The sequence below is a fragment of the Sphingobium xenophagum NBRC 107872 genome, assembly GCF_000367345.1.
Taxonomy (GTDB): Bacteria; Pseudomonadota; Alphaproteobacteria; order Sphingomonadales; family Sphingomonadaceae; genus Sphingobium; species Sphingobium xenophagum.
In genome coordinates, this window is the sequence record NZ_BARE01000038.1 from 1 (window position 1) to 45702 (window position 45702).

General features: G+C 63.4%; 43 protein-coding genes and 2 tRNA genes. 29 read left to right on the forward strand and 16 right to left on the reverse strand.

Going from position 1 to position 45702, the window contains the following annotated elements; genetic code table 11:
• Nucleotides 1-615, reverse strand: a 615-nt coding sequence (locus tag SX1_RS22750; RefSeq protein WP_043145833.1) for an efflux RND transporter permease subunit, incomplete at its 3' end; no start/stop codon positions are given.
• Nucleotides 616-618: 3 nt separating this feature from the next.
• Complete coding sequence (locus SX1_RS16000; protein WP_026149824.1) at nt 619-1767, reverse strand: efflux RND transporter periplasmic adaptor subunit; 1149 nt, start codon at nt 1765-1767, stop codon at nt 619-621.
• 172 nt (nt 1768-1939) lie between these two features.
• On the opposite strand from SX1_RS16000, the gene SX1_RS16005 reads away from it, so the two are divergent.
• Entirely contained in the window at nt 1940-2485 is a 546-nt protein-coding gene (locus SX1_RS16005; protein ID WP_017184199.1) for a TetR/AcrR family transcriptional regulator, read from the forward strand.
• Between the two features lie 35 nt (nt 2486-2520).
• On the opposite strand, the gene SX1_RS16010 is transcribed toward SX1_RS16005, so the two are convergent.
• The 3 genes from SX1_RS16010 to SX1_RS16020 all read right to left on the reverse strand — a co-directional run bounded on the left by SX1_RS16010 (nt 2521) and on the right by SX1_RS16020 (nt 7739).
• Nucleotides 2521-5409, reverse strand: coding sequence for a M16 family metallopeptidase (locus SX1_RS16010; protein ID WP_019053804.1), 2889 nt, complete (start codon nt 5407-5409; stop codon nt 2521-2523).
• Between the two features lie 134 nt (nt 5410-5543).
• The gene (locus tag SX1_RS16015) at nt 5544-6926 is read right to left on the reverse strand and encodes a DEAD/DEAH box helicase (RefSeq protein WP_017184201.1); all 1383 of its coding nucleotides are present in this window, start codon (nt 6924-6926) and stop codon (nt 5544-5546) included.
• A 342-nt stretch (nt 6927-7268) separates the two neighbouring features.
• Nucleotides 7269-7739: a pyridoxamine 5'-phosphate oxidase family protein gene (locus tag SX1_RS16020; RefSeq protein WP_017184203.1), complete on the reverse strand. Its 471-nt coding sequence runs from the start codon at nt 7737-7739 to the stop codon at nt 7269-7271.
• 97 nt (nt 7740-7836) lie between these two features.
• Between SX1_RS16020 and SX1_RS16025 the strand changes: the two genes are divergently transcribed.
• The 10 genes from SX1_RS16025 (at nt 7837) to SX1_RS16070 (ending at nt 15525) form a co-directional block, all read left to right on the forward strand.
• Nucleotides 7837-8412: a NifU family protein gene (locus tag SX1_RS16025; protein ID WP_019053805.1), complete on the forward strand. Its 576-nt coding sequence runs from the start codon at nt 7837-7839 to the stop codon at nt 8410-8412.
• 83 nt (nt 8413-8495) lie between these two features.
• A complete protein-coding gene (gene tsaB / locus SX1_RS16030; protein WP_017184205.1) occupies nt 8496-9125 on the forward strand; it encodes a tRNA (adenosine(37)-N6)-threonylcarbamoyltransferase complex dimerization subunit type 1 TsaB in 630 nt (209 codons plus the stop codon).
• Nucleotides 9122-9601 (forward strand): ribosomal protein S18-alanine N-acetyltransferase, encoded by a 480-nt coding sequence (gene rimI, locus SX1_RS16035; RefSeq protein ID WP_017184206.1) that lies wholly within the window; start codon nt 9122-9124, stop codon nt 9599-9601. Before tsaB ends, rimI begins: the two co-directional genes overlap by 4 nt.
• Nucleotides 9602-9712: 111 nt before the next feature.
• A complete protein-coding gene (locus SX1_RS16040; RefSeq protein ID WP_017184207.1) occupies nt 9713-10141 on the forward strand; it encodes a Ros/MucR family transcriptional regulator in 429 nt (142 codons plus the stop codon).
• Between the two features lie 123 nt (nt 10142-10264).
• Nucleotides 10265-10687 carry a Fur family transcriptional regulator gene (locus tag SX1_RS16045; RefSeq protein ID WP_017184208.1) on the forward strand — a complete coding sequence of 141 codons (423 nt, stop codon included), beginning with the start codon at nt 10265-10267 and terminating at the stop codon, nt 10685-10687.
• Between the two features lie 4 nt (nt 10688-10691).
• Nucleotides 10692-11474, forward strand: coding sequence for a lysophospholipid acyltransferase family protein (locus tag SX1_RS22755; RefSeq protein WP_043145839.1), 783 nt, complete (start codon nt 10692-10694; stop codon nt 11472-11474).
• 7 nt (nt 11475-11481) lie between these two features.
• Nucleotides 11482-12831 carry a tRNA (N6-isopentenyl adenosine(37)-C2)-methylthiotransferase MiaB gene (gene miaB / locus SX1_RS16055; protein WP_026149825.1) on the forward strand — a complete coding sequence of 450 codons (1350 nt, stop codon included), beginning with the start codon at nt 11482-11484 and terminating at the stop codon, nt 12829-12831.
• 101 nt (nt 12832-12932) lie between these two features.
• Nucleotides 12933-13934, forward strand: a complete 1002-nt coding sequence (locus tag SX1_RS16060) for a PhoH family protein (protein WP_017184211.1) — start codon at nt 12933-12935, stop codon at nt 13932-13934.
• 122 nt (nt 13935-14056) lie between these two features.
• Nucleotides 14057-14572, forward strand: coding sequence for an rRNA maturation RNase YbeY (ybeY, locus tag SX1_RS16065; RefSeq protein WP_019053808.1), 516 nt, complete (start codon nt 14057-14059; stop codon nt 14570-14572).
• A gap of 8 nt (nt 14573-14580) precedes the next feature.
• Entirely contained in the window at nt 14581-15525 is a 945-nt protein-coding gene (locus SX1_RS16070; protein ID WP_019053809.1) for a hemolysin family protein, read from the forward strand.
• 125 nt (nt 15526-15650) lie between these two features.
• On the opposite strand, the gene SX1_RS16075 is transcribed toward SX1_RS16070, so the two are convergent.
• Entirely contained in the window at nt 15651-16298 is a 648-nt protein-coding gene (locus SX1_RS16075) for a histidine phosphotransferase family protein (protein ID WP_017184214.1), read from the reverse strand.
• A 100-nt stretch (nt 16299-16398) separates the two neighbouring features.
• A complete protein-coding gene (locus SX1_RS16080) occupies nt 16399-16800 on the reverse strand; it encodes a Mov34/MPN/PAD-1 family protein (RefSeq protein ID WP_017184215.1) in 402 nt (133 codons plus the stop codon).
• 17 nt (nt 16801-16817) lie between these two features.
• Here SX1_RS16080 and SX1_RS16085 point away from each other — a divergent pair, with 17 nt between their 5' ends.
• The 4 genes from SX1_RS16085 (at nt 16818) to mtgA (ending at nt 20934) form a co-directional block, all read left to right on the forward strand.
• Nucleotides 16818-17774 carry an RluA family pseudouridine synthase gene (locus tag SX1_RS16085; RefSeq protein WP_019053810.1) on the forward strand — a complete coding sequence of 319 codons (957 nt, stop codon included), beginning with the start codon at nt 16818-16820 and terminating at the stop codon, nt 17772-17774.
• Nucleotides 17775-17851: 77 nt separating this feature from the next.
• Nucleotides 17852-18766, forward strand: a complete 915-nt coding sequence (gene rpoH / locus SX1_RS16090) for an RNA polymerase sigma factor RpoH (protein WP_017184217.1) — start codon at nt 17852-17854, stop codon at nt 18764-18766.
• A gap of 150 nt (nt 18767-18916) precedes the next feature.
• Complete coding sequence (locus SX1_RS16095; protein ID WP_019053811.1) at nt 18917-20206, forward strand: MFS transporter; 1290 nt, start codon at nt 18917-18919, stop codon at nt 20204-20206.
• A 32-nt stretch (nt 20207-20238) separates the two neighbouring features.
• Nucleotides 20239-20934 carry a monofunctional biosynthetic peptidoglycan transglycosylase gene (mtgA, locus tag SX1_RS16100; RefSeq protein ID WP_019053812.1) on the forward strand — a complete coding sequence of 232 codons (696 nt, stop codon included), beginning with the start codon at nt 20239-20241 and terminating at the stop codon, nt 20932-20934.
• Nucleotides 20935-20986: 52 nt separating this feature from the next.
• Here mtgA and SX1_RS16105 read toward each other — a convergent pair whose 3' ends face one another.
• From SX1_RS16105 to SX1_RS16130, 6 genes are all read right to left on the reverse strand, one after another.
• Entirely contained in the window at nt 20987-23536 is a 2550-nt protein-coding gene (locus SX1_RS16105; protein WP_019053813.1) for a TonB-dependent receptor, read from the reverse strand.
• Between the two features lie 366 nt (nt 23537-23902).
• On the reverse strand, nt 23903-25171 hold the full coding sequence (gene clpX / locus SX1_RS16110) for an ATP-dependent Clp protease ATP-binding subunit ClpX (RefSeq protein WP_017184221.1): 1269 nt from the start codon (nt 25169-25171) through the stop codon (nt 23903-23905).
• Nucleotides 25172-25311: 140 nt separating this feature from the next.
• Nucleotides 25312-25947 (reverse strand): ATP-dependent Clp endopeptidase proteolytic subunit ClpP, encoded by a 636-nt coding sequence (gene clpP, locus SX1_RS16115; protein WP_017184222.1) that lies wholly within the window; start codon nt 25945-25947, stop codon nt 25312-25314.
• 89 nt (nt 25948-26036) lie between these two features.
• A complete protein-coding gene (locus SX1_RS16120) occupies nt 26037-27014 on the reverse strand; it encodes a glycosyltransferase family 2 protein (protein ID WP_017184223.1) in 978 nt (325 codons plus the stop codon).
• A 144-nt stretch (nt 27015-27158) separates the two neighbouring features.
• Complete coding sequence (tig, locus tag SX1_RS16125) at nt 27159-28763, reverse strand: trigger factor (protein ID WP_019053814.1); 1605 nt, start codon at nt 28761-28763, stop codon at nt 27159-27161.
• A 59-nt stretch (nt 28764-28822) separates the two neighbouring features.
• Nucleotides 28823-28907, reverse strand: a tRNA-Leu gene (locus tag SX1_RS16130).
• 127 nt (nt 28908-29034) lie between these two features.
• Between SX1_RS16130 and SX1_RS22760 the strand changes: the two genes are divergently transcribed.
• The 3 genes from SX1_RS22760 to SX1_RS16145 all read left to right on the forward strand — a co-directional run bounded on the left by SX1_RS22760 (nt 29035) and on the right by SX1_RS16145 (nt 30961).
• Nucleotides 29035-29232, forward strand: coding sequence for a hypothetical protein (locus tag SX1_RS22760; RefSeq protein WP_017184225.1), 198 nt, complete (start codon nt 29035-29037; stop codon nt 29230-29232).
• Nucleotides 29233-29409: 177 nt separating this feature from the next.
• A complete protein-coding gene (locus SX1_RS16140; protein WP_017184226.1) occupies nt 29410-30015 on the forward strand; it encodes a sigma-70 family RNA polymerase sigma factor in 606 nt (201 codons plus the stop codon).
• Nucleotides 29933-30961, forward strand: a complete 1029-nt coding sequence (locus SX1_RS16145; RefSeq protein WP_017184227.1) for a FecR family protein — start codon at nt 29933-29935, stop codon at nt 30959-30961. The genes SX1_RS16140 and SX1_RS16145 overlap by 83 nt, the downstream gene beginning before the upstream one ends.
• Before the next feature lie 145 nt (nt 30962-31106).
• Here SX1_RS16145 and SX1_RS16150 read toward each other — a convergent pair whose 3' ends face one another.
• Complete coding sequence (locus SX1_RS16150) at nt 31107-31808, reverse strand: NAD-dependent deacylase (RefSeq protein WP_019053815.1); 702 nt, start codon at nt 31806-31808, stop codon at nt 31107-31109.
• 109 nt (nt 31809-31917) lie between these two features.
• On the opposite strand from SX1_RS16150, the gene SX1_RS16155 reads away from it, so the two are divergent.
• Together SX1_RS16155 and SX1_RS16160 are read left to right on the forward strand one after the other, a co-directional pair.
• The gene (locus tag SX1_RS16155; protein ID WP_019053816.1) at nt 31918-33189 is read left to right on the forward strand and encodes an ammonium transporter; all 1272 of its coding nucleotides are present in this window, start codon (nt 31918-31920) and stop codon (nt 33187-33189) included.
• 5 nt (nt 33190-33194) lie between these two features.
• On the forward strand, nt 33195-34040 hold the full coding sequence (locus SX1_RS16160) for a glycosyltransferase (protein WP_019053817.1): 846 nt from the start codon (nt 33195-33197) through the stop codon (nt 34038-34040).
• A gap of 30 nt (nt 34041-34070) precedes the next feature.
• On the opposite strand, the gene SX1_RS16165 is transcribed toward SX1_RS16160, so the two are convergent.
• Complete coding sequence (locus tag SX1_RS16165) at nt 34071-35405, reverse strand: MFS transporter (protein WP_017184231.1); 1335 nt, start codon at nt 35403-35405, stop codon at nt 34071-34073.
• A 164-nt stretch (nt 35406-35569) separates the two neighbouring features.
• Here SX1_RS16165 and cyoA point away from each other — a divergent pair, with 164 nt between their 5' ends.
• The 8 genes from cyoA (at nt 35570) to SX1_RS16205 (ending at nt 42554) form a co-directional block, all read left to right on the forward strand.
• Nucleotides 35570-36700 carry a ubiquinol oxidase subunit II gene (cyoA, locus tag SX1_RS16170; RefSeq protein ID WP_019053818.1) on the forward strand — a complete coding sequence of 377 codons (1131 nt, stop codon included), beginning with the start codon at nt 35570-35572 and terminating at the stop codon, nt 36698-36700.
• Nucleotides 36701-36850: 150 nt separating this feature from the next.
• Nucleotides 36851-38869 carry a cytochrome o ubiquinol oxidase subunit I gene (gene cyoB, locus SX1_RS16175; RefSeq protein WP_019053819.1) on the forward strand — a complete coding sequence of 673 codons (2019 nt, stop codon included), beginning with the start codon at nt 36851-36853 and terminating at the stop codon, nt 38867-38869.
• A gap of 5 nt (nt 38870-38874) precedes the next feature.
• Nucleotides 38875-39519 carry a cytochrome o ubiquinol oxidase subunit III gene (gene cyoC, locus SX1_RS16180; RefSeq protein ID WP_017181379.1) on the forward strand — a complete coding sequence of 215 codons (645 nt, stop codon included), beginning with the start codon at nt 38875-38877 and terminating at the stop codon, nt 39517-39519.
• A complete protein-coding gene (gene cyoD / locus SX1_RS16185) occupies nt 39516-39890 on the forward strand; it encodes a cytochrome o ubiquinol oxidase subunit IV (protein WP_019053820.1) in 375 nt (124 codons plus the stop codon). The genes cyoC and cyoD overlap by 4 nt, the downstream gene beginning before the upstream one ends.
• Nucleotides 39887-40585: an SURF1 family protein gene (locus SX1_RS16190; RefSeq protein ID WP_019053821.1), complete on the forward strand. Its 699-nt coding sequence runs from the start codon at nt 39887-39889 to the stop codon at nt 40583-40585. Before cyoD ends, SX1_RS16190 begins: the two co-directional genes overlap by 4 nt.
• Nucleotides 40582-41907: an ATP-binding protein gene (locus SX1_RS16195; protein WP_019053822.1), complete on the forward strand. Its 1326-nt coding sequence runs from the start codon at nt 40582-40584 to the stop codon at nt 41905-41907. Before SX1_RS16190 ends, SX1_RS16195 begins: the two co-directional genes overlap by 4 nt.
• Nucleotides 41897-42430: a response regulator transcription factor gene (locus SX1_RS16200; protein WP_017181375.1), complete on the forward strand. Its 534-nt coding sequence runs from the start codon at nt 41897-41899 to the stop codon at nt 42428-42430. The genes SX1_RS16195 and SX1_RS16200 overlap by 11 nt, the downstream gene beginning before the upstream one ends.
• Nucleotides 42431-42480: 50 nt before the next feature.
• Nucleotides 42481-42554: transfer RNA gene (locus tag SX1_RS16205), tRNA-Gly, on the forward strand.
• Between the two features lie 70 nt (nt 42555-42624).
• On the opposite strand, the gene SX1_RS16210 is transcribed toward SX1_RS16205, so the two are convergent.
• Nucleotides 42625-43539: a sugar kinase gene (locus SX1_RS16210; RefSeq protein WP_019053823.1), complete on the reverse strand. Its 915-nt coding sequence runs from the start codon at nt 43537-43539 to the stop codon at nt 42625-42627.
• A gap of 171 nt (nt 43540-43710) precedes the next feature.
• Between SX1_RS16210 and SX1_RS16215 the strand changes: the two genes are divergently transcribed.
• Complete coding sequence (locus SX1_RS16215) at nt 43711-45672, forward strand: hybrid sensor histidine kinase/response regulator (RefSeq protein WP_043145841.1); 1962 nt, start codon at nt 43711-43713, stop codon at nt 45670-45672.
• Nucleotides 45673-45702 lie beyond the last annotated feature (30 nt).

The following is a 45702-nucleotide window of genomic DNA, read 5'->3' on the forward strand; positions in this document are numbered from 1 at the left end:
AGCCTTCACGTCGCCCGTCGTGACGCCCAGATTGGCCATCTTGTAAGGGTCCAGCCACACCCGCATGGCATATTGCGCACCCAGCAACTGGGTGTCGCCAACGCCGGTGACGCGGCTGATCGGATCTTGCAGCGATGACGCGATAAAGTCGCCCGCATCCTGCTGATCATGGATGCCGTCATCGGAATAGACCGCCATCACCATCAGGAAGCTGGCGGTCGATTTGGTGACGCGCAGCCCCTGCTGCTGCACTTCCTGCGGCAGGAGCGGCGTGGCCTGCGCCAGCTTGTTCTGCACCTGCACCTGCGCGATGTCCGCATCGGTGCCCTGCTCGAACGTCAGCGTGATGTTCAGGTTACCCGCGCTGTCGCTGGTGGACGAAAAATAGCGCAGATTGTCGATGCCCTTGAGCTGCTGCTCGATGATCTGGGTCGTCGTGCTTTCCAACGTCTGGGCATTGGCACCCGGATAGCTGGTCGCGATGCTGACCGTGGGCGGCGCGATTTCAGGAAATTGCGCGACGGGCAGCGCCCTGATGGCGAGCAGACCCGCCAGCATGATGACGATGGCGATGACCCATGCAAAGATGGGCCGGTCGATAAAATAGCGGGCCATGATTTACTGCGCCCCGCCGTTGGACGCGGTAACCTGCTGCGGCGCGCCGGGCTTGACGACCGTGCCGGGGCGCAGATTGAGCAATCCTTCGACGATCAAACGGTCGCCCGGTTTCAGCCCGCCGGTAACGATCCACTTGTCGCCCACCGGGCGGTCGACCGTCACCTGACGCAATTCCGCCTTATTGTCCTTGCCAACGACCAGCGCCGTCGCGCGGCCGCGGGCGTCGCGGCTGATGCCCTGCTGCGGCGCCAGGATGACCTGACGGCGCTGGCCTTCCACCACCCTGGCGCGCACATACATGCCGGGCAGCAACAGCCCGTCGGGATTGGCGAAGGTCGCGCGCAGCGTCACCGCGCCCGACGTCGGATCGACCGACACTTCGGAAAATTGCAGCCTGCCCTCGATCGGATAGGTGCTGCCATTGGGCAGCAGCAACTGGATGCGCGCGCCGTCCACGCTGCTGACGCCGCCCTTCTTCATCGCCTGCTTCAGGTCGATGATCTCCGCGGCGGACTGGGTGACATCGACATAGACAGTGTCGGTGCGCTGGATCGTCGCCAGCGGGTCCGCCTGCCCGGCCTGCACCAGTGCGCCCGGCGTGAACAGCGAACGGCCGATACGACCGGAAATGGGGGCGCGAATGCGCGTGAAATTCTGGTTCACCTGTGCCGATTGCAGCGCACCACGCTGCGCTGCAACATCGGCACGCGCCTGCTGGGCGGCGGCGTCGGCATTGTCATATTCCTGACGGCTGACGGCGTTGATGCCGACCAGATCCTTGTAGCGCTGCGCCTGCAGGCTGGTGGCGCGGATCGCCGCATTGGCCCGCGCCAGCGCACCCTGCGCCTGCGCGACAGCCGCGCGATAGGGGGCGTCCTCGATTTCGTAAAGCAATTGCCCGGCCCGCACCATGCCGCCCTCGGCAAACAGACGGCGACGGATAACGCCACTGATTTGTGGCCGAACTTCGGCGGTTTCCACCGCTACGATCCGTCCCGGCAGCTCGTTGATCAGCGGCGCGGTGCCGGTTTCGAGCGTTACGACGCCTACGGCGGGTGGCGGCGGCGCAGGCGGCGGACTGTCCCCGCACGCACTCAGAGTCAGCGCCGACGCGCACGCCAGCAGACCGATGAACTTCCCCTTTTGCATCGCGCATATTTCCGTTTTGATAGGATACTGATCGGAATGAACGTTCATTCCGCTTGCGCCGCAGGTAGGATCATGCCAATGTGAATTCAAGAGAGAAAATGTCTAGGAGGGCAAATTGGTTGCAACGCAGCAAAAACAGACCGTACCGGAAAGGTCGGGTAAGGAGCGGATCTTGGAAGCCGCCCGAACGCTGTTCGACAGCCATGGCTTCCATCAATCCTCCATGGCCGAACTGGCCGTAGCAGCCCAGGTTTCGGTCGGGCAGATATATCGCCTGTTCAAGGGCAAGGAAGACATCATCGCCGCCATCGTACAGGCGGATTATGACGAACGCTGCATGCATATGGATGCGCTGCGCTCGCGGCTCGACGCTGGCGAACTGACGGTCGAACAGACGTTCGAGGAGTTGCTGCTGCATGTCGTCGATGAAAAGGACGAAGCGCTGTCCTTCGACATTCTGGCCGAAAGTTTCCGCAACCGGCCGGTCGGGGATATGATCGCGGCGATGTGCGTGCGGTTTCGCGGCTATATTCGCGACTTTGCCTGCGCGGCCAATCCCGATCTGTCAGGCGAAGCGCTGGATGGCGCGGAAGAAATTGTCCTCGCCTGCCTGTTCGGCCTTGGCCATCGCAGCCTTTCGCGCCCCAGCCTCAGCGCAACCGACACCGCCCGCCTCTCCGCACTGATGATCGTCGCGGCGCTACGCGCCATCTGCTAGACAAAAGCGGGGCGCCGGACCAGCAGCGCCCCCGGCTATTTCGCCTCGACCCCTTCGGGCAGGACAATCGCCGACCAGCTTTTGGCCGGAACCAGATAGCGGGCGGCCAGCGCCTGCAACTGGGCTGGCGTGACAGTCAGCATATCCTGCGCCATCGTCTGCATCGCCGCCACATAGCGCGCGTCATGGGTCGCGCCTTCCATCTGGTTCATCCAGAAGGCATTGCCCGTCCCTGCCCGCATCAGCATCTGCCGCATCGGTGCGACCGCGCGCTGCAATTCATCCTCGCTGACCGGCGTTTTGGCCAGATCGGCCGCGGTCGATTTCACCACATCGTAGAAATAGGCGATCCGGTCGGGCCGCACCTGGCTCGTCACCAATATATAGCCGCCACTCTCATAGGAAAATGGCCAGCTATTCTGGACGCTGGGCGAATAGGCCGCGCCCTCGGTCGATCGCAGCCGATCAAACAGCCGGTCGTTGAAGATCTGCGTCAGTATCTCCAGCTGGCGCGCTTCCTTTTGCAGGGTGAAGCCGCCCGATGTCGGCCATGCCATGACGGCGGCGGCCTGTTCCTTGTCGCCCTTGTGCCGCAGCACGATCGGGGTTTCGACATGGGCAGGAAAGCGCATCGCCAGGTTGGCCGCAGGCACGGGCGTATCGGCGCGCGGCGGCAATGCGCCCAGCGTCTGCGCCACCGCCGCTATGGCTTCGTCCGGCTTAACCTGCCCGAAAATCTGCACCTCTATCGGTCCGGACGCCAGAATCGGTTCCCATGTCGCGCGGAAGGCCTGCGGCGTCAGCGCGTTGATTTCGGCCAGCGACGGGGTGCGAAACCGCACATCCTTGTCATGCAGCAACCAGCCCAGATCACGCCCCAGCACGGCGTCGGGCGACCGGGTCATGGCGTCATAGGCAACGGTCGCGCCAGCCTTTACCCGTGCGATCGGCGCAGGGTCCCATCCGGGCGCACCCAGCTTGGTCGCAAACAGGCGCAACTGGTCCTTATAGTCGGCCGGGCGCGTCACCGCCTGCAATTCGAATGCATCTTCGTCGATCGAAAAATCCATGCCCATGCGGCGACCATTGGTCAGGTCGTCCAGCTCGCGCTGGCCCAGCGTGCCGATGCCACTGGCCACCAGCGCATAATCCCCTGCCCAGCTCGCCACCGGCTTGACCGGGGAGAAGGCCTGCTGGCCATGACCGAAGCGGACGTTGATCCGCACCTTTTCCGTCTCGGCATCATTGGCGAACAGGGTCAGCTTCACCCCGTTGGAAAAGGTGATGCTTTCCATCCCGGCCAGGCCAATGGGCGTGCGGGAAACGACCGTGGCCGGCGCACCCAGCTTGGGCAGGTCCGCCATCGTCACGATCTTGTCGGCCAGCCGCGCATTGGTCGCCGCCTTGACCGGCGCGGCGACGGCTGCCGCCAGCTTCGCGTCCAGACCCGGCTGCGCCGTGCCCGTCACCAGCAGGGCGCGGAACACGCCCGCCGAAAAGAGCCGGTTGGTCGATTCGACGATCTTGGCAGGGGTCATGTTCGCCTTGCCAGAGCGGAAGATGCTGAGCGCCGCGTCGGGGCTGACCGTCGTTTCGCGAATATCGACCGCACTGATCAGGTCGCTCGCCTGCTTTGCGCCCGCCTCCGTATCGGCATTTTCGACCTGGATCGCCAGCGCCGTATCCATCTGCGCATATTCGCGGTCGATTTCGGTCTGGCTGGGCGGCGTGGTCTTGGCATCCTCCACGATGCCGCGCACATCGGCCAGCGCCTTTTGCCAATTCTCGCCCACCGGGATGATGGTCATGAACGTACCGTCGACCGATCGGCTGACATCCTGCTGCTCGACACTCGATTGCAGGAAGCTGCCGCCGCTGCGCGCCGCCTGCTCCAGCCGGCGGCTGATGATCTGCAACGCCAGCATGTCGGTCAGCTTGTCCTGATTGTAGAGGATAGTGTCGGCGCGCGGCTTCCACGGGCGCAGCCAGGCAAGCGTCAGGCCCAGCGGCACGCCCGGCTCCACCGCAACGCGGGTGGCGGGGAATTTGGGATCGGGCGCGCCGAAGTCGGGCATGGGCGCGCCCTTGCCGGGCACGGACCAGCCGCCAAACTGGTCCTTGATCAGCTGTTCGGCCAGCGCCGGATCAATATCCCCCGCTAACGCGATCACGGCGTTTTCCGGGCGATACCAGCGCTCGTGAAACGCCGTCATCTTCGCCGCCGTCGCGGCGTTGAGCGTCGCCACCGTGCCGATCGGCGCACGATCGGCCATCGGTTGCCCGGCGAAGAAATGCTCGCGGCTGACGTCGGAAATCCGCGTCTGCGGCCCGTCGCTCTCGCGCCGTTCGGCCAGCACCACCGCGCGCTCGGCATCGACCGCGCTGTCGACAATATTGGGATCAGCCATCATCCCCGCCAGAATCTTCAGGCTTTCGGCCAGGCTCTGCGGCGTCGCCTGCGGCAGGTCGAGCGCATAGCTGGTGCCGGTCGGCGTCGTCTGCGCATTGCTGTCGCTGCCGAATGTCACGCCCAGCCGCTGCCAGATACGCTTGGATTCGCCATCGGGGACATGGCGTGACCCACGAAAGGTCAGATGCTCCATGAAATGGGCATAGCCCTGCTCGTCGGGCCGCTCCATCAGCGATCCCGCGTCGATCCGCAAACGCACGGACACCTGCCCCGGCGGCACGCCGTTGCGACGGATCGCATAGCGCAGGCCGTTGGACAAAGTGCCGAACCGCCATGCGGCATCGATCGGCACATCGCTATTTTCGTAAAGCCACGGCCGCACCTTCGGCGCGAGCGCGCCTGACGTGGCGGCAGGGGCGGATTCCGTCCGGGCCGCCAGCGGCGCAGGCGCGCCCGACAGCAGCAGGGCAAGGACAGTCAGCGAAGCGGCGGCGCGCCGGGGGAAAAATCTCATAGGCCAGGGAGCCTAACGGGATTTTCCTGAATGGCTACTGACAAAGATGGTCATGGGACGCCGCAAAACATCGTTCGCTTCGAGCGTGTCGGAATATGTTTTCCGACCACGCTCGAAACGAACGGAAGATTGCATCAGCGCGGCGCGCCGGTGCGCTGGACCGCGCCCTTGTGCGCGCCGACGCCACCGCCGCTGCGGCGACGGCGGAAGGGCCGCTTCTCGCCACCCTCGGCATCGGTGCGATGCGCCCGGTCAGGGGTGCCGCGCTGCTGGCGCTGGCCATCCTGATATTTGCGCTGCCCCTCGGCGCGACGCGCCTGCTGCTGCGGCGTCTGGCTCGGTCCCTTCTTGGGGGCGGCAGGCTTGGGCAGGTTCCGCACCGCTTCCATGAAATTCTCCGGCAGCGGTTCGATCGCCAGCTTCACTCGCGTCGCCCGTTCGATCGCCTTGAGATAAGGCCGCTCATCGTCCGCCACGAAGCTGATCGCAACGCCTTCGGCCCCGGCGCGCGCGGTGCGGCCGATGCGGTGGACATATTGTTCGGGCACATTGGGGATTTCAAAGTTGATGACGTGGGACACGCCCGACACGTCGATGCCGCGCGCGGCGATGTCGGTCGCCACCAGCAGCTTCACCTTACCCTGGCGGAACGCCTGGAGCGCGGTGGTGCGCTGGCCCTGGCTCTTGTTGCCATGGATGGCGAACGCCTCGATCCCTGCGCCTTCCAGGAAACGCACGACACGGTCGGCGCCATGCTTGGTGCGGGTGAAGATCAGCGCGCGGTCAATGTCCTCGCTCTTCAGGATCAAATGGAGCAGCGCCTGCTTCTCAGCCTGATTGACGAAGGTGGCGCGCTGTTGGACGCGCTCTGCGGTGGTCGATTGCGGCGCAACGCTGACCTTGACCGGATTGTTGAGGAACTGGGCGGCCAGCGCCTCGATTTCCTTGGGCATCGTGGCCGAGAAGAACAGGTTCTGCCGATCGGCGGGCAGCATCTTGGCAATGCGCTTCAATGGCTGGATGAAGCCCATGTCCATCATCTGGTCCGCTTCGTCGAGCACGAAGATTTCCGTGTCCTTGATGGTCAGCGCGCGCTGGTCGATCAGGTCGAGCAGACGGCCCGGCGTCGCGACGACGATGTCGACGCCCCCGGCCAGCGCCCGGATCTGCTTGCCGATGGGCACGCCGCCGAACACGGTTTCGACCGACAGTCTCAAAAAGCGGCCATAATCGCGGAAGCTCTGCGCGATCTGCGCGGCCAGTTCGCGGGTCGGGGCCAGCACCAGCATCCGGCAGCCCTTGATCGGCGTCGGCTTGGGGTTGCGGGCAAAATAATCGAGGCTGGGCAGCGCGAAGGCCGCGGTCTTGCCGGTGCCGGTCTGGGCGATGCCGCACAGATCCTTGCCGTCCAGCAGCACGGGAATCGCCTTTTGCTGGATGGGCGTGGGCGTCACATAATTTTTGGAGGCAAGCGCCTTGGTGATCGGCTCGGCCAGACCAAAATCGTTGAATTGCATTTGGAAAACTCACAAGTGGGCCTTTACGCCAACTTGCTCTGCGGACGCAGGAAGGGCGCGAGGCGGGTTACGAAACGACCCGCGTGAAAAGGGAAGCCTCAAGCTTGGCGCAGACTCTCATTGGCCGGTCCGTGATCCTATTGCGGCTGTTCCAGCCACCCAGGTTGCGGACGATCACGCTGCCAATCGCTATGGAACCATCATGGCCCCTCTGCTGCGCTGCAACGCATATGGCGAAGATGCAGGCAAATAGCAAGCGGCCGCGCGATGAAGCGCAGCCGCCTGTCCTTGGGAACGTGCCTTCGCACGCCCATAGGGTTCAGTATATGCCGCTCAACCGCCTTACAGCGCGACCTCGGCATGCTTGGACTTCATCTCCTTGGACACATCACCGCCGAACATCATCTTGAACACGCCCGTCAGCGACAGGTCGGCCAGCCAGATTTCGGCCGTGCCAAGGTCGAAGCGCAGCATCAGCAGGTTGGGATCGTTGCGACCGCCCTCATACCAGGCCTCAACCTGCTTGGACCAGTAGCGGTCGATCACCGCCGGGTCGGTCTCCTCGACCAGCGTGCCGTTGATGCAGGCGAACAGGCCATGATCTTTCGCCGCGAACTGGGCCATGGCAGGGCCACCGGGGGCCAGGCGATTGTCGCGCGACGTATAGAACCAGAAGCAATGATCGGCATCGGGATCAAGCTGGGCCGTCATCGGCAGGCTATGGTCCTGACTATTGCTCAACCCCACCATGACGAAGGGGCTTTTGCTCATATCGCTCCAGAAATGTTCGCGAATATCCTTTGGCGTCGTCATTCTATCTCTCCTGCTGGGTCATTCCCAACAATCGACGGGTGCCAGCGAAGTTCCCGCAGCGCTTGATCTTGCGCCTGCAAATCGCCACATAGCGGCCATGCTGATAGAGACCGAACTGACGCCCAATCCGGCAACCATCAAATTCCTCCCCGGCCAGGCGGTCATGGGCGATGGAACGCGCGATTTCGCAACCCCTGAAGAGGCGGAGGCATCGCCGCTCGCCAACGCGCTGTTCGGGCTGGGCGATGTGACCGGCGTCTTTTTCGGCGGCAATTTCGTGTCGGTGACGATCGCGCCGGGATCGGAATGGCGGGACGTGAAGCCGGACATACTGTCGATCCTGCTCGACCATTTTTCCGCCAACATGCCGCTGTTCGCGCCGGGATCGGCCGCGGGCATAGCCGTGCCGCTGGATGACGACGCCTTTGGCGACGACCCGGAAGATGCTGAAATCGTCGCGCAGATCCGCGATCTTATCGACACGCGCGTCCGCCCCGCCGTCGCCAATGATGGCGGCGACATCGTCTATCGCGGCTTCGACAAGGGCACCGTATTCCTCAAGATGCAGGGCGCATGCGCTGGCTGCCCCTCGTCCAGCGCAACGCTGAAAAACGGGATCGAGCAACTGCTCAAACATTATGTCCCCGAAGTGACGGAAGTCCGCGCGGTCTGATCGGGTCAACCTTCCCTTTCCACCATTTGGCAAATCGCGACAGATCGACTAACCGCAAGAAGGAAGGTTGAGGGGGGTAAGGTTTGCGCCTGCTGGTGATCGACACCGCGACACAGGCTTTGTCCGTCGCGCTGCTGGAAGATGGGGCGCCCGTTGCGCGCTTCCATGAAATTGTCGGGCGCGGCCATGCCGAAGCCCTGTTGCCCGCCATTGCCGCCCTGCCCGGCGGTGGTCGCGCCGATGCCATCGCCGTCAATGTCGGCCCCGGCAGCTTTACCGGGGTTCGCATCGGCATCGCCGCTGCCCGCGCGCTCGCGCTGGCCTGGCAATTGCCGCTACGCGGATATAGCGCGCCCTCGCTGATCGCGGCGCAAGCGGCGCAACTCCATGCTGGCGACGGGCCGATCGCGGTCACCATCACCGGCGGCCATGGCGAACTATTCTGGCAATGCTTCACCGCCGACGGGCTGAACGCGACTAGCCCGGTCGCCTCGACCCCCATCGCCGCCCTGGCGACGCAGCTCGACATTGACACGCTCTACGGCACCGGGGCGGAAGCATTGGTGACCGCGCGCGGTCATGGCGCCGCGGTCAATCTCTATCCCGACGCAGCGGACTATGGCCTGATCGCCGCCCAGCCCGCCCTGCCCGCAACGCCCATTTATGGCCGGGGCGCAGACGCGCAGACCATGGCGGAGCGCGCCGCGTCATGATGCCGGGTCTTGTCCTCGATACCTACGACCAGAGCGAACGCAATGCGATGGCCGATGCGATGACTGTGATGGAAGCCGCCTTCGATCCGGTTTTTGGTGAGGCATGGACATTGCCGCAACTGGCCGGCGTCATGATGATGCCCGGCACCTGGCTGACGATCGCGCGCGTGGACGCGGCGGCGCTGGGCTTTGCGCTGGTGCGATCCGTGCTCGACGAATGCGAATTGCTGCTGCTGGCGGTCGATCCCGCCTGGCGTGGACGGGGCATTGGCGAAGCGTTGCTGCGCGACAGTTTGCGCACGGCACGTCGCAGAGGCATTACATCAATGAACCTGGAAGTGCGCGCCAGCAACAACGCCGTGCATCTCTATGAGAAAACAGGCTTTGAATACGTGCATCGCCGCCCCGGTTACTATCGCGGCAATGATGGACAACTTTATGATGCTCTAAGTTTTCGCATCGACATGCTTGCTTGATGCCAAATGCTCTTGCGAAATTATCCGGCAAGGTTTAGCGAACACGTACCGTTCCTGAAATGAATCTCGTAGGACGGGTCGCGCAACAATAGCCTTACAGGATACAGGACAATGGAAATAGAATCCGCACAGAGCGAACTGCTCATTACTTTGACATCGGACATTGTCGCCGCGCATGTCTCCAATAACAGCGTGTCTGTATCTGACGTTGCTGCTCTGATCCAGAATGTCCACGCTGCCTTGTCGGGCCTGAGCGAACCGACTGCCGTGCCGGACGTCAAGCCCGAACCTGCGGTTTCGGTCCGTTCGTCGATCAAGCCGGACTTCATCATCTGTCTGGAAGATGGCAAGAAGCTCAAGATGCTCAAGCGCCACCTGATGACCCATTATCAGATGACGCCCGAAGACTATCGCGCCAAATGGGGCCTGCCCGCCGACTATCCGATGGTCGCCCCCAACTATGCCGAACAGCGCCGCTCGCTGGCCAAGAAAATCGGCCTGGGCACCAAGCGCCGCCGTAGCGGCAGCGCCGCAAAGTAATCCGCCCGGCTGACGGAACGGTCTTGTGTAAAGGGGCACATGCAGCCATGTGCCCCTTTACGCGACAGGAAAAGCCGCTAGGCTTCGTCTGACTGTCCGCACCTCTAAAGCCAGCGAGACTCCATGAACCGCAAGATCGACGTCGAAGCCCTGTGTCACGAAAAGGGGCTGCGCATCACCGAACAGCGCCGGGTGATCGCCCAGGTGCTGAGCGATGCGACCGACCATCCCGATGTCGAGGAATTGCACAAGCGATCCGCCGCGATCGACCCAGGCATCTCGATCGCCACCGTCTATCGCACGGTGCGCCTGTTCGAAGAGGCCGGCATTCTGGAACGCCATGATTTCGGCGATGGCCGCGCCCGTTACGAAGCTGCGCCCGAATCGCATCACGACCATCTGATCGATGTCGAAACCGGCAATGTGATCGAATTTGTCGACCCCGAACTGGAACAGTTGCAGAAGCAGATCGCGGAAAAGCTGGGCTTCCGGCTGGTCGATCATCGCATGGAATTGTACGGCGTCGCCCTCGACCGAAAGAACTGACGCGCTGCTGCCGCTTCGTCGCTGGTCGCGCATAGCCGCGCTGATTGCCAGCCTGCTGCTGTGCCTGCCTCCCCACCTGCTCTGGCGCGTCCTTCGTCGCCCGTCGCCCTGGCCGCGCCGCTTCTTGGGCGTGGCCGCGCGCGCCGTCGGCGTGCGGGTGCGGATCGCGGGACAGCCGCATGGCGGCGACATGTTCCTGCTGGCCAACCATGTCAGCTGGATCGACATATTGGCCATGGGCGGCGCCACCGGCGCGGCCTTTGTCGCGCATGACGGCATTGCCCGCTGGCCGGTCGTCGGCTGGCTCGCTGCGCAGAACAACACATTGTTCGTCGCCCGTGAGCGGCGCGGCGCGCTGTCGGGCCAGATCGACGCGCTGCGCGCCGCCATGCTGGGGCATCAGCCGGTCGCGCTATTTCCCGAAGGCACGACCAGCGACGGCAGCGGGCTGCTGCCGTTCAAGCCATCGCTTCTGGCCGTGCTGCTCCCCCCGCCGCGCGCGGTGCTGATCCAGCCGGTGCATATCGACTATGGCGCGGCGACATCCGCCATCGCCTGGCATGGCGACGAACCGGCGGGCGCCAATGCATGGCGCGTTTTGGGGCGCAAGGGGCGGCTGGACGTGACGCTGCGCTTTCTGGCCCCGTTCGATCCCGCCGATTGCGCCGATCGCAAGGTCATAGCGGCAACGGCACGCGGCGCGATCGCGGCCAGCATCGCGCAAAATGCGCCCGATAGCGCCGCATCGCAGCATCGGCCTTCCGCTACCCCCCTGCCGCCTGTATAGCTGGGCCATGAATCGTCCCCTACCGCCCAAGACTCCAGCCACCTTCCACGTAAAATCCTTCGGCTGCCAGATGAACGTCTATGATGGCGAACGCATGGCCGAGATGCTGGGCGAGCGGGGCATGACCGCCGCTGCGGACGGGAATGACGCCGATCTGGTGATCCTCAACACCTGCCACATCCGCGAAAAGGCGGTGGACAAGGTTTATTCCGACATTGGCCGGATGACGCGCGAGGATGGCAGCCGCCCGATGATCGCGGTCGCCGGCTGCGTCGCGCAGGCGGAGGGTAGCGAAATCAGCCGCCGCGCCCGGACGGTGGACATCGTCGTCGGCCCGCAGGCCTATCATCGCCTGCCCGATCTGATCGCAAAGGCGGGTCGCGGCGAAGCGGCGGTCGATACCGACATGCCGGCGGAATCGAAATTCGGCGCCCTGCCCGCCCGCACCAAGCAGGCGCGGCCCACCGCCTTTCTGACGATCATGGAAGGTTGCGACAAATTCTGCACCTATTGCGTCGTCCCCTATACGCGCGGCGCGGAAATCAGCCGGTCATGGGGCGCGATCCTCGACGAGGCAAAGGCGCTGGTGGATGGCGGGGTGAAGGAAATCACGCTGCTGGGCCAGAATGTGAACGCCTGGACCGGCGAGGATGACAAGGGCCGGGCACAGGGCATGGACGGTCTGGTCCGGGAACTGGCGAAGATCGATGCGCTCAAGCGTATCCGCTATACGACCAGCCATCCCAACGACATGAGCGATGGGCTGATCGCCGCCCATGGCGACGTCGACAAGCTGATGCCCTTCCTCCATCTGCCGGTGCAATCGGGCAACGACCGCATCCTCAAGGCCATGAACCGCAGCCATAGCGTCGAGGGCTATCTGCGCCTGATCGATCGCGTCCGCGCGGCCCGCCCGGACATTGCCCTGTCCGGCGACTTCATCGTCGGCTTCCCCGGAGAGACCGAGGAGGAATTTGCCGACACGCTGCGCATCGTCGACGCCGTGGGCTATGCCCAATGCTATTCGTTCAAATATAGCCCCCGCCCCGGCACGCCAGCAGCCGACATGGACGGGCAAATACCCGCCGACGTCATGGACGATCGGCTCGTGCGGCTACAGGCGGCGATCAATCGCCATCAGGTCGGCTTCAACGCCGCTACGGTCGGACGCCGCACCACCATATTGCTGGAACGCGCGGGCCGCTATCCCGGTCAATTGATTGGCAAGACGCCTTGGCTGCAATCCGTTCACGTCACCGCCCCCGACCAGGCGATCGGCGATATGATAGAGGTCGACATCATCAGCGCCGGTCCCAATAGTCTGGCCGGCGAAATTGGCAGGAGGAAAGCCGCTTGAACCAAAGCCTCGTCATTCCCGCAACAGCGGGACGCCATCTCTTCGATCTGCGGCTCTGGCCGATCCTAACGAGATGCATGACAGGCAAGGGAGGCTTTTGAATGGGCAAGAAACCGCATCAACCCCGCACCGACATCGCCGAACGCGCGCGGCTCGAAGTCACGTTCGAAAAGCCGCATCTGCTGGGCACCCTGTTCGGGCAATATGACCAGAATCTGGTCGCCATCGAAAATCGGCTGGGCGTCTATATCGCTGCACGCGGCAACAAGTTGCAGATCGAGGGCGAGGCGGAAGCCGCCGCCCGCGCGCGCGACGTCATGACCGGCCTCTATAACCGCATCGTCGCCGGGCAACAGATTGATACGGGCGCGGTGGAAGCCGTGATCGCCATGTCGTCGGAACCCACGCTGGACGGCATCATCCGCCATGACGTGGCCGAACCGCCCACGGTGATGATCCGCACGCGCAAGAAAACCATCGTCCCCCGATCCGCCACGCAGGTCACCTATATGGAGGCGATGAACCGGAACGACATCATCTTCGCCCTGGGGCCGGCAGGTACAGGCAAGACCTATCTGGCGGTGGCGCAGGCGGTCAGCCAGCTCATCACCGGCACGGTCGACAAGCTGATCCTCTCGCGCCCCGCGGTCGAGGCGGGCGAGCGGCTGGGCTTCCTGCCCGGCGACATGAAGGAGAAGGTCGATCCCTATCTCCGCCCGATCTACGACGCGCTCTACGACACGCTGCCCGCCGAACAGGTCGAGCGGCGCATCGCCAGCGGAGAGATTGAGATCGCCCCGCTGGCCTTCATGCGCGGGCGAACGCTGGCCAACGCCTTCATCGTGCTGGACGAGGCGCAGAATACCACGATCGCCCAGATGAAGATGTTCCTCACCCGCTTTGGCGAAGGCAGCCGCATGGTCATTTGCGGCGATCCCCGCCAGGTCGATTTGCCGCTGCCGGGCGCTTCGGGCCTGGCCGATGCGGTCGCGCGACTGGACGGAGTGGAGGGCATCGCGATGGTGCCCTTCGGCATCGGCGATGTCGTGCGTCATCCGGTCGTCGGGCGGATCGTACAGGCTTATGAGGGGCCGGATGCGTAAGCAAAAAAATCCGTTCGCACTGAGCGAAGTCGAAGTGCCCAACCGAGAGGAGCGAGGTGCCTTCGCTCCGCTCTGGCAAAGGCTTCGACTTCGCTCAGCCCGAACGGAGGAAAGTTCGTTCCATGATTGACGTCGCCGTCCTCCATGACACTGGCTGGCCCGATACGGACTGGGAAATGCTCGCCCAGCGCGCCGTGTCTGCGGCCATCGCCCACAGCCCCTTTGCCGCCTTCGCCACAGATGCGGCGACCTACGAAGTCGCGGTCAAGCTGACCAGCGACGAAGAAGTCCATGAACTCAACCGCGCCTATCGCGACAAGGACAAGCCGACCAACGTCCTGTCCTTCCCGATGGTGCAGGCCGACCTGCTGGAAGGCACCGCCAATACGGACGATGGCGAAATATTGCTGGGCGACATCGTGCTGGCGGAGGGGGTCTGCGCCGCCGAAGCAGCCGACCGGGGCATCTCCATTGCCGATCATGCTGCGCATTTGATTATCCACGGGACTTTTCATTTGCTTGGATATGATCATATGGACGACAATGAAGCCGAAGTCATGGAAGCGCTGGAAGTCGCGGCGCTGGCCAGTCTTGGGCTTTCGGATCCCTACGGGGATAATATTCTATCAGGGGTGTAGGACGAACTATGGCTGAGGGCAGCCCAAAGGACGGCAACGGTTCCAAGGAATCGGACAGTAGTAATGAAGGCGGTTTATGGAGCGGCATAAAGTCGCTTCTGTTCGGCGATAACGAATCCACGACGCTGCGGCAGGAACTGGAGGAAGCGCTCGACGAATATGACGAGGAGGAGCAGGACGAAGGCGCGGCTGCGCCCGCCAAGGGCGACCTGTCGGCGATCGAGCGCCAGATGGTCCGCAACCTGCTTCATTTTTCCGAACATACCGTCGATGACGTCGCCGTTCCGCGCGCTGACATCATCGCGATCGAGGAGAAGGCGAGTTTCGCCGATCTTGCCGCGCTGTTCGCCGAAGCGGGCCATAGCCGCATCCCGGTCTATCGCGACACGCTCGACACCATCGTCGGCATGGTCCACATCCGCGATGCTTTCGCGATCCTGGCGGGCAAATCCCCCGTCCCCGACACGTTGGCCCCGCTGATCCGCCAGCCGCTCTATGTCCCCGAAAGCATGGGTGCGCTCGACCTGCTGGCCGAAATGCGTGCCAAGCGGACCCATCTCGCCATCGTGCTGGACGAATATTCGGGCACCGAAGGGCTGCTGACGTTCGAGGATCTGGTCGAGGAAATCGTCGGCGATGTCGAGGATGAGCATGACGACGCCCCCGAAGCGATGCTGGTGCCGCTGCCCGGCGGGCTATGGGAGGCGGATGCGCGCGCCGAACTGGACGATGTCGCCGAAGAGATTGACGAGAAGCTGGGCGACATTGACGAGGATGTCGATACGCTGGGCGGCCTCGCTTTCATCATCGCTGGCCGGGTGCCGGAACCGGGCGAGATACTCGACCATGAACAGAGCGGCTGGAAACTGGAAATATTGGCCAGCGATGGCCGCCGCGTAAGCCGCCTGCGCCTGCACCCCCCGGTGGAAGCGCTTATGGACGATGAGGATTGAGGCGCATCCGAGAACTCAAAATCCGTTCGGGCTGAGCCTGTCGAAGCCTCGTCCTTTTCTTCGGGGCACTACAGCCGTTCGATACGCTCAGGGCGAACCGAACTTCAGCAGGCCCGCCCCCTCTCTTACTCCGGAATGGACGCGCCAAACAGCAGCATAGGCTCGCCTGCGGGCGACAGCGCGATCTCGCCGCCTGCATTGGTCACCAACTGCCGTACCATCCATGCCGCCGCCGTGCGCGAAGCCAGCCCTTCGGCGGGCAGCGTCCCCGCCAGCGCCGCGCGCAGATCGGGGTCCAGCACGACCTTTGGCCCTTCGCCCCGCACGACAATCTCGGTCACGCCGGGCCGCTTTTCCGCGCCAATATCCAGCTGCCCGCCCCGCACCAGCGCGTCGCCGACGATCAGCGCCAGGTTCAGCAGCACCTTGACCGGCAGCTTGCCCAGCATCTGTTCCTCGACCATCCAGCCGATCTTGACCCGGCCCGTCCCCGCGAACATCCCCTCGATCGCGACCCGCGCCTCATGCGGCGGCACCGCGTCGCCAAAGCCCCCGGCCGAACCGAATGCCAGGCGGAAGAATTTGAGCTTGTTGGCGGATGTGCGGGCACTGTCGGCCAGCAGGTCCAGGCAGCGCTGGCGCATGTCCGGGTCGGTTTCGTCCGCCATCAGTTCCAGCCCGTTATTCAGCGCGCCGACCGGACTCAACAGGTCGTGGCACAGGCGCGAACACAGAAGGCTGGCAAATTCGATGCTGTCGATGGGGTGGGTCATGTCAGGGTCTGCACCGCCGATTTTGTGGAAACTAAGGATGGCCTGACTGGCTAATGCGCTGCTGCGCCGGGCGATGCAACCCCGCCGCGCGCCCTTTCGCTCATACGACCTGCAACGTCGTCGGGGCGAAGCACACGCCACCCGCGCCATCCCCCTGCGCCACCCAGAGCCGCGCCTCGCCCGCCGCGACGATCAGCCACAGGCTGCCATCGGGCGCGGCGCAGGCCGTATCGGTCGCCGATGGCACCGCCACGCCGGACGGATGCGAATGATAATGACCGATGATCGGCGGCCCGCCCGCCCGCGCCGCCCGGTGCGCAGCGATCAGCGCCGCCGGGTCCAGCTCGAAATGGCGCGCCGGGTCCGGCGCGACATTGGCGGCGGGCGCGATGGCCGCGATTCGCTCCGCCGTGCCGAACAACAGGCCGCAAACCTCCGCCCGGTCCGCCGCCGCAATCGACTGAATCTGATCCAGCAGCGTCCTTGATATTGCAATCGCCATGCCTACATCCCTACCCAATGGGTTCGGGGGTTTCCATCATCGAAGCGACAATCGCGCAGGCGCAGGACGGGATGCGGCTCGACCGGGCGCTGGCCGACCTGCTGCCCGACCTGTCGCGCGAACGGTTGAAGGCGCTGATCAACGACGGCCATGTCCGCTCGACCGGCCAGCCGATCAAGATCGGCACTACCATCAAGGTCGCGACCGGCCAGTCTTTCGCCATCACCCTGCCCGCGCCCGTAGCGCTGGACAATGTGGCGCAGGATATTCCGCTCAACATCGTGCATGAGGATGCGGACCTGATCGTGGTGGACAAGCCCGCCGGGCTGGTCGTCCATCCCGCCGCGGGCAATCTGGACGGCACGCTGGTCAATGCGCTGCTGCATCATTGCCAGGGGCAGTTGTCGGGCATTGGCGGCGTCGCCCGCCCCGGCATCGTCCACCGCATCGACAAGGACACGTCCGGCCTGCTGGTCGTCGCCAAGTCGGACAAGGCGCATGACGGGCTGGCGCGCCAGTTCAAGGATCACAGCATCCAGCGACTCTATGCCGCGATCGTCTATGGCCACCCCCAGCCCGCCACCGGCACGGTCGACGCCTGGCTCGGTCGTTCGGACGCTGATCGAAAGAAGATGGCGGTTCATCGCGAAGGGCGCGGCAAACATGCCGTCACCCATTATCGCACCGTGGAACGGTTACGCGACGCGGCCATGGTGGAATGTCGGCTGGAAACCGGCCGCACCCATCAGGTCCGCGTCCATATGCACCATATCGGACATCCCTTGATCGGTGATCCGGTTTACGGTAGAGAAAGAAAAGGTTTCAAATCAATACTGGAAACACTGGGTTTCAAAAGGCAGGCATTGCACGCAAAAAGCCTGGGGTTCATACATCCGGTGACGGACGAACGGCTTATGTTCCAAAGTGCACTCCCTGCCGATATGCAGGAACTGTTAAGCCTGCTCCACGTATAGAGATGAACAAGTTTGCGACGGTCTTTGTGACGCCTCTTCTGGGTCCGACCGCGCATGAAAGGGAAAGGTGAAGCGACATGGCCAAGACGAGCAATGTCCCCGCGGTTCCGGCGCTGGGCGGTGAAGCCAGCCTCAACCGCTATCTGTCGGAAATCCGCAAATTTCCGCTTCTGACCCCTGAGCAGGAATATATGCTCGCCAAACGGTATGAGGAGCATCAGGATCCTGAGGCTGCGGCCCAGCTGGTGACCTCGCATCTGCGCCTCGTGGCGAAGATCGCGATGGGCTATCGCGGCTATGGCCTGCCGGTCAGCGAACTGATCTCCGAAGGCAATATCGGCCTGATGCAGGGCGTGAAGAAGTTTGAGGCTGACCGCGGCTTCCGCCTGGCGACCTACGCCATGTGGTGGATTCGCGCCTCGATCCAGGAATTCATCCTGCGCAGCTGGTCGCTTGTGAAAATGGGCACCACCGCATCGCAGAAGAAGCTGTTTTTCAACCTTCGCCGGATGAAGAACAATATCGAAGCGTTCGAGGATGGCGATCTGAAGCCGGAAGATGTGACCAAGATCGCGACCGATCTGGGCGTGTCCGAACAGGATGTCGTGTCGATGAACCGCCGGATGGCGATGGGCGGCGATACGTCGCTCAACGTCCCCATGCGGGAGGATGGCGACGGCCAGTGGCAGGATTGGTTGCAGGATACCGATCCGTTGCAGGACGAGCGCGTGGCCGAGGAGCAGGAACGCACCCAGCGCCACGAAATGCTGGTCGAGGCGATGACGGACCTCAACGATCGCGAAAAGCACATCCTGGCCGAACGGCGTCTGGCTGAAGAGCCCAAGACGCTGGAGGAACTGAGCCAGGTCTATGGCGTATCGCGCGAACGCGTCCGCCAGATCGAGGTACGCGCCTTTGAAAAGTTGCAAAAGGCGATGATGCGTATTGCCGGTGACAAGCTCAGCCACATGGCGCGCTTCGCCGCCGCCTGACGCCAGATACAGGCTAACCGGAAAGGCTTCGAAGCGATTCGGAGCCTTTTTCTGTTGTTCCGTTCCATCGGATCGCAACTGGCGTCTTGTTGGCCCCTTGCACGTCGGTCATATGGCGGTGATCCGGCTGACGCGCGAAGGGGATGTAGCTTGATGTCGACTGCATTGGCCCGGCGTCTGGCGACCGGCAAAATCCATTATGGCTGGGTCGTCCTTGCCACCACCTTCCTCACCATGCTCGTGGTCGCAGGCGCGGTCGGCGCGCCCGGCGTGTTCATCGTGCCGCTGCAACGCGAATTTGGCTGGACCGCCGCCGACATTTCCGCTGCCCTCGCCATCCGCTTCCTGCTGTTCGGCCTGATCGGCCCCTTTGCCGCTGCTTTCATGAACCGCTTTGGCGCGCGCCGGATGATGCTGATTTCGCTCGGCATCGTCACGATCGGCCTGCTGCTGTCGCTGGGCATGAGCCAGCTGTGGCAATTGGTGCTGCTATGGGGCGTGGTCATCGGGCTGGGCACTGGCCTCACCGCCATGGTGCTGGGCGCAACCGTCGCCACCCGCTGGTTTTCGGACCGGCGCGGGCTTGTCATGGGGCTGCTGTCCGCCAGCACGGCCACTGGCCAGCTGGCTTTCCTGCCGCTGCTCGCCGGAATGACAGACACTTTGGGCTGGCGCTCTGCGGTGCTGCTGGTGTGCGGTGCGATCCTGCTGGCGGCGCTGGTCGTACTGCTGCTGATGCGCGATCGCCCGTCCGATCTCGGCCTCCCGCCCTATGGCGACAGCGCTATCCAGCCGCCGCCGGTCCAGACGATCGGCTTTGGCGCGTTGCTGCTGACGCCGATCACCGTTCTGCGCGACGCGGCCAAAGTGCCGACCTTCTGGTTCCTCTTCCTCTCCTTCTATATTTGCGGTGCCAGCACCAACGGTCTGGTCCAGACCCATTTCATCGCCCTGTGCGGCGATTATGGACTGGCGGCGATCGGCGCGGCGTCGATGCTGGCGATGATGGGGCTGTTCGATTTCGGCGGCACACTGGCGTCGGGCTGGCTGTCGGACCGATTCGACAATCGCTGGCTGCTGTTCTGGTATTATGGCCTGCGCGGCGCGTCCCTGCTCTATCTGCCGTTCAGCGACTTCTCGCTCTACAGCCTGTCGCTGTTCGCCGTCTTTTACGGTCTGGACTGGGTCGCGACCGTGCCGCCCACGGTCAAGCTGACCGCCCAGCGCTTCGGGCCGGAACGCGCCAACATCGTCTTTGGCTGGATCTTTGCCGGCCATCAACTGGGTGCCGCCAGCGCGGCGATGGCGGGCGGCCTGTCGCGCACGGTCTGGCACAGCTATATGCCTGCCTTCGTTGCAGCAGGGCTGTTATGCCTCATCGGCGCGGGGCTGGTGCTGATGATCAACCGCGGTCGCCCCGCCATCTTGCAGGGCGCTTGAAACACAAGGCCGGGGCGCGTTACGCTGACGGCATGACCGCCAAAACCCCCTATCCCCGCCGCCGTTCCCGCTGGATCAGCATCCCGCTCAAACTGTTGATCGGCTTCGTCATCCTCTCGCTGCTGATGGTGACGCTCTACCGCTTCGTACCCCCGCCAGTGACGATGACGATGCTGCTCGATCCCAATGGCATCACCAAGGACTGGGTGAGCCTGGACGAGATTGACCCGGACATGGCGCGCGCGGCGATCGCGGCGGAGGACGGCAAATTCTGCGCCCATCACGGCTTCGACGTCGACGCCATCGCCAAGGCGGCAATCCATAACGCAAGCGGCGGCCGGGTACGCGGCGGATCGACGATCAGCCAGCAGACCGCGAAAAATGTGTTCCTCTGGCAAGGCGGCGGCTTCGTCCGCAAGGGGTTCGAAGCCTGGTTCACCATGTTGATCGAGGCGATCTGGGGCAAGCGGCGGATCATGGAAGTCTATCTGAACGTCGCGGAAACCGGCATCGGCACCTATGGCGTGCAGGCGGGCGCCATCCGCTATTTTCGCCATGGCGCGGACCGGTTGAGCCGGGCAGAAGCGGCGCGGTTCGCCGCCGTCCTCCCCCTCCCCAAACGCCGCGCCGCCATCGCCCCCAGCGGCTTCACCCGCCGCTACGGCAACACCATCGCCGCACGGATCGGCGTAGTACAACGCGACGGGCTGGATGCTTGCCTCAAATGAAAAGGGCGGGGATTGCGCCCCGCCCTTTCGCTTTTGTCGATGATCTTTGGGATCAGAAGCTGACGTGCAGCGAACCCGATACCGCCCGCGGCGAACCGATCTGGACGAAACCGGGGCTACCATATGCACCTGTCGCCAGCGTGATCGACTGGTTCAAGCCACCGCCGAAACCACCGACATAGAATTTGTCGAACAGGTTGCTGACGTTAAGCTGGAAATACGTATCCGGCACCCCGAAGCGGGCGAGCGAAACACGGGCGTCCAGATCGACCAGCGTATAGGACGGAGCTGCCGCGCTGTAGATTTCGACCGGGGCCGCTGTCGTGCCGCGATAGGTCGGCAGGTTGGTGTCGTAAACATAACGACGCCCGGTACGCTTGGCTTGGATGCCGAGCGTGACGCCTTCATAATTCACTTCGCCGCGCGCGCCGATCGTATAAACCGGCGCACCGCTTTCACGCTTGCCTGCGGTCGGTGCGAACACAGGCGTGGTTACGCCAGCGACGGTGACAGTCCCGATCTGGATATCATCCTGAATCTTCGATTTGAGGTACGAACCAAACACATAGAGGCTGACATTTTCGATCGGCTGATAGGACACGCTGCCGTCGAAACCGTACTTTTCGACCTTGCCGAGGTTGCGATAGACACTGACGTTCAGTTCAGGGTCAAAGGCCGAGGCCAGACGGTTCTTGTAGCTGGTGTACCAGAAGCTACCTTGCGCCTGGAACTTGCCCGTCGTGTAGCGCGCACCAAGGTCGAAGCTGTCCGTCGTTTCGGGCGCAGGCTGGGCTGCAGCATTATCCTGCGCAAAGAAGAAGGCGTTATAGAGCGAATCGGTGCCGGGAACACTCAACCCCTTCGAATAGTTTGCGAACACGCTAGCGGCCTGCGTGATTTTGAAGTTCAGCCCAACGTTGGGAAGCACCTTGTCATATTTGAACTTGCGTGTTTGTGGTGCAGCCCAAGTCGGCCGCAGCGTTCCAGTGTTTGTGGGGATAACACCGTTGGTCCCAAAACATTCTACGAAGCCGGATGCACTGCTGGTGTAGCAATTGTTCTGAAGTTTGCGCGTAAAGAACGGGGCGCGCACGCCAAGATTGACGGTCAGCATTTCATCCATGAACTTGCCGACATATTCACCCGACACCTGATGCAGGATGGCGTAGGACAGGCGATCACGCTTTTGCAGGATAGCGCCGTTGACGTCAGCCTGCGGATTGTCGACCGCAAACACGTCGATCGTCTCGCCATTGGATCCAAGCAGGCCAACTTCACCAGTCTGACGGTGACGGCCATGGTCGAACGTGTAGGCGACACGAACGCGGTGGTTGTCGTTAATGTCGTAGCGCAGCGAGCTGATGACAGCATAACGATCCGTGGTCGTCTGGCTCGGAGACAGCACGTTGACCTGATCCAGAATATCACCGTCGCCGTTCAGATCGCGGCCAAAATAGGGCGCGCCACCGAAAAAGCCCACAACATTCTGTGTACCGCTGCCAGCGTCAAGATCGAAGAAACCTTCACGCGCGGTGCTGGTGCCGCCACCATTCGCCTTCACATATTGATAGCTCGGATCAACCGTCAGCGTCAGGCTATCGGTCAAAGCAAAGCGCGAATTGATGCGGATATTACCGGTGTTCGACGGGTTGAAGCGATAATCGAACAATGTGCCGCAGGTGCCAGCAGCCTGCGCACCGGGACCACCGGCGGGAAGGGTACAGGCCGGGATCGTGTAGAAGCGCTCATCCTTCGTGATCGGGTAGCGATTGCTGGAGTTCGGCCCCGCGACGCGACCCTGGTCAGTGTCGACGCGCAGCGGCAGAGAACCGAAGAAGTTGTTGCGGTTGGCGTTCCAATGGCCTGCAACGGAGATGAAGTCGCCATTGCTGCCGATCGGCTGATAGATTTTGGCGTTATACTGCTGCTTATCGATCTGGCCGAAATTATTGAACACATTGTCATTGCGCGTGGTCGAGGCGGAGAACCACGCCTTCGTGCCGAAGGGCGTAAACACCCCGGTTTCGACCAGGCCGAACAGGCGGAAAAAGTCATAATCGCCGGCAGCGCCGACCATCGTCACCTTGAAATCGTCCGAACCCTGAATCGAGCGATAGTTGACCGTGCCGCCCGAAGCAGCCGCCGTGGGGCTGTCTACGTCGGTCGAACCCAAGTTGACGTTGATTTCCTCGATCAATTCGGGGTCAAGCTGCTGGTTGGAATAGATGGCATAGTTGCCGGTGTCGTTCAGCGGCATACCGTCGAAGGTCAGCGAAACGCGATCCGGGCCAAAGCCGCGAATGTTGAGCTGGCCACCGGCCGAACCATAGGGATCGTTATTCTGGAAGCTGACCCCAGGAATGAGGTTGATCGCGTTGAGGATGGTGTTGCCCGAACCCTGCTTGGCGATCAGTTCCTGCGTTATGACACCCTTAGCCTTGGTCGTGTCGGGCAGAACAACGCCGCCTACGCCCTTGCCAACCTTGGCACCGGTGACAATGATCGTGTCTTCAAAATCGATCGAACCCGTCGACTGGGCGAAGGCTGCGGAAGGAGCGGCTACGGCGATCATCGCGGCGCTGCACATCAGAAACTGTTTCATGTGACCCTTTGTCCCTTGTTCAGGAGCGGCGCTGACACGCCATACTGTTATGCTCTTGCAAGCCGGAGCCGCCTGTGACGGCCTCTGGCGACGCCCCTGTGATGCTATGGCTGCACTTTTGTTACAATGTGCAACATGCTCTGTCACAGGTGCGAACAGATGAGCAGGATGGCGCGCGGATCACGGCGCCAGATCCACACAAGTTATTGTTTTAATTATATTTTATAGGGGTTTCTGCCCGCTATTTGACGGTGGTGCAATTTTGCAACGCAGCAGGAATATTTGTGTCAGCGCGGAACCCGCCCAACAAAAAGGGGCCGACTGTCACCCGTCAGCCCCTTTTTTATCTCCGGCCTAGCCTTGCGATCAGGCGGCGTCTTCGGCTCGCTTGCTGTTTTCGCTGAACACGCGAATCGGCTCCTTCTTGCCCGCGACGACATCCTTGTCGACCACCACTTCGCCCACGCCCTGCATGGACGGCAGGTCGAACATGGTGTCGAGCAGGATCGCTTCGAGGATGGAGCGAAGCCCGCGCGCGCCGGTCTTGCGTTCGATCGCCTTCTTGGCGATCGCGACCAGCGCTTCATCGGTGAAGCTGAGGTCGACATTCTCCATCTCGAACAGCTTGCCATATTGCTTGACCAGCGCGTTCTTGGGCTCGCCCAAAATCTTGACCAGCGCTGACACGTCCAGATCCTCCAGCGTCGCGATGACCGGCAGACGACCGACAAATTCGGGGATCAGCCCGAATTTCAGCAAATCTTCCGGTTCGCTCTGCCGCAGCAGCTCGCCCGTCTTGCGCTCTTCGGGTGCAGCGACATAGGCGCCAAAGCCGATCGACTTGGCCTCCAGACGATCACCGATGATCTTTTCCAGACCAGCGAACGCGCCGCCACAGATGAACAGGATGTTGGTCGTGTCGACCTGCAAAAACTCCTGCTGCGGATGCTTACGCCCGCCCTGCGGCGGGACGGAAGCGGTGGTGCCTTCCATCAGCTTCAGCAACGCCTGCTGCACGCCCTCGCCCGACACGTCGCGGGTGATGGAAGGGTTTTCCGCCTTGCGGCTGATCTTGTCGATCTCGTCGATATAGACGATGCCGCGCTGCGCCTTCTCGACATTATAGTCCGACGCCTGAAGCAGCTTGAGGATGATGTTTTCCACATCCTCGCCGACATAGCCCGCTTCGGTCAGCGTCGTCGCATCGGCCATGGTGAAGGGCACGTCGAACGTCTTGGCCAGCGTCTGCGCCAGCAGCGTCTTGCCGCATCCGGTCGGGCCGACCAGCAGGATGTTGGACTTGGCCAGCTCGACCTCGCCCGGCTTGCTGCCATGGTTCAGCCGCTTGTAATGGTTATGGACCGCGACCGACAGTACGCGCTTCGCCCGGTTCTGGCCGATCACATAATCGTCCAGCACATCGCAGATTTCCTGCGGGGTCGGCACGCCGCCATCCTTCTTGCCGACGAGACCGCCCTTGGTCTCCTCGCGGATGATGTCGTTGCACAGCTCGACGCACTCATCGCAGATGAACACGGTCGGCCCAGCGATCAGCTTGCGCACTTCATGCTGCGACTTGCCGCAGAAGGAGCAATAGAGCGTGCTCTTGGAATCGGAGCCGGTAAGCTTAGTCATTCGCCAATCTTTCTTCCCTGCCGGTTCAACAATCACCAAAACCGCATTCCGGCGCGGGTAATTTGGTCCATAGTCATCCTAGACCGTGGCGCGCCGGTTTCACAAGGGGTGAAAGTAGCGCGCCCCGGTAAAGATGGGCTTTAAGTCTCGCTCGCTTCGGGCAGCGCGGGCCGGCTGGTGAACACTTCATCGACCAGACCGAAGGCCTTGGCCTCGTCCGCCTCCAGGAAGGTGTCGCGGTCCATCGCCCGCTCGATCTCTTCCAGCGACCTGCCGGTATATTGGACATACAGGTCGTTCAGGCGACGGCGGATACGCAGGATTTCCTTGGCCTGGATCTCGATGTCGCTGGCCATGCCCTGCGCGCCGCCCGATGGCTGGTGGACCATGATGCGGGCATTGCCCAGCGCGATCCGCTTGCCCGGTTCACCGGCCGCCAGCAGGAAGCTGCCCATCGACGCCGCCTGGCCGATGCACACGGTGCCGACCTGGGGCCGGATATATTTCATCGTGTCGTGGATCGCCATGCCCGCCGTCACCACGCCGCCGGGCGAGTTGATGTACATCCAGATGTCCTTCTTCGGATTTTCCGATTCGAGGAACAGCAACTGGGCGACGATCAGCGAGGCCATATGATCCTCGACCTGGCCGGTCACGAAGATGATCCGCTCACGCAACAGGCGCGAAAAAATGTCGAAGCTGCGCTCGCCACGGTTCGACTGCTCGATAACGATAGGAACCAGCGCGGCCATGGGATCATGCATGATGTTGGTCATTGTGCTCTTTCAGTCAGGTGCTTTTGCCCACCCCTACATCGGCACAAACGGCAAATGGTTCAAGGGGGGCGTGCAGGAAGGAAGCCGGTTCAGTCGCGCCGGGCGAAGTCGGACGGCGCGCGAAAACCAAGATAGGACAGCCGCCGTACCTCCCGCCGCCCGCGCACCACCGTGTCGAGGATAAGCCCGCACATGCCCGAAAGGGTGGCAAGGATCATCAGGCCGGTGACCAGGATGGCGGTCGGGAAACGCGGCACCAGGCCGGTATGCATATAGGTCACGATCAGCGGCGCGGCCAGCCCCAGCCCCAGCGCGACAAGGAACGCGGCGATCACGCCGAAGAACAGGATCGGCCGCTCGATGCGATAGAGGGTGAAGATGGTGCGCAGGATGCGAAAGCCGTCGCGATAGGTGGAAAGCTTGCTGACCGATCCTTCGGGCCGCGCGCCATAGGCGGTGACGACTTCGGCGACCGGCATGGCGAGTTCGAGCGCATGGACGCTGATCTCGGTCTCGATCTCGAACCCGGCCGACAGCACCGGAAAGCTTTTGACGAAGCGGCGGGAAAAGACGCGATAGCCCGACAATATGTCGGTAAAACTGCGCCCGAACAATTGTTTGAGCAGGCTGGTCAGCGCCCAGTTGCCCAGGCGATGGCCGGGGCGATAGGCCTCTTCCGCCTCCGACTTGCGGCAACCGACCACCATGTCGAGATTATCGTCGAGCATGGCGGCGACCATCGCGGGGGCGGCCGCGGCCTCATAGGTCGCGTCGCCATCGGCCATGATATAGATGTCGGCATCGACGTCGGCGAACATGCGGCGCACGACATGACCCTTGCCCTGCTGGGTCACGCGGCGGACGATCGCGCCCGCACCGCGCGCCAGTTCGGGGCTGCCGTCGCTGCTGTTATTGTCGAACACATAGATGTCGGCATGGGGCAATGCGCGGCGGAAATCCTGCACCGTCTGCACGATCGCGCCGGCTTCATTATAACAGGGCAGGATGACCGCGATGCGCGGGACTGCCAGCGCGCTGTCGCTGGTCATGGCGGGATATTCCTTCATCGGCCTTCGCATCCTGCTGCCTTCCGTGCCCGATGGCATGGACCGACAGGGTTAATATTTCCTCTGCCATGGCGCGTGCGAAATGAAAAGCGCCCGTGCCTCCTGTCGGAAGCCGGGCGCTTGTCCATCACTTTTCAGCCGGGCTTATTCAGCCTTGGCAGCGGCCTTCTTGGGAGCAGCCTTCTTCTTGGGCTTTTCCTCGGCAGCGGCCTCTGCGGCCGGCGCGTCCGCTTCCGCCGCGGCAGGGGCTGCCTTCTTGGCGGCGGCCTTCTTCGGCTTGGCCGGGGCTTCCTCGGCTACCGCTTCGGCTTCGGCGGCCGGTTCGGCAGCGGCCTTCTTCGACGCGGCCTTCTTCGCCTTGGGCTTTTCGTCATGGTCATGGCCGCAATCTTGGCCATGGACGTGGGGCTTGATGTCGCCATCTTCGGCTTCGATCGCCGCTTCCAGCTCTTCCTTGGTCACGGCGCGGTCGGTGACTTCGGCCTTGTCGAACAGGAAGTCGACGACCTTGTCCTCATAAAGCGGCGCGCGCAGCTGGGCTGCGGCCATCGGGTCCTGACGGACATATTGCACGAAACGCTCGCGGTCCTGCGGGCCGTACTGCTGCGCGGCCTGCATGATCAGGCGGTTCATTTCCTGGTCGCTGACGGTCACGCCATTGGCCTGGCCGATTTCCGAGAGGAGCAGGCCCAGGCGAACGCGGCGCACGGCGATGGCGCGATAATCGTCCTTCTCGGCTTCCATTTCGGCGATCGCGGCGGCCGGATCTTCCTCATGGCTCGCTTCATGCTGAAGCTGCTGCCAGATCTGCTCGAACTCGGCCTCGACCATGCTCGGCGGCACGTCGAAGTCATGGGCCGACGCCAGCTGGTCCAGCAGCTTGCGCTTCATATGGGTGCGGGTCAGGCCATTATGTTCCTGCTCGATCTGGCCCTTGAGCAGATCCTTGAGCTGGTCCAGCCCTTCCAGGCCCAGCGACTTGGCGAAATCATCGTCCAGCTTGGGCTTGTCGCCGTCCAGGATCGACTTCACCTTGATGTCGAAGGTCGCCAGCTTGCCGGCCAGATGCGCCGCGCCATAATCTTCGGGGAAGGTCACTTCGATGACCTTTTCCTCGCCCTTCTTCACGCCGCCCAGCTGTTCCTCGAAACCGGGGATGAACTGGCCAGAGCCGAGCTTGAGCTTGATGTCCTCGGCCGCGCCGCCTTCAAAGGCTTCGCCGTCGACCTTGCCCAGAAAGTCGATGACCAGCGTGTCGCCGTCCTGCGCGACATGATCGTCGCCCTTTTCTTCCAGCGCACCCTGCTGCGTGGCGATGCGGCCAGCGGCCTCATCGACCTGCGCGTCGGCGACTTCGACGGTCAGCCGTTCCAGCTTGATGCCTTCGATGCTGGGCGCCGCGATGTCGGGCAGCACTTCGAGCGCGACCTTGATTTCCGCGTCCTTGCCGAACTCGAACCCTTCGTCCAGCTCGACCGAAGGCTGCATCGCGGGACGCAGCTTCTGGTCGGCGATCAACTTCTGGATGCTTTCCTGAATGCTGTTGTTGAGCGCGTCGCGCTGGAGCGCTTCGCCATGCATTTTCTTGACGAGATTGGCGGGCACCTTGCCGGGGCGGAAGCCGGGCATCCGCACCTGCGGGGCCATGGCTTTCACTTCCTTGTCCACTCGCGCGTCGATATCCTTCGACGTGATGGTGACAGTGTAGGCGCGCTTAAGGCCTTCGTTCAACGTCTCGACAGTCTGCATCTCTTCTCTCAAACGCTTTCTTCAGCTGAATTTCGGTGGCGCTGCCGCAGGTGGCATACTGGTGCGGGCGAAGGGACTCGAACCCCCACATCTTGCGATACCAGAACCTAAATCTGGCGCGTCTACCAATTTCGCCACGCCCGCATCGGTCGCCGGTCGGCGCGGCATAGAGAAAAGCGTGGGCAAGGGCAAGGGATAGTGAGTCGGGTCGCGGAACCGGGGCGACGACCCATGCGTACCCTCTCCGCCCCCTTAACAGAGAGAAGCAGATATGGCCACCCAGCCCGACCCCACACCCAACCCCGATGGCGTGCCCCCGCCGGACATTATCGACCCGCAGTCGCCACCCGAAACCCCCGCCCCTGCGACTCCGCAGGAATTGCCGGTCACGGAGCCGGACGAGATCGTGCCGGTCGGCCCCGATTATGATCAGCCAGACAGCGCGCCAGCCGAAGTGCCGCCGGATTGAGCGCAATTTTCGGCCGATAGGCCAACATATCCACAATTTTTATGTCACTTTGCGGAACCTTTTTGGTTGATCGTTAAAATATGATGGCCCCGCCGCTGGACAGACCCCTGCAAGCATGATTGAATTGTTACAAATAGAAATGACGGAGAGGCGCGGCTGACAAAATAGGGGGTCGACGTGCATAGGGTTCGCGCAAAACTGGATTGGTTCAAAACCGTCATCCTGCCACAGGAAGCAGCATTGCGCGGTCGTTTGCGACGCATTTTGCCCTCCACCCATGAACTGGACGACATGGTCGCCGAAGTCATGACCCGCGCCTATGCGACGGAAAATTGGGAAAATGTGACGACAGGCCGCGCCTATCTCTTCACCATCGCCCGCAACCTCGTCATCGACACCGCCCGCCGTAACAAGGTGGTCAGCTTCGAAACCATGGCCGACCTGGAACTGCTGGGCGGCGAAAATACGATCGAGGCGCAATTGAACGCCCGCGAAGCGCTGCGTCAGGTGCAGGTTATCGTCGAGTCGCTGCCTGCCCAGTGCCGTCGCGTGTTCATTCTTCGCCGCATCCACGAAAAATCCATGCTGGAAATAGCGGAGGAGATGTCCCTATCCGTTTCTACTGTTGAAAAACATCTGGCCAAAGCCATCGCGATAGTTATGCGGGCCTGGGCAGAACGTGAGGAAACGGATTTCGAACGTGCAGGGGTCGGAGCCAGGATCAAGCTGCGGGACCAGGGCCGCGATCGAAGCGGAAGCAGCGCGCCTGCTGGCCAGGCTTAACAGCGATCCCAGCCCACAGGACGAAGCCGAAATTTGCGCATGGGTAGAGGCTGACCCCAGCCACGCCGTTGCGTTCGCCCGTGCCGAAGCAGCATGGGAAGCGGCCGAGCGACTGAAAAGCGCCGCCGCCGAAGTCACCCTGCCCCCGCTGGCGCAGATCGTCAGCGAAGAACAGCAGCGCCGCCTGTCGCGCAACGTCATGGTCGCCGCCGCCGTCGCGGTCATGCTCTTCATCGTCGCCGCCATCGTCACTGTCCGCACATTCAGCGGGGTGGAGCGTTTCCAGACAGGCATCGGCCAGATCCGGGACATCGCGCTGGAAGATGGATCGACCCTGCACCTCAACAGCGACAGCGAAGCCGAAGTCCGCTTCACCGATAATGGCCGCAAAGTGCGTATCCTCAAGGGCGAAGCCTCGTTCGACGTCGCCCGTGACGCCGAACGCCCGTTCGACGTCGAAGCACGATCGGCGGTCATCCGCGCGGTTGGCACCGCCTTCAACGTGCGGATGCGTCCCTCGATCGTCGAACTCACCGTCACCCATGGCACCGTCACCGTCCATTCGGGCGATAATGTGCAAAAGCGCGTCAGCGCAGGCAGCGGCGCAGTGATCCAGCCGCGCACCATCGCGCTCACCCGGCTGGACCCCAAGCTGGTTGGCCAGCGCACGGCCTGGCGCGAACAGATGGTCGAACTGGACGGTGAAACCATCGAGCAGGCGGCAGGCGAGTTCAACCGCTACCGCACCGCGCCGATCCTGATTGGCGATACGCGGGTGTCGGCGCTGCGAATCGGCGGCCGCTTCCGCATCAGCGACAGCCGCGAATTCCTCTCTGCCCTGCAACTGAGCCTCCCCATCCGCGCGGTCACGGGCGAGGATGGCTCGGTCATGCTGCTCTATCGCGACGAAGAGCCGGCAATGGCGGACAATGGGGTCGGCTTGTGACGCGCAGGGCGGACCAATATTAAATCCGTTCGCCCTGAGCGAAGTCGAAGGGCTCGGCTGAGCCGCAGGCGAAGCCCCTTCGCTCCGCTCAGGATAAGGCTTCGACTTCGCTCAGCCCGAACGGATATATTTCTAACCCTTTGCCCTACCCCAACAACTCCCGCACCATCTCCGGCACCAGCACGCTCGCCGGTCCCAGCCGACTTTCCTCGAAATAATAGCTGCCCGCTGACGGATCGAGATTGAGTTCCAGCGTTCGCGCGCCGACATGGCGGGCGGTCTGGACGAAACCTGCCGCCGGATAGACCGCGCCGGACGTGCCGATCGACACGAACAGATCCGCGCGCCGCAGCGCATCGTCGATCGCGTCCATCTCATAGGGCATTTCGCCAAAGAACACGATGTCGGGCCGCAGCCTGGGCTTGCCGCAGCCATCGCATACCGATCCGGGCGGCAGCGATCCGCTCCACGCCACCGCCTTCCCGCACGCCGCGCACAACGCCGATCGCAGCGCGCCATGCATATGGATCAGCCGCTTCGCCCCCGCCCGCTCATGCAGGTCATCGACATTCTGCGTGACGATCAGCAATTCGCCCGGCCATGCCCTGTCGAGCGCCGCCAGCGCCTCATGCGCGGCATTGGGCGCCACCTCGTCCAGCTTCGCGCGCCGCTCGTCATAAAAGCGATGCACCAGCGCGGGATTGCGCGCGATCGCTTCGGGCGTGCAGACATCCTCGACGCGATGCCCTTCCCACAATCCGTCCGGCCCGCGAAAGGTGGCAAGCCCGCTTTCGGCGGAAATCCCCGCGCCGGTGAGGATAACGATATTGCGTATGTCCGGGTTCATGTCGCCCAGCCTAGCCAATGCCCCGCCGCAACGCCATGGTCCTGCTTATCGAAGTCTTTACCCCGTCCGCGCTAGACCCCGACGCATTATTAAAGCCGGAACATGCCCCATGCGTTTTGCCCAGACCCTGCCCCTGATCGCCGTCAGCGCGCTGCCGCAGCCTGCCTTAGCGCAGGTCGCCGTCGCCGATAGTGGCGATACCGGCTGGATGATCCTTTGCGCGCTGCTGGTGCTGCTGGCCGCATTGCCGGGGCTGATGCTGCGCCATGCGGGGCTGGTCAATGTGCGCAATGCTCTGTCGGTGATGACGCAGGGCGCGGCCGTGATTGCGATCGTGTCGCTGGTCTGGGGAATCGCGGGCTATTCCATCGCCTATGCGCCGGGCAGCGCATGGCTGGGCGGCGGCGCGAACCTGCTGCTCGCCAATCTGGGGCAATTGCGCGACGGGATGACCGTACCTGAATCCGCCTTCGTCCTGTTCCAGATGGCGCTGGCCCTGCTGGCCGCCAGTCTGCTGATCGGTGCGGTTGCGGAACGGGTGCGGCTGGGCTGGCTGATCTGCTTCGCGCCGCTCTGGCTGTTGCTGGTCTATGCGCCGACCGTCCACGCAGTGTGGGGCGGCGGCTGGCTGGCCGACCTCGGCGTGCTGGATTTTGCAGGCGGGCTGGTCGTGCATGGCGTCGCGGGCTTTTCCGCGCTGACGCTGGCCCTGATCGCCGGGCGGCGGCGCGAAGCCTCCGATCCCGGCCATTCGCCCGTACTCGGTCTGGCGGGCGGCGCATTGCTGTGGGTCGGCCTGTCGGGCGTGGTCGGCGGCTGGTCGCTGGGCGCGACCGATGACGCCGCGACCGCCATCCTGAACTTTCATTTTTCTGCCTGCGCCGCCGCGCTGCTCTGGGCCTTGCTCGACCGATTGCTGGGCGCGCGCACCAGCGCCACCGGCATCCTGTCCGGCGCGTTGGCGGGCATCGCCGCCATTTCCGCCAGCGCCGCGCTGGTGGGCACAGGCGGCGCGATGATGATCGGCGTGATCGCAGCGATGGTCTGCCGCATCGGCGACGGGCTGGCGGCGCGCTGGATCGACGATCCGGCGGGCATATTCGTCATCCACGGACTGGGCGGCCTCACCGGCGTCCTGCTGCTCCCCATCTTCGTCCTGCCGCTGCTCGGCGGGGTCGGCTATGAAGTGCCGGTCAGCCTGAGCGCCGCGCTGCTCAGCCAGCTTGCCGGTCTTGCCATCGTCGCGCTCTGGGCGATGATCGGCACCGCCATCGCCGCGCTGATCGTGTCGATGGTCATCCCCATGCGCGTGGGCGCGCAGGAAGAAGCCGATGGCCTCGACGCCAGCCAGCATGGCCAGCAGGGCTGGGATTTCCGCTAAACGCCATGACCGTCGCCGTCGCCATTTTCGCCCATCAGGAAGAAAAGCGCATCGCCACCTGCCTTGGCTCGCTGCCGCTCGACCGGACGGATACGCTGTTCCATGTGCTTGTCAACGGCACCACCGACGCCACCGTGGCGCGGGCGCGGGAAGCGGCGGGCGGGCGGGCGAACGTCATCGTTCATGACATTGTCGCAGGCGGTAAGTCACGGACCTGGAACCATCTGGTCCATGACCTGCTGAACGGTAGCGAGCAGGCCGTCGTCTTTCTGGATGGCGACGCGGAGATACAGAGCGGGTCGATCGACGCGCTGGTGGCGGACCTTGCCGCCCACCCCCATGCCAATGCCGCCGCCGGTATGCCGGTCAATGGCCGGATGGCGCAAACCTATCGCCGCAATCTGCGTGCCGACGGCGGGCTGTTTGGCGATCTCTACGCGCTGTCGGGGCGCTTCGTCGGCGCGATCCGCATGCGCGGCCTGCGCCTGCCCGACGATCTGATCGGCGACGACGGGCTGGTCGCGGCCTGGGCGCATACCGATCTGCAAAAGGATAGCGGCTGGGACGTTACCCGTGTGATCGCCTGCGACGGCGCGGGCTTTGCCTGCGAACAGGTCAGCCTGACCCGTCCGTCCACCTGGACGATGCAGTATAAGAGGCTGATTAACTATTCGGTCCGCTTCTTCCAGAACCGGATCGTGTCGGACATCATGACGCGGCAGGGACCGGACGGCCTGCCCCCGCGCCTTTCCAGCCTCTACCCCGACTGGCTCCCCCGCTTCCGCCCGCGCGGCGGCATCAGCGCCTGGTTCGACCGCAAGGCATTGGCCCGGATGCGGGACGCGCTCTAAGCCCCGCCGTCCGGCTGGCTGGCAAGGGGTCTAGCGGTCCTTGCCCGCCAGTTCCTTGTTCACGAACAGCGCCAGGCCGGTGACGACCGCACCCGACAGCAGATAGGCGCCGGACGCCGCCAGCCCGAACTCGGCGGAAATTGCCAGCGCGACCAGCGGGGCAAAGCCCGCCCCCACCAGCCAGGCAAGATCCGACGTCAGCGCCGACCCGGTATAGCGGGTCGCGGTACGGAAATTGGAGGCGACCACCCCCGACGACTGGCCAAAGCTGAGGCCAAGCAGGATGAAGCCCAGCACCATGAAGGCGACCTCGCCCAGATCGCCGCCATTCAGCAGCAGCGGCGCGGCGACCGCGAAAAAGCCGATGCCGACAGCCGAAAAGCCCAGCAACCGACGCCGACCGATCATGTCGGCAACGAAGCCAGAGACGATGATCGCCAGCACGCCGACAAACGCGCCGATCACCTCGATCACCAGAAAGCGCTCCAGCGGCTGGTCGGTGTAGAGCGCGATCCACGACAGCGGAAACACGGTGACCATGTGGAACAGCGCGAAACTGGCCAGCGGGGCAAAAGCGCCGATGACGATGTTGCGCCCTTCGCTGCGCACCGTCGGGATGACCAGCGATGGCTGAAGCTCGCGCTTTTCATACAGGCGCGAAAACTCCTCCGTCACCACGATCCGCAACCGCGCGAACAAAGCCACCACATTGATCGCGAACGCGACGAAGAAAGGATAGCGCCAGCCCCAATCGAGGAAATCGGCACGCGACAAGGTCGACAGGAAGAAGGCGAACAGGCCCGCCGTCACCATCAGCGCCAGCGGCGCGCCCAGTTGCGGCATCATGGCATACCAGCCGCGCTTGCTCTGCGGCGCGTTGAGCGAAAGCAAGGATGCAAGGCCGTCCCAGGTGCCGCCCAGCGCGACCCCCTGCCCCGCGCGGAACAGCGCCAGCAGAACGGCCGACCAATGGCCGATCGTCGCATAGCCGGGCAGGAACGCAATAGCCGCGGTCGACCCGCCAAGCAGGAACAGCGCGATGGTCAGCTTCACCCCGCGGCCATAGGCGCGGTCGATCGCCATGAAGATGACCGACCCGATCGGCCTGCTCACAAAGGCGAGCGCAAAGATGGCGAAGGACCAGAGCGTGCCTTGCAGCGGCGACAGATAGGGGAACACATGGGCGGGAAAGACGATGCAGGACGCGATGGCATAAACGAAAAAGTCGAAAAATTCCGACGTCCGCCCGATGATGACGCCAATGGCGATCTCGGTCGGCGCGATTTTCTTGTCGCCATGCGCATGAAGATTGCGCACGTCATGCTCCGCCTGCGTCTTGTTCGGCGTTGTCGTCGCGGATGTCATGGCGTGAAAAGGGCCTTCATGCTGCGGGAACGATTGTTCGCCCTACTTCGTTGCATGGCGAATCATCGGCTTGTCAAATAGACCCATGCCCTATTTCGCAACCGCACAGGGATAGGACAAAAGGTCCAATGTCGCCCCGGTAACTTCCTGACTAGACGGAGGCCATGATCGCTCGACCGCCCGCCAAAAGCCGCGCAATTCTGCGCCGATTCGCGCCCGTTCTGCTGCTGCCGCTGGGGGCGTGCAACTGGGTGGTCATGGCTCCGTCGGGCGACGTTGCAATGCAGCAACGCGACCTCATACTCATCGCCACCGCGCTGATGCTGCTGATCGTGGTGCCAGTCATGGGCACGATCGCCTGGTTCGCCTGGAAATATCGCGCAAAGGCGCAGGCCGCCGATTATGACCCCGACTGGGACCATTCGACCAGCCTGGAATTGCTGATCTGGTCCGCGCCGCTGCTGATCATCATCGCGCTGGGTGCGGTCACCTGGACCAGCACCCATCTGCTCGACCCCTATCGCCCGGTCGAACGGCTCGACCCGCAGCGCAAGATCGATCCGGCGGCAAAGCGCCTGCAGGTCGAAGTCGTCGCGCTCGATTGGAAATGGCTGTTCATCTATCCGGAACTGGGGATCGCCACAGTCAATGAACTGGCAGCGCCGATCGACCAGCCGATCGAATTCAAGATCACGTCCGCATCGATCATGAACAGCTTTTTCGTGCCCGCACTCGCCGGGCAGATCTATGCCATGCCGGCAATGCAGACCAGCCTGCACGCGGTCGTCAACCGGCCCGGCACCTTCGACGGCTTTTCCGCCAACTATTCGGGCGCTGGCTTTTCCAACATGCGCTTCAAATTCCACGCCATGGACCAGCGCGGCTTTGACCAATGGGTCGCCCGCGTGAAGGCCAGCGGCCAGAGGCTGGACCGCGCCACCTATGTGAAGCTGGAACAGCCCAGCGAAAAGGTGAAGCCGATCTATTTCGCCAGCGTCGAACCCCGCCTATTCCACGCCGCGCTCAATATGTGCGTGCAACCGGGCAAGCGCTGCATGGACCAGATCATGATGACCGACGCCCAGGGCGGGGCGGGCAAGGAATCGGCCCGCGACACGGCTGGCCTGCGCCATGACGGCACCATCGACGTGGGCGGCTATCACCCGGTCGAACCCGGCAAGAAGGGGGAGATCGCCCAACCCGCAGGCATGACGCCCGCCGCGGAACGCACCCCCGCCGAGCGCGGCAACCAAGCGCCGGGACAGCAGGATCATGAGGGGCATGATGGGCTTTAGAAAACCCACATCCGTTCGTGTCGAGCCTAGTCGAGACACATCATGCACTGTGCCAGCGTTTCTCGACTTCGCTCGAAACGAACGGATGTTGTTGGCGGATGAACGCAGTTTACCACTCTCCCCCTTCCCCCTTTCAAGGCCCTAACGTCCATGTCCCCGCATCCCGCCTCCGAAAATAGCGGCATCTGGAAGCTGATCTTCGGTCGGCTCGACTGGAGTTCGCTCCCGCTGCATGAGCCGATCGTCGTCGGTACCTTCGTGATGGTCGCGCTGGGCGGCGCGGTGGTGCTGGGCCTCATCACCAAATATCGGCTGTGGGGCATGTTGTGGCGCGACTGGTTCACCACCGTGGACCATAAGCGCATCGGCATCATGTACATGGTCCTGGGGTTGATCATGTTCCTGCGCGGCTTTGCCGACGCGATCATGATGCGGCTTCAGCAGGCGATGGCCTTCAACGGCTCCGAAGGCTATCTGAATTCCCATCATTACGACCAGATTTTCACGGCGCACGGCGTCATCATGATCTTCTTCGTCGCGATGCCGATGATCACGGGGATCATGAACTATATCGTCCCGCTCCAGATCGGCGCGCGCGACGTCAGCTTCCCTTTCCTCAACAATTTCAGCTTCTGGATGACGACGGCGGGCGCCATCATCGTCATGATGTCGCTGTTCGTGGGCGAATTCGCCCGCACCGGCTGGCTCGCCTATCCGCCCTTGTCGGGCATCGCCTATTCGCCGGGCGTGGGCGTCGACTATTATATCTGGGGCTTGCAGATCGCGGGCATCGGTACGCTGCTATCGGGCGTCAACCTGATCGCCACCATCGTCAAGATGCGCGCGCCGGGCATGACGATGATGAAGCTGCCCATCTTCACCTGGACGTCGCTCTGCGCCAATATCCTGATCGTCGCCGCCTTCCCGGTGCTGACCGCCGTGCTGGCGCTGCTCAGCCTCGACCGTTATGTCGGCACCGCCTTCTTCACCAACGACATGGGCGGCAACCCCATGATGTATGTGAACCTGATCTGGATCTGGGGCCATCCGGAAGTCTATATCCTCATCCTGCCGCTGTTCGGCGTGTTCAGCGAAGTCACCTCCACCTTCTCTTCCAAGCGCTTGTTCGGCTACAGCTCGATGGTCTACGCCACGATCGTCATCGCGCTGCTCAGCTATCTCGTCTGGCTGCACCATTTCTTCACCATGGGTTCGGGCGCCAGCGTCAACAGCTTCTTCGGCATCACGACGATGGTGATTTCCATCCCCACCGGGGCCAAGCTCTTCAACTGGCTGTTCACCATGTATCGCGGGCGCATCCGCTACGAACTGCCGATGATGTGGACGGTCGCCTTCATGCTGACCTTCACCGTGGGCGGCATGACCGGCGTGCTGCTCGCCGTTCCGCCGGCGGATTTCGTGCTGCACAATTCGCTGTTCCTGATCGCCCATTTCCACAATGTCATCATCGGCGGCGTCCTGTTCGGCCTGTTCGCGGCGATCAACTATTGGTGGCCAAAGGCATTCGGTTTCCGGCTGGAAACGACATGGGGCAAGCGCAGCTTCTGGCTGTGGGTCGTGGGCTTCTGGGTCGCCTTCATGCCGCTCTATGTGCTGGGCCTGATGGGCGTCACCCGCCGGATGCGCGTGTTCGATGATCCCAGCCTGCAAATCTGGTTCCAGATCGCGGCGCTGGGCGCGGTGATGATCGCGGGGGGCATCGCCTGCATGCTCATCCAGTTCGCCGTCAGCATCAAGAATCGCGACCAGTTGCGCGACACGACCGGCGATCCATGGGACGGCCGCACGCTCGAATGGGCGACCAGTTCGCCCCCGCCCGACTATAATTTCGCCTTCACCCCGGTCATCCATGATGGCGATGCCTGGGCGGACATGAAGAAGCGCGGCTATGAGCGTCCGCTGACCGGCTATGCCCCCATCCACATGCCGTCCAACACCGGCACCGGCATCATCATTGCGGGCCTGTCGGTCGCCTTCTCGGTCGGGATGATCTGGTACATGTGGTGGCTGGCGGGCCTGTCCTTCGTCGCCATACTGGCGGTCGCGATCGGGCATACGTTCAACTACAAGCGCGACTTCACCATCCCCAAGGACGTGGTCGAGCGTACCGAGGGCGAGCGCAGCGCGCTGCTCGCAACACAGGGCTAAGCATCATGGCCACACGATCCGCAATCGACCCCGCCTTCCTCGATAATGACGGCAATCCGCTCTTTCATCTGGGCGAAGATCCGCATCATCCCGAAGGGTCCAGCACGGCGCTGGGCTTCTGGATCTACCTGATGAGCGATTGCCTCATCTTCGCCTGCCTGTTCGCCATCTATGCCGTGCTGGGCGGCAATTATGCGGCGGGGCCGGGACCGCGCGACCTGTTCGACCTCAATCTCGTCGCGCTCAACACCGCGATGCTGCTCTTCTCGTCCATCACCTATGGCTTTGCCATGCTGGCGATGGAGAAGGACAAGGTCGGCGCGACGCAGGCCTGGCTCGCCATCACCGGCCTGTTCGGCCTGGCGTTCCTGAGCATCGAACTCTACGAATTTGCCCATCTCATCCATGAAGGCGCGACCCCGCAACGGTCGGGCTTCCTGTCCGCCTTCTTCGCGCTGGTCGGCACCCATGGCCTGCACGTCACCTTCGGCATCATCTGGCTGGTGACGCTGATGGTGCAGGTCGGCCAAAAGGGGCTGATCGCCGCCAACCAGCGCCGCCTGATGTGCCTGTCGATGTTCTGGCATTTCCTCGACGTCATCTGGATCGGCGTCTTCACCTTCGTCTATCTCATGGGGATGCTGCGATGAGCGCGCACGATCACGGCCACGATCACGACCATGGGTCTGGCAGTCACGGCACCATGGGCAGCTACATGATCGGCTTTGGCCTGTCGGTGCTGCTGACGGCCATTCCCTTCTGGCTGGTCATGAACCAGACCTTCGCCAATCCGCAAGTCACCGCCTTCGTCATCATGGGCTTTGCCATGGTGCAGATCATCGTCCACATGATCTACTTCCTGCACATGAACACCCGGTCGGAAGGCGGCTGGTCGATGATGGCGCTGCTCTTCACGCTGGTGCTGGTGGTTATCACCCTGTCCGGCTCGATGTGGGTCATGTATCATCTCAACAACAATATGATGCCCCATATGGAGCATGATATGAGCCAGATGCCGTGACATCGCACAGCCAGGGCCGGGCGGGTTTCCCCGTCGGCCTGACGCTGATCGCCGCCTTGCTGTTTGCGGGGCTGTGTGCATTGGGCGTGTGGCAGGTGGAGCGGCTGGCGTGGAAGCGTGACCTGATCGCCCGCGTCGACGCGCGCATCCACGCCGCGCCTGTCGCCGCGCCGGGGAGCGCCACCGGGGCCGACGAATATCGCCGCGTGCGCGCCACCGGCACCTTCCTGCACGACCGGGTAACGCTGGTGCAGGCTTCCACCGTGCGCGGCCCCGGCTTTTGGGTGCTGACCCCGCTGCGCCGCCCCGATGGCTCGATCCTCCTGGTCAATCGCGGTTTCGTGCCGCACGACGCCCGCACCCGCTACGCCCGCCCGGCAGGGACGGTCCGCATCACCGGCCTGCTGCGCCTGACCGAGCCGGGCGGCGGTTTCCTGCGGTCGAACGATCCCGCCGCCGACCGCTGGTATTCGCGCGATGTCGCCGCCATCGCCGCCGCGCGCGCCCTGCCCGCAACCGCCGATTATTTCATCGACGCCGACGCCGGGACACAGCCCGATGCCCTGCCCGTCGGCGGCCTCACCGTCATCCGCTTCCCCAATAATCATCTTGTCTATGCGCTGACATGGTTCAGTCTGGCCGCCATGGTCGCGGGCGCCTATATCCTCCTCATGCGTCAAAGCCGCCGTCCATGACCCTGCGCCTGCCGATCGCCGCCCGCTGGCTGCCCAGCCAGTGGCCAGCCGACGCTGCCGGGCGCAAGAATATGGCGCTGCTGGTGCAGTTGCGCTGGATCGCGCTGGCGGGTCAGGTCGCTACCATCCTGATCGTCCATTACGGCATGGGCATCCGCCTGCCGATGGTGCCGATGATGGTCGTCCCCTGCATCGCGGCTGGCGTGAACCTGGCCAGCCTCGCCATATTGCGGCGGCGCACCGACATCACCCATGCCGAACTGTTCCTGGCGCTGCTGTTCGACGTCCTCTCGCTCACCGCCCAACTCTATATGAGCGGCGGCGCGACCAATCCCTTCATCTCGCTCTATTTGCTCCAGGTCGCGCTGGGTGCGGTGCTGCTCCATCGCTGGAGCGTGTGGGGCATCGTCGCGATCTCCGTGCTGTGCGCCGCCGGTCTCGCCTTCTTCTACCGCCCGCTGGACCTCAGTGACGCGCTGGAGGGCCGCCTGTTCGATCTGCACATCATCGGCACCTGGGTCTGCTTCACCATGATCGCGGTGCTGCTGGTGCTGTTCATGACCCGCGTGACCCGCAACCTGGCCGCGCGCGAGGCCTATCTGGCGCAATTGCGGCAACAGGCGGCGGAGGAAGAGCATATCGTCCGCATGGGCCTGCTGGCGTCGGGCGCGGCGCATGAACTGGGCACCCCCCTCTCCTCGCTCGCGGTCGTGCTGGGCGACTGGCGGCACATGCCCGAAATCACCACCCACCCCGCTCTAGTCGAGGAAGTGGAGGAAATGCAGGCCGCCGTCACCCGGTGCAAGGCGATCCTGTCGGGCATATTGCTGTCGGCGGGCGAAGCGCGCGGCGAAGCGCCGCAGGTCACTAATGTCCGCGCCTTCATCGACGGCATGGCGCAGGGCTGGCGCGCCGCCAATCCGGGGATGCCGCTGCGCTGCGATTTCGGCCCGCACGATTATCCGCGCATCGTTGCCGATCCCGTCATCCGGCAGGCGATCACCAATCTGCTCGACAATGCGCGGGAGGCGGGCGCAACCTATATCGACCTGCTGGTCGGGCGCGAAAGCCAGTGGCTCAACATTGCCGTGCGCGACAATGGACCGGGGTTCGACGCGGACATGCTGGCCGATTTCGGCAAGCCCTATCGCTCCAGCAAGGGGCGGCAGGGCGGCGGGCTTGGCCTGTTCCTGGTCGTCAATGTCGTGCGAAAGCTTGGCGGCTGCGTCAGCGCCAGCAATGGCGCGGATGGCGGCGCGCTGATATTGCTGCGCCTGCCGCTCGGCACGCTCGCGATCGGGGAGGATAGCGATGACCGATAACCGCCTGCTCATGATCGTCGAGGATGACGACGCCTTCGCCAAGACGCTCAAACGCTCGTTCGAGCGGCGCGGCTATACCGTGCTGATCGCCGACAGCCAGGAAATGGTCGTGCAATTACTGGCGGATCATGATCCGGGCTATGCCGTCGTCGACCTCAAACTGGGCGGGCAATCCGGGCTGGTCTGCGTCCAGGCGCTCCATGCCCATGATCCCGACATGCTCATCGTCGTGCTGACCGGCTTTGCCAGCATCGCCACCGCGGTAGAGGCGATCAAGCTGGGCGCCACCAACTATCTCGCCAAACCGTCCAACAGCGACGACATCGAAGCCGCCTTCGCCCGGTCCGGCGGCGACACCGCCATCCCGCTCGCCCCCCGCCCGACGTCGATCAAGACGCTGGAGTGGGAACATATCCATGAAGCGCTCAAGGACAGCGAGTTCAATATTTCCGAAGCCGCCCGCCGCCTGGGCATGCACCGCCGCACCCTGGCCCGCAAACTCGCCAAGCGCCAGATCGGCTGACGCCCAATCGGTTGACGGCGCATTTCCCCCGTGGCAATGGGCGGTCGAACGCGGGTGTAGCTCAATGGTAGAGCAGCAGCTTCCCAAGCTGACGACGGGGGTTCGATTCCCCTCACCCGCTCCAATCCCACCATCGCGAAATGCCGTGGCCTCGCTTGTGTGGGCGTTTTAGCGCCGGTGCATCATCGCCCCCCTCAATAAGGCGCATCGCCATCGCGCGCCGGGATTGCGCCTCGCCGGCCGATATTCCAGCCCGCCAGCCTATGCCCCGCCAGCGCCGCGTCCACGGGCGTCGCGCCTGCCAGCCGCGCATGGAGATAGCCGCCGTTGAAAGCATCGCCAGCGCCGCTGGAATCGATTACCGGCACCATCTGCGGGACCGGCACGACAACGCCATCGACCAGGCAGCCATCACCGCCCAGCTTCACCACCACCTCACGCCCCTGCCCCGCGCCCCAGCGGGCGGCGGCGTCCTGCGCGTCGTCGGCTGCGCCCATCTCCACCTCGTCCGCCAGCGTCGGCAACCCCATGTCGCTGACCGCAATCGCCCGATCGCGCCAGTGGCAGGCGGTTGCGGCATCGCTCCACAGCCGCGCGCGATAATTGCCGTCGAACGCCACCTTGCCGCCCCCGGCCCGCACCCTGGCGCACAGGTCCAGCAACGCCTCCCGCCCTTCGTCGGGCAGGATGGCGAGCGTGATGAGCGAGAAATAGAGCAGGTCGGACTGCGCCGCCTGCGCCACCATGTCCGCGCTGCCGGGCAGATCGAACATCCGCCGCGCGGCCGCCTCCCCCCGCCAATAATGGAAACTGCGCTCGCCGCTCGCGTCCGTTTCGATCGCGTACAGGCCCGGCAACCGGTCGGCTGCGCGCAGCACCAGCGCGGTGTCGACCCCTTCGGCCTCCCATGCCGCGCACAGCTCCGCGCTCATGGGGTCCGTGCCCATGGCGCTCGCCAGCCGCACCCTCTCGCCCGACCGGGCGAGATGGATCGCGGTGTTGATGACGTCGCCGCCATAGCCCAGCGTCCAGCCGTCGCCCGTCCCCCGGCTCAGTTCCAGCATCGCTTCCCCGATGACAGTGACGCTCGCCCCTGCTACGCTGACCATATTCCATCCCGTTCCATCTGACGCCGGTTTCGTGCGGAGCGGCTGCGCGCAAGTCAAGCCATCAACGGTAAACGGCTTGTTTGCGGTAACAGGGAACTTTCACGCGATACGGGCGTTTTGCCTGTGGCAAGGACGCTCTTGATCCATTCGACGTCCGCCTTCGGGGAATTGATGATTAGTGCTGTGCCTGGACGTCCTGACAACTGCTTTGAACTATTGGTCCAGAGTGTTACCGATTACGCCATCTACATGCTCGATCCCACTGGCGTCATCGTCAGCTGGAACGCAGGTGCGCGCCGGTTCAAGGGCTATGAAGCGGACGAGATTATCGGCCAGCATTTTTCCCGCTTCTACACGGCGGAGGATCAGGCGAGCGGCGTGCCTGCCCTTGCCCTCTACACCGCTGAACATGATGGCCGTTTCGAAGCGGAAGGCTGGCGCGTGCGCAAGGGCGACACCCGCTTCTGGGCCAGCGTCGTGATAGATCCGATCCGCGATCCCAGCGGACAATTGCTGGGCTTTGCCAAAATCACCCGCGACATGACCGAACAACGCTCCGCGCGCGAAGCGTTGCGCCACAGCGAGGAACGCTTCCGCCTGCTGGTCGACAGCGTCACCGATTATGCGATCTACATGCTCGATCCCGTCGGCACGGTGACGAGCTGGAACCGCGGCGCGGAACGGTGCAAGGGCTATAGCGCCGACGAGATTGTCGGCCAGAATTTCTCACGTTTCTATAGCGAGGAGGACCGCATCGCCGGCCTCCCCTCCCGCGCGCTGCACACCGCCGAACAGGAGGGCCGGTTCGAAGCGGAAGGCTGGCGCATCCGCAAGGACGGCACCCGTTTCTGGGCCAATGTCGTGATCGATCCGATCCGCGACCCGCTGGGCCAATTGCACGGCTTTGCCAAGGTCACCCGCGATCTGACCGAACGACGCGAAGCGCAGCGCGCGCTGGACGAAGCGCGCGACGCCATTGTCCAGACGCAGAAGATGGACGCGATCGGCAAGCTGACCGGCGGGGTCGCGCATGATTTCAACAATCTGCTGGCGGTGATCGTCGGCAGCCTGGATCTGGCGCGGCAGCGCATGGCGAGCGGCGCGGACATCAGCCGCTATCTCGACAATGCCATGGCCGCGGCCGAACGCGGCGCGACGTTGACCCAGCGGATGCTGGCCTTCGCGCGCAAGCAGGAACTCAAGCTGCAATGCGTCGACTGCATCGCTCTGGTGCGCGACATGGCGGACCTGCTCCAGACGACGCTGGGGTCGGGCATCACCATCGAAACCCGCTTCCCGCTCGCCATGGTCCCCGCCCATGCTGATCCGACGCAACTGGAACTGGCTCTCCTCAACCTGGCGGTCAATGCGCGCGATGCCATGCCGGGCGGCGGCCTGATCATTGTCGAGGCGGCGGAAATCGCGGTCGATGCCGGCGAACGGCCCGATCTTGCGGCCGGTGCCTATATCCGCCTTGCCGTCACCGACGCGGGCGAAGGCATGGACGAAGCGACGCTGCAACGCGCGCGCGAACCCTTTTTCACGACCAAGGGCGTGGGCAAGGGCACCGGGCTTGGCCTGTCGATGGTTCATGGTTTTGCCCAGCAATGCGGCGGATCGCTGACCCTGTCGAGCGAGGTCGGGGTGGGCACTACCGTCGCCCTGTTGCTGCCCGTCGCCAGCGCCGATACGGCCGAACCCGCGCCCGCGCGCTTTCAGATGGCCGACGACATCGACACGCCGATGGTCATATTGGCGGTCGATGATGATGATCTGGTACTGATGAACACGGCGGGGATGCTGGAAGATCTGGGCCATACCGTGTTTCAGGCCAGCAACGCGGTGGATGCGCTGCGCCTGCTGGAACAGGGCGCGATCGACCTTGTCGTGACGGACCATGCCATGCCGGGCATGACCGGCGCGCAACTGGCCGACGCGATCGAGGCCTGCTTCCCCGGCCTGCCGGTCATCATCATCACCGGCTTTGCCGAATTGCCCCCGCACGCCAGCGCCCGGCCCCGGCTGGACAAGCCGTTCAAACAGGCCGATCTCGCCCGCATCGTGAAGGCCAGTCGCCCTTCGCGCGCCAGCGATCCGCTGCTCGACGCTACGGTCAGGCCGCACGGCGGCTGACACTTTTGGCGGATAGGGGCTTGCAAGGGC

Bases quoted from the DNA above. Each gene is read 5' to 3' on its own strand.
- SX1_RS16000 (WP_026149824.1), bottom strand. From the start codon at position 1,767: ATGCAAAAGGGGAAGTTCATCGGTCTGCTGGCGTGCGCGTCGGCGCTG.
- SX1_RS16010 (WP_019053804.1), bottom strand. From the start codon at position 5,409: ATGAGATTTTTCCCCCGGCGCGCCGCCGCTTCGCTGACTGTCCTTGCC.
- SX1_RS16015 (WP_017184201.1), bottom strand. From the start codon at position 6,926: ATGCAATTCAACGATTTTGGTCTGGCCGAGCCGATCACCAAGGCGCTT.
- SX1_RS16020 (WP_017184203.1), bottom strand. From the start codon at position 7,739: ATGACGACGCCAAAGGATATTCGCGAACATTTCTGGAGCGATATGAGC.
- SX1_RS16025 (WP_019053805.1), top strand. From the start codon at position 7,837: ATGCTGATAGAGACCGAACTGACGCCCAATCCGGCAACCATCAAATTC.
- rimI (WP_017184206.1), top strand. From the start codon at position 9,122: ATGATGCCGGGTCTTGTCCTCGATACCTACGACCAGAGCGAACGCAAT.
- SX1_RS16040 (WP_017184207.1), top strand. From the start codon at position 9,713: ATGGAAATAGAATCCGCACAGAGCGAACTGCTCATTACTTTGACATCG.
- SX1_RS16045 (WP_017184208.1), top strand. From the start codon at position 10,265: ATGAACCGCAAGATCGACGTCGAAGCCCTGTGTCACGAAAAGGGGCTG.
- miaB (WP_026149825.1), top strand. From the start codon at position 11,482: ATGAATCGTCCCCTACCGCCCAAGACTCCAGCCACCTTCCACGTAAAA.
- SX1_RS16060 (WP_017184211.1), top strand. From the start codon at position 12,933: ATGGGCAAGAAACCGCATCAACCCCGCACCGACATCGCCGAACGCGCG.
- ybeY (WP_019053808.1), top strand. From the start codon at position 14,057: ATGATTGACGTCGCCGTCCTCCATGACACTGGCTGGCCCGATACGGAC.
- SX1_RS16070 (WP_019053809.1), top strand. From the start codon at position 14,581: ATGGCTGAGGGCAGCCCAAAGGACGGCAACGGTTCCAAGGAATCGGAC.
- SX1_RS16075 (WP_017184214.1), bottom strand. From the start codon at position 16,298: ATGACCCACCCCATCGACAGCATCGAATTTGCCAGCCTTCTGTGTTCG.
- SX1_RS16080 (WP_017184215.1), bottom strand. From the start codon at position 16,800: ATGGCGATTGCAATATCAAGGACGCTGCTGGATCAGATTCAGTCGATT.
- SX1_RS16085 (WP_019053810.1), top strand. From the start codon at position 16,818: ATGGGTTCGGGGGTTTCCATCATCGAAGCGACAATCGCGCAGGCGCAG.
- rpoH (WP_017184217.1), top strand. From the start codon at position 17,852: ATGGCCAAGACGAGCAATGTCCCCGCGGTTCCGGCGCTGGGCGGTGAA.
- mtgA (WP_019053812.1), top strand. From the start codon at position 20,239: ATGACCGCCAAAACCCCCTATCCCCGCCGCCGTTCCCGCTGGATCAGC.
- SX1_RS16105 (WP_019053813.1), bottom strand. From the start codon at position 23,536: ATGAAACAGTTTCTGATGTGCAGCGCCGCGATGATCGCCGTAGCCGCT.
- clpX (WP_017184221.1), bottom strand. From the start codon at position 25,171: ATGACTAAGCTTACCGGCTCCGATTCCAAGAGCACGCTCTATTGCTCC.
- clpP (WP_017184222.1), bottom strand. From the start codon at position 25,947: ATGACCAACATCATGCATGATCCCATGGCCGCGCTGGTTCCTATCGTT.
- SX1_RS16120 (WP_017184223.1), bottom strand. From the start codon at position 27,014: ATGAAGGAATATCCCGCCATGACCAGCGACAGCGCGCTGGCAGTCCCG.
- tig (WP_019053814.1), bottom strand. From the start codon at position 28,763: ATGCAGACTGTCGAGACGTTGAACGAAGGCCTTAAGCGCGCCTACACT.
- SX1_RS22760 (WP_017184225.1), top strand. From the start codon at position 29,035: ATGGCCACCCAGCCCGACCCCACACCCAACCCCGATGGCGTGCCCCCG.
- SX1_RS16150 (WP_019053815.1), bottom strand. From the start codon at position 31,808: ATGAACCCGGACATACGCAATATCGTTATCCTCACCGGCGCGGGGATT.
- SX1_RS16155 (WP_019053816.1), top strand. From the start codon at position 31,918: ATGCGTTTTGCCCAGACCCTGCCCCTGATCGCCGTCAGCGCGCTGCCG.
- SX1_RS16160 (WP_019053817.1), top strand. From the start codon at position 33,195: ATGACCGTCGCCGTCGCCATTTTCGCCCATCAGGAAGAAAAGCGCATC.
- SX1_RS16165 (WP_017184231.1), bottom strand. From the start codon at position 35,405: ATGACATCCGCGACGACAACGCCGAACAAGACGCAGGCGGAGCATGAC.
- cyoA (WP_019053818.1), top strand. From the start codon at position 35,570: ATGATCGCTCGACCGCCCGCCAAAAGCCGCGCAATTCTGCGCCGATTC.
- cyoB (WP_019053819.1), top strand. From the start codon at position 36,851: ATGTCCCCGCATCCCGCCTCCGAAAATAGCGGCATCTGGAAGCTGATC.
- cyoC (WP_017181379.1), top strand. From the start codon at position 38,875: ATGGCCACACGATCCGCAATCGACCCCGCCTTCCTCGATAATGACGGC.
- cyoD (WP_019053820.1), top strand. From the start codon at position 39,516: ATGAGCGCGCACGATCACGGCCACGATCACGACCATGGGTCTGGCAGT.
- SX1_RS16195 (WP_019053822.1), top strand. From the start codon at position 40,582: ATGACCCTGCGCCTGCCGATCGCCGCCCGCTGGCTGCCCAGCCAGTGG.
- SX1_RS16200 (WP_017181375.1), top strand. From the start codon at position 41,897: ATGACCGATAACCGCCTGCTCATGATCGTCGAGGATGACGACGCCTTC.
- SX1_RS16210 (WP_019053823.1), bottom strand. From the start codon at position 43,539: ATGGTCAGCGTAGCAGGGGCGAGCGTCACTGTCATCGGGGAAGCGATG.
- SX1_RS16215 (WP_043145841.1), top strand. From the start codon at position 43,711: ATGATTAGTGCTGTGCCTGGACGTCCTGACAACTGCTTTGAACTATTG.